Annotated in this window: 66 protein-coding genes and 24 tRNA genes (1 of these 90 only partly in view); 67 read left to right on the top strand and 23 right to left on the bottom strand. The window is 63.8% G+C overall.

Going from position 1 to position 53546, the window contains the following annotated elements; genetic code table 11:
• From ACNQVK_RS02035 to ACNQVK_RS02015, 5 genes are all read left to right on the top strand, one after another.
• On the top strand, positions 1 to 116 hold the 3' end of the coding sequence (locus tag ACNQVK_RS02035; protein WP_418028414.1) for a YbaB/EbfC family nucleoid-associated protein. The gene continues 232 nt to the left of window position 1, outside the view; the window shows 116 of its 348 coding nt (coding positions 233-348); the start codon falls outside the window, past its left edge; its stop codon occupies positions 114 to 116.
• 43 nt (positions 117 to 159) lie between these two features.
• A complete protein-coding gene (locus ACNQVK_RS02030) occupies positions 160 to 1998 on the top strand; it encodes a hypothetical protein (protein WP_418028413.1) in 1839 nt (612 codons plus the stop codon).
• Positions 1999 to 2018: 20 nt separating this feature from the next.
• On the top strand, positions 2019 to 2360 hold the full coding sequence (locus tag ACNQVK_RS02025; RefSeq protein ID WP_418028412.1) for a hypothetical protein: 342 nt from the start codon (positions 2019 to 2021) through the stop codon (positions 2358 to 2360).
• A 12-nt stretch (positions 2361 to 2372) separates the two neighbouring features.
• Complete coding sequence (locus tag ACNQVK_RS02020; protein WP_418028411.1) at positions 2373 to 3020, top strand: hypothetical protein; 648 nt, start codon at positions 2373 to 2375, stop codon at positions 3018 to 3020.
• A gap of 549 nt (positions 3021 to 3569) precedes the next feature.
• Positions 3570 to 4004: a histone-like nucleoid-structuring protein Lsr2 gene (locus ACNQVK_RS02015; protein WP_418028410.1), complete on the top strand. Its 435-nt coding sequence runs from the start codon at positions 3570 to 3572 to the stop codon at positions 4002 to 4004.
• 610 nt (positions 4005 to 4614) lie between these two features.
• On the opposite strand, the gene ACNQVK_RS02010 is transcribed toward ACNQVK_RS02015, so the two are convergent.
• The 3 genes from ACNQVK_RS02010 to ACNQVK_RS02000 form a co-directional block, all read right to left on the bottom strand.
• Complete coding sequence (locus ACNQVK_RS02010) at positions 4615 to 5082, bottom strand: hypothetical protein (protein WP_418028409.1); 468 nt, start codon at positions 5080 to 5082, stop codon at positions 4615 to 4617.
• A gap of 100 nt (positions 5083 to 5182) precedes the next feature.
• On the bottom strand, positions 5183 to 5419 hold the full coding sequence (locus ACNQVK_RS02005) for a hypothetical protein (protein ID WP_418028408.1): 237 nt from the start codon (positions 5417 to 5419) through the stop codon (positions 5183 to 5185).
• Between the two features lie 67 nt (positions 5420 to 5486).
• Positions 5487 to 6152, bottom strand: a complete 666-nt coding sequence (locus ACNQVK_RS02000; protein ID WP_418028407.1) for a hypothetical protein — start codon at positions 6150 to 6152, stop codon at positions 5487 to 5489.
• Positions 6153 to 6448: 296 nt separating this feature from the next.
• Between ACNQVK_RS02000 and ACNQVK_RS01995 the strand changes: the two genes are divergently transcribed.
• Complete coding sequence (locus tag ACNQVK_RS01995) at positions 6449 to 6790, top strand: helix-turn-helix transcriptional regulator (protein WP_418028406.1); 342 nt, start codon at positions 6449 to 6451, stop codon at positions 6788 to 6790.
• Positions 6791 to 6983: 193 nt separating this feature from the next.
• On the opposite strand, the gene ACNQVK_RS01990 is transcribed toward ACNQVK_RS01995, so the two are convergent.
• A complete protein-coding gene (locus tag ACNQVK_RS01990; RefSeq protein ID WP_418028405.1) occupies positions 6984 to 7388 on the bottom strand; it encodes a DUF2510 domain-containing protein in 405 nt (134 codons plus the stop codon).
• A 370-nt stretch (positions 7389 to 7758) separates the two neighbouring features.
• Positions 7759 to 8238 (bottom strand): hypothetical protein, encoded by a 480-nt coding sequence (locus ACNQVK_RS01985; protein ID WP_418028404.1) that lies wholly within the window; start codon positions 8236 to 8238, stop codon positions 7759 to 7761.
• Between the two features lie 447 nt (positions 8239 to 8685).
• Between ACNQVK_RS01985 and ACNQVK_RS01980 the strand changes: the two genes are divergently transcribed.
• The 8 genes from ACNQVK_RS01980 to ACNQVK_RS01945 all read left to right on the top strand — a co-directional run bounded on the left by ACNQVK_RS01980 (position 8686) and on the right by ACNQVK_RS01945 (position 15318).
• Positions 8686 to 9036, top strand: a complete 351-nt coding sequence (locus tag ACNQVK_RS01980) for a hypothetical protein (RefSeq protein WP_418028403.1) — start codon at positions 8686 to 8688, stop codon at positions 9034 to 9036.
• Between the two features lie 276 nt (positions 9037 to 9312).
• Positions 9313 to 10299: a DUF2637 domain-containing protein gene (locus ACNQVK_RS01975; RefSeq protein WP_418028402.1), complete on the top strand. Its 987-nt coding sequence runs from the start codon at positions 9313 to 9315 to the stop codon at positions 10297 to 10299.
• A 265-nt stretch (positions 10300 to 10564) separates the two neighbouring features.
• Positions 10565 to 10858, top strand: a complete 294-nt coding sequence (locus ACNQVK_RS01970) for a hypothetical protein (protein ID WP_418028401.1) — start codon at positions 10565 to 10567, stop codon at positions 10856 to 10858.
• A gap of 257 nt (positions 10859 to 11115) precedes the next feature.
• Entirely contained in the window at positions 11116 to 11508 is a 393-nt protein-coding gene (locus ACNQVK_RS01965; protein WP_418028400.1) for a hypothetical protein, read from the top strand.
• A gap of 297 nt (positions 11509 to 11805) precedes the next feature.
• Positions 11806 to 12756, top strand: coding sequence for a hypothetical protein (locus tag ACNQVK_RS01960; protein ID WP_418028399.1), 951 nt, complete (start codon positions 11806 to 11808; stop codon positions 12754 to 12756).
• Between the two features lie 27 nt (positions 12757 to 12783).
• Complete coding sequence (locus ACNQVK_RS01955; protein WP_418028398.1) at positions 12784 to 12957, top strand: hypothetical protein; 174 nt, start codon at positions 12784 to 12786, stop codon at positions 12955 to 12957.
• 1 nt (position 12958) lies between these two features.
• Positions 12959 to 14737 (top strand): zinc ribbon domain-containing protein, encoded by a 1779-nt coding sequence (locus ACNQVK_RS01950; RefSeq protein WP_418028397.1) that lies wholly within the window; start codon positions 12959 to 12961, stop codon positions 14735 to 14737.
• An 8-nt stretch (positions 14738 to 14745) separates the two neighbouring features.
• Positions 14746 to 15318, top strand: coding sequence for a hypothetical protein (locus tag ACNQVK_RS01945; RefSeq protein ID WP_418028396.1), 573 nt, complete (start codon positions 14746 to 14748; stop codon positions 15316 to 15318).
• Between the two features lie 11 nt (positions 15319 to 15329).
• Here the strand turns inward: ACNQVK_RS01945 and ACNQVK_RS01940 are convergent, their stop codons facing one another.
• Positions 15330 to 15701: a hypothetical protein gene (locus ACNQVK_RS01940; RefSeq protein WP_418028395.1), complete on the bottom strand. Its 372-nt coding sequence runs from the start codon at positions 15699 to 15701 to the stop codon at positions 15330 to 15332.
• A gap of 345 nt (positions 15702 to 16046) precedes the next feature.
• Here ACNQVK_RS01940 and ACNQVK_RS01935 point away from each other — a divergent pair, with 345 nt between their 5' ends.
• Together ACNQVK_RS01935 and ACNQVK_RS01930 are read left to right on the top strand one after the other, a co-directional pair.
• The gene (locus tag ACNQVK_RS01935; RefSeq protein WP_418028393.1) at positions 16047 to 16646 is read left to right on the top strand and encodes a hypothetical protein; all 600 of its coding nucleotides are present in this window, start codon (positions 16047 to 16049) and stop codon (positions 16644 to 16646) included.
• Positions 16647 to 16703: 57 nt separating this feature from the next.
• On the top strand, positions 16704 to 17018 hold the full coding sequence (locus ACNQVK_RS01930) for a hypothetical protein (protein ID WP_418028392.1): 315 nt from the start codon (positions 16704 to 16706) through the stop codon (positions 17016 to 17018).
• A gap of 41 nt (positions 17019 to 17059) precedes the next feature.
• Here ACNQVK_RS01930 and ACNQVK_RS01925 read toward each other — a convergent pair whose 3' ends face one another.
• Complete coding sequence (locus ACNQVK_RS01925; protein ID WP_418028391.1) at positions 17060 to 17905, bottom strand: hypothetical protein; 846 nt, start codon at positions 17903 to 17905, stop codon at positions 17060 to 17062.
• A gap of 255 nt (positions 17906 to 18160) precedes the next feature.
• Here ACNQVK_RS01925 and istA point away from each other — a divergent pair, with 255 nt between their 5' ends.
• Both istA and istB read left to right on the top strand, forming a co-directional pair.
• Positions 18161 to 19783 carry an IS21 family transposase gene (gene istA, locus ACNQVK_RS01920; RefSeq protein WP_055111511.1) on the top strand — a complete coding sequence of 541 codons (1623 nt, stop codon included), beginning with the start codon at positions 18161 to 18163 and terminating at the stop codon, positions 19781 to 19783.
• Position 19784: 1 nt separating this feature from the next.
• On the top strand, positions 19785 to 20585 hold the full coding sequence (gene istB / locus ACNQVK_RS01915) for an IS21-like element helper ATPase IstB (RefSeq protein ID WP_055110181.1): 801 nt from the start codon (positions 19785 to 19787) through the stop codon (positions 20583 to 20585).
• 248 nt (positions 20586 to 20833) lie between these two features.
• On the opposite strand, the gene ACNQVK_RS01910 is transcribed toward istB, so the two are convergent.
• Positions 20834 to 21283 (bottom strand): DUF6283 family protein, encoded by a 450-nt coding sequence (locus ACNQVK_RS01910; protein WP_418028390.1) that lies wholly within the window; start codon positions 21281 to 21283, stop codon positions 20834 to 20836.
• 751 nt (positions 21284 to 22034) lie between these two features.
• Here ACNQVK_RS01910 and ACNQVK_RS01905 point away from each other — a divergent pair.
• Positions 22035 to 22745, top strand: coding sequence for a hypothetical protein (locus ACNQVK_RS01905; RefSeq protein ID WP_418028389.1), 711 nt, complete (start codon positions 22035 to 22037; stop codon positions 22743 to 22745).
• Between the two features lie 25 nt (positions 22746 to 22770).
• Here ACNQVK_RS01905 and ACNQVK_RS01900 read toward each other — a convergent pair whose 3' ends face one another.
• Entirely contained in the window at positions 22771 to 23325 is a 555-nt protein-coding gene (locus ACNQVK_RS01900; protein WP_418028388.1) for a DivIVA domain-containing protein, read from the bottom strand.
• 884 nt (positions 23326 to 24209) lie between these two features.
• Here ACNQVK_RS01900 and ACNQVK_RS01895 point away from each other — a divergent pair.
• The 4 genes from ACNQVK_RS01895 (at position 24210) to ACNQVK_RS01880 (ending at position 26539) form a co-directional block, all read left to right on the top strand.
• Complete coding sequence (locus ACNQVK_RS01895) at positions 24210 to 24908, top strand: hypothetical protein (protein WP_418028387.1); 699 nt, start codon at positions 24210 to 24212, stop codon at positions 24906 to 24908.
• Between the two features lie 157 nt (positions 24909 to 25065).
• Positions 25066 to 25254, top strand: coding sequence for a hypothetical protein (locus ACNQVK_RS01890; RefSeq protein ID WP_418028386.1), 189 nt, complete (start codon positions 25066 to 25068; stop codon positions 25252 to 25254).
• Between the two features lie 273 nt (positions 25255 to 25527).
• Complete coding sequence (locus ACNQVK_RS01885; RefSeq protein ID WP_418028385.1) at positions 25528 to 26052, top strand: DUF262 domain-containing protein; 525 nt, start codon at positions 25528 to 25530, stop codon at positions 26050 to 26052.
• 73 nt (positions 26053 to 26125) lie between these two features.
• The gene (locus ACNQVK_RS01880) at positions 26126 to 26539 is read left to right on the top strand and encodes a hypothetical protein (RefSeq protein WP_418028384.1); all 414 of its coding nucleotides are present in this window, start codon (positions 26126 to 26128) and stop codon (positions 26537 to 26539) included.
• A 158-nt stretch (positions 26540 to 26697) separates the two neighbouring features.
• Here ACNQVK_RS01880 and ACNQVK_RS01875 read toward each other — a convergent pair whose 3' ends face one another.
• The gene (locus ACNQVK_RS01875; RefSeq protein ID WP_418028383.1) at positions 26698 to 26952 is read right to left on the bottom strand and encodes a hypothetical protein; all 255 of its coding nucleotides are present in this window, start codon (positions 26950 to 26952) and stop codon (positions 26698 to 26700) included.
• Between the two features lie 67 nt (positions 26953 to 27019).
• On the opposite strand from ACNQVK_RS01875, the gene ACNQVK_RS01870 reads away from it, so the two are divergent.
• From ACNQVK_RS01870 to ACNQVK_RS01855, 4 genes are all read left to right on the top strand, one after another.
• Positions 27020 to 27304: a hypothetical protein gene (locus ACNQVK_RS01870; protein ID WP_418028382.1), complete on the top strand. Its 285-nt coding sequence runs from the start codon at positions 27020 to 27022 to the stop codon at positions 27302 to 27304.
• A gap of 366 nt (positions 27305 to 27670) precedes the next feature.
• Entirely contained in the window at positions 27671 to 28015 is a 345-nt protein-coding gene (locus ACNQVK_RS01865) for a hypothetical protein (protein WP_418028381.1), read from the top strand.
• 56 nt (positions 28016 to 28071) lie between these two features.
• Positions 28072 to 29025 (top strand): hypothetical protein, encoded by a 954-nt coding sequence (locus tag ACNQVK_RS01860; RefSeq protein ID WP_418028380.1) that lies wholly within the window; start codon positions 28072 to 28074, stop codon positions 29023 to 29025.
• 235 nt (positions 29026 to 29260) lie between these two features.
• Positions 29261 to 30259, top strand: a complete 999-nt coding sequence (locus ACNQVK_RS01855) for a hypothetical protein (RefSeq protein ID WP_418028379.1) — start codon at positions 29261 to 29263, stop codon at positions 30257 to 30259.
• A gap of 261 nt (positions 30260 to 30520) precedes the next feature.
• On the opposite strand, the gene ACNQVK_RS01850 is transcribed toward ACNQVK_RS01855, so the two are convergent.
• Both ACNQVK_RS01850 and ACNQVK_RS01845 read right to left on the bottom strand, forming a co-directional pair.
• Entirely contained in the window at positions 30521 to 31105 is a 585-nt protein-coding gene (locus tag ACNQVK_RS01850; protein WP_418028378.1) for a hypothetical protein, read from the bottom strand.
• Positions 31106 to 31699: 594 nt separating this feature from the next.
• Positions 31700 to 31915, bottom strand: coding sequence for a hypothetical protein (locus ACNQVK_RS01845; protein WP_418028377.1), 216 nt, complete (start codon positions 31913 to 31915; stop codon positions 31700 to 31702).
• Positions 31916 to 32404: 489 nt separating this feature from the next.
• On the opposite strand from ACNQVK_RS01845, the gene ACNQVK_RS01840 reads away from it, so the two are divergent.
• From ACNQVK_RS01840 to ACNQVK_RS01795, 10 genes are all read left to right on the top strand, one after another.
• On the top strand, positions 32405 to 33199 hold the full coding sequence (locus ACNQVK_RS01840) for a hypothetical protein (RefSeq protein WP_418028376.1): 795 nt from the start codon (positions 32405 to 32407) through the stop codon (positions 33197 to 33199).
• Positions 33200 to 33219: 20 nt separating this feature from the next.
• On the top strand, positions 33220 to 33507 hold the full coding sequence (locus ACNQVK_RS01835; RefSeq protein WP_418028375.1) for a hypothetical protein: 288 nt from the start codon (positions 33220 to 33222) through the stop codon (positions 33505 to 33507).
• Positions 33504 to 33839 carry a hypothetical protein gene (locus tag ACNQVK_RS01830; protein WP_418028374.1) on the top strand — a complete coding sequence of 112 codons (336 nt, stop codon included), beginning with the start codon at positions 33504 to 33506 and terminating at the stop codon, positions 33837 to 33839. Before ACNQVK_RS01835 ends, ACNQVK_RS01830 begins: the two co-directional genes overlap by 4 nt.
• A gap of 88 nt (positions 33840 to 33927) precedes the next feature.
• Positions 33928 to 34536, top strand: a complete 609-nt coding sequence (locus ACNQVK_RS01825; protein ID WP_418028373.1) for a hypothetical protein — start codon at positions 33928 to 33930, stop codon at positions 34534 to 34536.
• Positions 34537 to 34568: 32 nt separating this feature from the next.
• Positions 34569 to 35033, top strand: coding sequence for a hypothetical protein (locus tag ACNQVK_RS01820; RefSeq protein WP_418028372.1), 465 nt, complete (start codon positions 34569 to 34571; stop codon positions 35031 to 35033).
• A gap of 71 nt (positions 35034 to 35104) precedes the next feature.
• On the top strand, positions 35105 to 35329 hold the full coding sequence (locus tag ACNQVK_RS01815; RefSeq protein WP_418028371.1) for a hypothetical protein: 225 nt from the start codon (positions 35105 to 35107) through the stop codon (positions 35327 to 35329).
• Between the two features lie 36 nt (positions 35330 to 35365).
• The gene (locus tag ACNQVK_RS01810; RefSeq protein ID WP_418028370.1) at positions 35366 to 35620 is read left to right on the top strand and encodes a hypothetical protein; all 255 of its coding nucleotides are present in this window, start codon (positions 35366 to 35368) and stop codon (positions 35618 to 35620) included.
• Entirely contained in the window at positions 35617 to 35817 is a 201-nt protein-coding gene (locus ACNQVK_RS01805; RefSeq protein WP_418028369.1) for a hypothetical protein, read from the top strand. The genes ACNQVK_RS01810 and ACNQVK_RS01805 overlap by 4 nt, the downstream gene beginning before the upstream one ends.
• Complete coding sequence (locus tag ACNQVK_RS01800; RefSeq protein ID WP_418028368.1) at positions 35814 to 36482, top strand: hypothetical protein; 669 nt, start codon at positions 35814 to 35816, stop codon at positions 36480 to 36482. The genes ACNQVK_RS01805 and ACNQVK_RS01800 overlap by 4 nt, the downstream gene beginning before the upstream one ends.
• A gap of 82 nt (positions 36483 to 36564) precedes the next feature.
• Entirely contained in the window at positions 36565 to 37257 is a 693-nt protein-coding gene (locus ACNQVK_RS01795; RefSeq protein WP_418028367.1) for a hypothetical protein, read from the top strand.
• A 12-nt stretch (positions 37258 to 37269) separates the two neighbouring features.
• Here ACNQVK_RS01795 and ACNQVK_RS01790 read toward each other — a convergent pair whose 3' ends face one another.
• The gene (locus ACNQVK_RS01790; RefSeq protein ID WP_418028366.1) at positions 37270 to 37935 is read right to left on the bottom strand and encodes a hypothetical protein; all 666 of its coding nucleotides are present in this window, start codon (positions 37933 to 37935) and stop codon (positions 37270 to 37272) included.
• A 193-nt stretch (positions 37936 to 38128) separates the two neighbouring features.
• On the opposite strand from ACNQVK_RS01790, the gene ACNQVK_RS01785 reads away from it, so the two are divergent.
• The 28 genes from ACNQVK_RS01785 (at position 38129) to ACNQVK_RS01650 (ending at position 42565) form a co-directional block, all read left to right on the top strand.
• Entirely contained in the window at positions 38129 to 38704 is a 576-nt protein-coding gene (locus ACNQVK_RS01785; protein ID WP_418028365.1) for a hypothetical protein, read from the top strand.
• Positions 38705 to 38745: 41 nt separating this feature from the next.
• Positions 38746 to 39045, top strand: a complete 300-nt coding sequence (locus tag ACNQVK_RS01780) for a hypothetical protein (protein ID WP_418028364.1) — start codon at positions 38746 to 38748, stop codon at positions 39043 to 39045.
• Positions 39046 to 39161: 116 nt separating this feature from the next.
• A complete protein-coding gene (locus ACNQVK_RS01775; protein ID WP_418028363.1) occupies positions 39162 to 39389 on the top strand; it encodes a hypothetical protein in 228 nt (75 codons plus the stop codon).
• Positions 39390 to 39530: 141 nt separating this feature from the next.
• Positions 39531 to 39618: transfer RNA gene (locus ACNQVK_RS01770), tRNA-Leu, on the top strand.
• Positions 39619 to 39665: 47 nt separating this feature from the next.
• Positions 39666 to 39741: transfer RNA gene (locus ACNQVK_RS01765), tRNA-Trp, on the top strand.
• A 27-nt stretch (positions 39742 to 39768) separates the two neighbouring features.
• Positions 39769 to 39844, top strand: a tRNA-Lys gene (locus ACNQVK_RS01760).
• 34 nt (positions 39845 to 39878) lie between these two features.
• Positions 39879 to 39957, top strand: a tRNA-Glu gene (locus ACNQVK_RS01755).
• Positions 39958 to 39981: 24 nt separating this feature from the next.
• Positions 39982 to 40056: transfer RNA gene (locus ACNQVK_RS01750), tRNA-Thr, on the top strand.
• A 15-nt stretch (positions 40057 to 40071) separates the two neighbouring features.
• A tRNA-Asn gene (locus ACNQVK_RS01745) sits at positions 40072 to 40144 on the top strand.
• 23 nt (positions 40145 to 40167) lie between these two features.
• Positions 40168 to 40244: transfer RNA gene (locus tag ACNQVK_RS01740), tRNA-Lys, on the top strand.
• Between the two features lie 14 nt (positions 40245 to 40258).
• Positions 40259 to 40332 (top strand) — tRNA-Gly (locus ACNQVK_RS01735).
• Between the two features lie 12 nt (positions 40333 to 40344).
• Positions 40345 to 40431: transfer RNA gene (locus ACNQVK_RS01730), tRNA-Tyr, on the top strand.
• A gap of 13 nt (positions 40432 to 40444) precedes the next feature.
• Positions 40445 to 40520: transfer RNA gene (locus ACNQVK_RS01725), tRNA-Ile, on the top strand.
• An 11-nt stretch (positions 40521 to 40531) separates the two neighbouring features.
• A tRNA-Gln gene (locus tag ACNQVK_RS01720) sits at positions 40532 to 40608 on the top strand.
• A gap of 11 nt (positions 40609 to 40619) precedes the next feature.
• Positions 40620 to 40696: transfer RNA gene (locus ACNQVK_RS01715), tRNA-Pro, on the top strand.
• A gap of 5 nt (positions 40697 to 40701) precedes the next feature.
• Positions 40702 to 40778, top strand: a tRNA-Phe gene (locus tag ACNQVK_RS01710).
• 16 nt (positions 40779 to 40794) lie between these two features.
• Positions 40795 to 40869, top strand: a tRNA-Val gene (locus ACNQVK_RS01705).
• Between the two features lie 19 nt (positions 40870 to 40888).
• A tRNA-Gln gene (locus tag ACNQVK_RS01700) sits at positions 40889 to 40965 on the top strand.
• 11 nt (positions 40966 to 40976) lie between these two features.
• Positions 40977 to 41053 (top strand) — tRNA-Leu (locus ACNQVK_RS01695).
• A 14-nt stretch (positions 41054 to 41067) separates the two neighbouring features.
• A tRNA-Ser gene (locus ACNQVK_RS01690) sits at positions 41068 to 41155 on the top strand.
• A gap of 20 nt (positions 41156 to 41175) precedes the next feature.
• Positions 41176 to 41249 (top strand) — tRNA-Met (locus ACNQVK_RS01685).
• Between the two features lie 23 nt (positions 41250 to 41272).
• Positions 41273 to 41346 (top strand) — tRNA-Asp (locus ACNQVK_RS01680).
• 147 nt (positions 41347 to 41493) lie between these two features.
• Positions 41494 to 41569: transfer RNA gene (locus ACNQVK_RS01675), tRNA-Arg, on the top strand.
• A gap of 35 nt (positions 41570 to 41604) precedes the next feature.
• Positions 41605 to 41699 (top strand) — tRNA-Ser (locus ACNQVK_RS01670).
• A 37-nt stretch (positions 41700 to 41736) separates the two neighbouring features.
• Positions 41737 to 41811 (top strand) — tRNA-Arg (locus ACNQVK_RS01665).
• Between the two features lie 27 nt (positions 41812 to 41838).
• Positions 41839 to 41909: transfer RNA gene (locus ACNQVK_RS01660), tRNA-Cys, on the top strand.
• Between the two features lie 49 nt (positions 41910 to 41958).
• On the top strand, positions 41959 to 42459 hold the full coding sequence (locus tag ACNQVK_RS01655; RefSeq protein WP_418028362.1) for an HNH endonuclease: 501 nt from the start codon (positions 41959 to 41961) through the stop codon (positions 42457 to 42459).
• A gap of 33 nt (positions 42460 to 42492) precedes the next feature.
• Positions 42493 to 42565 (top strand) — tRNA-Arg (locus tag ACNQVK_RS01650).
• 13 nt (positions 42566 to 42578) lie between these two features.
• On the opposite strand, the gene ACNQVK_RS01645 is transcribed toward ACNQVK_RS01650, so the two are convergent.
• From ACNQVK_RS01645 to ACNQVK_RS01630, 4 genes are all read right to left on the bottom strand, one after another.
• The gene (locus ACNQVK_RS01645) at positions 42579 to 44375 is read right to left on the bottom strand and encodes a hypothetical protein (RefSeq protein ID WP_418028361.1); all 1797 of its coding nucleotides are present in this window, start codon (positions 44373 to 44375) and stop codon (positions 42579 to 42581) included.
• 20 nt (positions 44376 to 44395) lie between these two features.
• On the bottom strand, positions 44396 to 44818 hold the full coding sequence (locus ACNQVK_RS01640) for a helix-turn-helix domain-containing protein (RefSeq protein ID WP_418028360.1): 423 nt from the start codon (positions 44816 to 44818) through the stop codon (positions 44396 to 44398).
• A 66-nt stretch (positions 44819 to 44884) separates the two neighbouring features.
• Positions 44885 to 45136, bottom strand: coding sequence for a hypothetical protein (locus ACNQVK_RS01635; protein ID WP_418028359.1), 252 nt, complete (start codon positions 45134 to 45136; stop codon positions 44885 to 44887).
• 189 nt (positions 45137 to 45325) lie between these two features.
• Positions 45326 to 45889 (bottom strand): hypothetical protein, encoded by a 564-nt coding sequence (locus ACNQVK_RS01630; RefSeq protein WP_418028358.1) that lies wholly within the window; start codon positions 45887 to 45889, stop codon positions 45326 to 45328.
• 283 nt (positions 45890 to 46172) lie between these two features.
• Between ACNQVK_RS01630 and ACNQVK_RS01625 the strand changes: the two genes are divergently transcribed.
• Positions 46173 to 46505 carry a WXG100 family type VII secretion target gene (locus tag ACNQVK_RS01625; RefSeq protein ID WP_418028357.1) on the top strand — a complete coding sequence of 111 codons (333 nt, stop codon included), beginning with the start codon at positions 46173 to 46175 and terminating at the stop codon, positions 46503 to 46505.
• Positions 46506 to 46517: 12 nt separating this feature from the next.
• Positions 46518 to 48869 carry a hypothetical protein gene (locus tag ACNQVK_RS01620; RefSeq protein ID WP_418028356.1) on the top strand — a complete coding sequence of 784 codons (2352 nt, stop codon included), beginning with the start codon at positions 46518 to 46520 and terminating at the stop codon, positions 48867 to 48869.
• A gap of 10 nt (positions 48870 to 48879) precedes the next feature.
• Here ACNQVK_RS01620 and ACNQVK_RS01615 read toward each other — a convergent pair whose 3' ends face one another.
• From ACNQVK_RS01615 to ACNQVK_RS01590, 6 genes are all read right to left on the bottom strand, one after another.
• Entirely contained in the window at positions 48880 to 49416 is a 537-nt protein-coding gene (locus tag ACNQVK_RS01615) for a hypothetical protein (protein ID WP_418028355.1), read from the bottom strand.
• A 96-nt stretch (positions 49417 to 49512) separates the two neighbouring features.
• Positions 49513 to 50028, bottom strand: coding sequence for a hypothetical protein (locus ACNQVK_RS01610; RefSeq protein WP_418028354.1), 516 nt, complete (start codon positions 50026 to 50028; stop codon positions 49513 to 49515).
• A 54-nt stretch (positions 50029 to 50082) separates the two neighbouring features.
• Positions 50083 to 50874: an RES domain-containing protein gene (locus tag ACNQVK_RS01605; RefSeq protein ID WP_418028353.1), complete on the bottom strand. Its 792-nt coding sequence runs from the start codon at positions 50872 to 50874 to the stop codon at positions 50083 to 50085.
• Between the two features lie 59 nt (positions 50875 to 50933).
• Positions 50934 to 51323, bottom strand: a complete 390-nt coding sequence (locus tag ACNQVK_RS01600; protein ID WP_418028352.1) for a hypothetical protein — start codon at positions 51321 to 51323, stop codon at positions 50934 to 50936.
• A gap of 177 nt (positions 51324 to 51500) precedes the next feature.
• Positions 51501 to 51908 carry a hypothetical protein gene (locus ACNQVK_RS01595; RefSeq protein WP_418028351.1) on the bottom strand — a complete coding sequence of 136 codons (408 nt, stop codon included), beginning with the start codon at positions 51906 to 51908 and terminating at the stop codon, positions 51501 to 51503.
• Between the two features lie 108 nt (positions 51909 to 52016).
• The gene (locus ACNQVK_RS01590) at positions 52017 to 53486 is read right to left on the bottom strand and encodes a hypothetical protein (RefSeq protein WP_418028350.1); all 1470 of its coding nucleotides are present in this window, start codon (positions 53484 to 53486) and stop codon (positions 52017 to 52019) included.
• Positions 53487 to 53546 lie beyond the last annotated feature (60 nt).

The following is a 53546-nucleotide window of genomic DNA, read 5'->3' as shown; positions in this document are numbered from 1 at the left end:
TCTTGGCCGCCGCGGCAAGCAAAGACGCCGTCGCCGCGGTCCACGAGATGTTCACAACCGCACAGAACACAACCCCAGATCCGGTCGAAGCAGGCCCAGACGCAGAAAAGGTATGACGCGAGCCCGGGTTCGGCACATTTGCCTCGATAAAATCGACCTGTGAACGAGCAGGCAGCAGTGATGATCCGCTGGCTGCTGGACGGCAACGGCGGACTGAAGAACATCGCGCAGTTACTCACCGATTCGTTCGGTGAGGCCGGAGTCGCGGCAGCCAGCGTCGACACCAGCGACGGGACGATCTACGCCTACCCAGCGCGCCCGGGCAGTGCACCCGCCGACGATCGATGGGTGGCGTTCGACAATGGCTTCTCGACACCGTTTGACCCGCCGAGCATGCCTAGCAGCGCCACCGCCGACCACCACGTCCTCGCCGGCGTCACTTCACGCAACGAACTACTCATTGTCAATCTGAAAGCGGTGAACTACCTCGGTATAGAGGGACCGAATTCTCTTGGCGTGATGCGGTCCTGGCTGCTTCAGGTCTTGTCGAAGACCCCGGAGGCCGCGGTCGCCATCACCGATCCGGATATGGCTGTCCCCGGTGCTCCCCGGCTGACGCTGGTGGACGACATTGTTGGTGCGCACCCAGCGCCAACGATCGTGTTCACCACCACGCACACCAGCACCCCAGAGGCGCCGCATCCAGTGGTGGTTTCCTCCAACGCTGTCGCTGCGGACAACGCGCTGCTCTGCGATGGCGCCGTATCAGGGATCTACCTGGCCAACCGGTACTGGCCACTGTGGCGACGACTCGAACTCTCCGATGCTCAATGGGGTTCAGTCACTGCAGCTCTGGCCGCAGCCGCCGAATCGGGCCCGGAGGCATCAGAGGCGCCCGTGCCTGCTCACCCCCACCAAAAACCGTCCGACGAGAAGGAAAACGCGGACAGCGAAGCTCCGCAGTCGGCGGAGGCAGCCGACGCATCAGTGCATGAGGCGCCGGTGGCCGCCGACAACGGAGACAAGCCTGCAGGCGAAGATGAAAATGAGGGTCCAGCTGCGCTTGAAGCGACCCATCCAGAACCCGACGCTGTGGCCGCCTTGACTCAGCCAGAACCAACACCACTGCCGGCCTCGCTGCCGCAACCTCCACGGCCGGACCTCCTCGACGCAGAACCGGTCGCCACCAACGGCCACCACCCGGTACTGCCGGGCGACCCGGCCGACGAAAGCCGGACACCGGGCATCTATGTGCTCGGCGACACCTACGTGCTCGGCCGCGACCGCGACGACACCACCGGTCAGCTGACGGAGTTCTCCGCAGCAGTACGGCCCGGACGCGCCCGAAAGCCAGTCCTGGCCTTGGTGATGCTCGCGGCCGCACCTCGGGGATTGTCCCAACCTGAATTCGACCGACAGCTGGAGCTCACCCCAGCCAACCGCCGTCAGATTCGCCAAACCATCCGTAACAAGATGATGGGCGGCAACATGCCGATCGTGACGAACCCCGCCACCGACCGCCTCATCATCGACGACAGTGTCTACTGCGACTTCCGGGAATTCGTCCAGCTCATCGGATCCAGCCCGGCCACCGCAGCCGACGACGACCTCCTGGAAGGGGTGCGCTCGGCCAGCGACGAAAAGCTGGCTGCTGCCGTGCGACTGATCCGAGGTGCACCGTTCACAGGCGCGCCCGAAGAGGAATACGACAAGGTCCGCGACATCGTCGTCCTCAAGGACAAGCTGCTCGACGCTTGCTCGGAAGCCGCATTGGAATTGGCCCGCCGGCAGCGCTCGGCTGGATTCGCCGAGCAGGCCCACAAGACCGCCCTGGTTGGACTCAACGCATATCCGAAACGCGAAGAGCTCTGGGTGATCGCGGCCAAGACTGTCGCCGAGACAGAACGCGTGGGTTTGGCGTTCGACCTCAACCAGGCCGTGCCATCACCCGAAAACCCCGAGCTGCGCAGGCTGCTCGCCGACTCCCGCGCCCGTTGACTCCCAGGAAGGCCCAAGCGATGACAAGCCCCAAGCAAGACGATGTGCCCTTCGAAGACCGGGTATACAAGGTCTTCAACCAGCGACAGAGCATCGGCGTATCCGCCGGCCACGGAGGCGCCTTCCGCGGCCTATACCTGGCAGACAGCACAAAGAAGATGACCGAACGAGCTCTGGCGCAGGAAATCCTATCGGTGGCCAAGGTCGCTTCCCTGCGCGGAAAGCTGTCCATGCGTGAGCAGATGATCGCCGTGGCGGCCGAAACCGATGAACACGTCAGCCGCGCCACCTTCGAACTGGTGCCCGACGTGCCCACGCCCGAAGAGTACGAAACCCTCCGCCGCGAAACCCTCCGATACTAGGACCCATCCACCATGCGAAGACTGCTGACCACAACGCTGACCGCGGCTGCGCTCGCCGCCAGCGCACTATTCACCGGCGTGGCCCCAGCCAACGCCGCTGCGATGCAGGTCACCGCCGGCTTCATGATCGAGGGAGCAACCAGCTTCTGCACCGTCAGCTTCACTGATCCCCGGACACCCACCCTGGCCTACACCGCATCCCACTGCTACAAGCCCGGCACGTCCACCGCCGTGCACCTGGGCAATCAGCGACTCGGTGACTTCATCCCCGAAATCTCCAACCGAGACCTCGACCTCATCGCCATCCGACTCAACTCGGGCATCCGCGGCTCCAAAGTTCTGCAGTCCGGCGAGCCCCTGTTGTCGACGTGGGTCCCGAAACCTGGCACCACCGTGTGCAAATACGGTGCAACGACCCAGGAAACATGCGGGACAGTGCTGGCATCCGAAGACGACCGCTTCACCGTCAGGATGGCAGCAGACCACGGTGACAGCGGGGCACCCATCTATCAGCGACTCGACACCAAAGAAGAGCACGGAGTCCACCTCGTCGGCACCGTGATCGCCGAGTCGAAAGAGGACCCCACCGTCATCATCTGCACCCCAATGACATCCATTCAGGCGTTCCTCGGGAACACCTTCGGCTCCTGGCGGATGTAGAGCCAACTCACGTCGCAATCGAGCGGCGTGAGCCGCAATTAATACCTGCGTGAATTCTCCGCGAGATTCTCCCGCGCGGATGATGGACTCGTATCCCAACGATGAGATCCTTCACCTTCGATCTCCGGCGCAATATGTCGGTTATGCTCGCGGACTTGTTCTGCGCCGGCACCAACCCGCTGACCGCCCTTCCGCCGCTGGCTCGCCCCTACGTGGAAAACGCAGTGCAGCAACACATCGACATCAGCCGCTTCGAACCCGCACAGACACCGACGACTACCGAGCGTGGTACCTCGACGGGCCTGGCCTTGTGCTCGTCATGCCCGCGGCCCGCTCCGGCTCCTGCCCACGCCGGACAATGGCGGCCGCACGGCCGCGCATTCCGCTATCGGCATTGCAGCCCATCCTTCGCGACGGCAGTTGATCCGCGTAGAGGAGTTCGTCCTGAACAGATACCGGAGCTGCGCTGAAACACCTGCTTGAGCCGCCGCCACAATCTGCAACCGGTACTCTTGCCGGGACCACGACCGCCGACCAGGAATAGAGAGAATGGCGAAGGTAGTTACCACGAGCTACATTGACGACTTCGACGAGCAGAAACTCGCTGACAACGAGATTCATGACATCGAATTCTCCTACCGAGGTAAGGATTACACACTCCAGCTCCGCCCCAGCAATGCCGCCCAGATGGACCAGGACATGGCCAAGTACATCGAGGCGGCGGTACGGGCCCAGCAGCGATCAGCGAATGGGTCGGTGAGCGAAGCGCCTACGAGCACGGTCAAGACACGTACCGGACGCGCCAAGCCCACGCGCGGCCGGGCCGGCCGCAAAACTGCCCGAAGCAAAGCCTTAGACGCAGGGGCGCTGACTCCCGCGCAACGCAAGGCGGTACGCGAATGGGCGAACGCCAACGGACACAACGTTTCAACCCGCGGCCGCCTACCGGCCGACGTGATCGAAGCGTTCAACGCCGCGCAGTGATGAGATGCCACGGCGACCAAAAGTGGCGCAGCAGAACCTGAACGGTGAGAGACTCCGTGTCGGTGAGGTCTACGACTCGGGCATCCGACGCTGGCCGGGCCAAGAGTTGGTCTTGACCACAGACGGGTGCATTCTCATCGTCGACTACCTTGCCCCGACACCTCAACAGATCGCGGAGTTCCAAACCGCTGCCGCAAACTTTGCCTGGGTTGACGCACGGCACAACGGGATACTGTGCTGCCGATTCGGCGACTCGCCATGGGAAATGTTGCCGTTCAACCCACATAGGGACACCCCTGCTGGGAAGACTCCTGGAATGCCAGCGGTCGCAACGGGGCGGCACCTGAATATCGCAGTCGGATTGACCAGTGGAGAGTCACCTGTACTAGCCGTTCGATCTGCCCGATGGCCTGAGCATTTCGTCAGCTCTGTCGATGCAACCGTGGCGCGGCTCGCGGCACAGCCGTTCGGCGCCGAGGCCACAGTCAATGAGTCCAACTGCCTGTACATCTCAGTCGGCGCCGAACGGCTTGCTCAGCGCGCGGGAGTCAGGGCGGTGTCGGACTAGGTGTGCTATTCCATCGAATGGCGGTTCCAACGGCCGCTTTGCCTAATCCGAACTGCTAACTCTTGACGATTCGACATCTTTGAACCGGCCGGCGGCAGTGAAATACACGGGAACTTCGGCGATCGCTTCTATGCCGTCATCGAGATAGTTCATCATCATCGGCACTGGCACGGACGCCGGCTGCGCGAGACCACCTGCCATCTCACGGGCCTGCGTGCGAGTGATATTCCGCGCGAGGACGTGGCAGTCGGAGGGATCGTCCTCGCGATCGAATACAAGCTGGATCCACCCCGCCCCGGTCTGGGCTTCAAGGCTCCAGTCCTTTTCGGGACGGAAGTTGATCATGATCCCGTTGGCAGACATCACATGACAAAGACTTGAATGCTCACCGTTAGACAGAATCTCAACGAAGTCGCGGACCCGGTCACTCGGAACGACGACGGTCAGCGAATCACCGAGTCTCCACCGTTTAATGTCATCAGTGCCGCCGTCGAAGCGCGCCTCTGCCATCTTGTCAACTTTCTCTGTGTCTGCATGGTCAAACGCAATCCGGTGCGATGGCACTGCGAGTATGGCACTGGCGTGTAACCAACGTGGTGGAACACCACAACTAGGCGGGACGCCGGGGAGGCTGGTTCTGCGACGTGTGTGCGCCCGCGGGGTCCGCATCAATGATTCGGTAGATCGTCGACCGCGCAACCCCAGTGAGGGTGTGGATGCGATTCACCTTGATGCCGGCTGAATGAGATGCGCGCACAAGGGGATCGCGACGGCGGATGTGCTCGTCGTTCTGCTTTTTCCATTCGACGAGGCTGGCTTCGAAGCTCGTCGACTCAACGTCAGGCATGTATCACAAGATACATGTTCGCTACGCTACAACGGTAAGTTGCGTACCCGCCAAACTCGTCGAATGATCAGTCGGCGGCAAACAACTGCAGCTGCTCGCCCCGACCGGCGGTTCTAGGGGCGTCCCGCAGGCATTCCTGGGCCTGAGTCAAACGCTCGGCAGTGGCGACGGCCAGGGCGGCAACCGCCGGGTCGGCAGCTCCGTCCAGCTCGGCAGTATCCGCCCCGCAAGCGCCGTCAGCGCCCTGCTGCGGGGCAGTCTGCGCGGCGCCATCGTCAACCGCGCACCGTCTGGCGCCCTCAGCCGCATCAAGCAGGCCGCGCAGGACAGCGACCTGACTTCGACGTGGGACTCCACGCAACGCCACGCGAGCCTGGGTGACCACCGAGCGCGCGCCAGCGACGCCCAGTCGGGCGACATCAGCCGAAGTAACCGGGATCGGGGTACCCGGAGCTGTCAGCTCCCGCAGCGGTAGGACGAGGCTGACAACGGCCTGCCGGTATCGACGCGCGTTCGAGGCCCCACAGCTCAACTGATCCTGAACGAACGCGGTGAACTTCTCATACGGACGACCGCGGGAATCGTTGATGTGTCGCCAACCTTGATCGTGGTACAGATCGGCCAGCGCTTCGAACGGAGAGTCCAGGCCGCGCTGCAGCTCGTCAAGACGCCGCAAAGCTCTCTGACGTGCCACATTGGGCGAACGTCGGGCACCTGCACGGCTGGTTGTCACGGAGCACCTCGCGGCATGTTCTTGGGTCTGCGCACCCGGCGAGGCTGAACATAGAGATCCGACTCCCCAGAATGCGGGTTTGCTGCTTCTATCCATTTAGTACCGCGTGCAGCGGCGATTTCCGTCGCCAGCGACACGAGAAAATCGTGGCGAGACCGGTCAAGACCGCGATATGTCAGAGTACGGTGACATCAAGGGTTGAGTGTTGCCCCTGCCGTCATGGTTGCCACGCCGCTTGCAGCGAGGCGCCAAGGGCCACACTCCAACCCTCGCCCAACGGCCGATCCGCGGCCGACATGACCGAAAGCAAGATCCCAATGCCCGACGACGACAACGACACGAAGCCGGCCCAAGGCGATTCCGCCGGCAACGGCGCCCTCGCCCAGCTCGGCGCCGAACTGCGCTTCGCCCGCAAGCAAGCCGGCCTCACGCAGGCCGACGTCGGCGCAAAGGCCGGATTCTCACGCCAACTCGTCAACCGCATTGAGAAGGGTTACAACTGCGAAATCGTCGCGTTCATCGCGATCGCCGGAGCGGTGGGTCGCAGACTCTCCATTTCCGAAGACGCCTCGCAACTCGGAGAGCAATCCAGCCTCGCGCTCATCATGGAACTGCCGGAACCAGGCGCAAACACGTAGCTACTCGCAGTTGACCTGCAGCCTCTGGCTCGGCGTGCTGTCACACCACCTTGGTAACGTCGGCCCGGCCCGATCTACCTGGGGCGGCCACGTGGTGAAGCTGGCCTGTCACTGCGGGCGCTATGTCGGAGCTGGTCGGATCTGTGATGAGACGGCCACAGCCCCGAGGGGGCTTCCCGCCGAGCACGCTGTGTCAATCTGCCTGTGCAGGCGGAAACTTCCCGTACGTCCCGCGTGAATCCCCGCGTAGATGAAGCAGATTCTCGTACTCCGCGTCAGCCGCCAGCGTGGCTGACCGTCGCTGTGCCCAGCGGTATGCCCACACGGCACCAGCGCCAATCAGCAACGTCGGCGCCAGCCACCACCACTGCATCGCAACGATGGCAACCCAGATCATGCCGAACGCCGCCATCACCGGATGACGGTCAACGAACGTGCGACGAGCGGCAACGGGAGCCGCGGCGACAGCGGCAACCGGCACACCGATGGTGACAGGAGCCGCAACGACGGCGGTCGCGGCCGACCACTGCTCACCGTCCCAAAAGCGCTGTACGCCCTCGTTGAGGGGATCGGGATACCAGCCCGCTGGAACGCTCATCGAATACCTCCTGTGTGGATCAACCCGTTTGGAATGCCAGACAAACCCTGACGTGGAATGGCGGGGACTCTTCGGAGAAAGAAGACGTGCCCCACGCCGAAAGGCGCAGGGCACGTCGCCCTTTCGAGGGGGAGTAAAGGGCCAAACACGACGTTACCTGCCGCCACTGACACAAATGCCACCCGCGGCACCACAATTCTGCGGAAGGTCAGCGCATACCTCGCCAACAGCGTCGCCTTCGGCCACGCCCCGCTCATGGCCGCCCGGCTGTTCCGGATGCCGTCCCGCTCCGGACGGGGCCGGCAGGAGCGGCATCTGGCGGCCCCGGCAGGAGTATGCACATGGCTGGCCCTGACCCGATTACGCCCGCTCATCGTTGATCCTTCCGGTCTGCCGCTGCGATCGCTCGCTGATACTCGCGGCTGGCCTTGATCTCGGCGATGTCTTCGTCGATCACGGCCGTGTGCCCCTTCGTCAGGGCCTGCCGGACGTCCCAGGATGGGTGTCGGGACAGCAGTTCGACGGCCTTTGCGGCAACGCGCTTGGCTTCGGCGAAGCTGTCGCAGAGCGTCTGGCCGATGATCGGTTGCCCCAGTGAGTGCTTGACCCCGGCTGTCTCTGTCAAGGCGCGGGCATCGAGTAGCCAGTGGTAGCCGCCCTTGCGCTTCTCGTCGCGCATGATGCGGTAAGCGTGGTCATCGCTGTAGCCCCAGTAGACGCCGAGCCCCTTCACCGGCTGCCTCTTGAACGTGAGCGGTGTTGTCTCCGTGGGGTGTTCGACGGGCTGCGGTGCAGCCACTGCATTGTCCGCTGGTGCAGCAGTGGGGGTGTTGCCCGCGGCTGTGTTCATGCCTTCACGGTATGCCAATGGGGTTGGCAATGCAATAGGGATAGGCCAACTGGGTTGGCGTATAGTCCGTACGGCTGACGCCCCACCTGCGCCGCGGCCCGATTGCGAACGGGGTGGACGCCGGCGGCGGGGTACTGCCATCGCCGCAGCTCCAGCGCCGTGGGCGGCGCGCCGACACGAACCCTGCCGGACTGGGTCGCAAGTGTAGCGAACGGAACATGTAGTGTACGATACGTTCCGAACATGAGACCGGATGGCGCAAGAAAGCGACGAATGACTAGCGAAGCACCTTGCGAGCAGCCCCTCCGGCACGCGACGCAACCGGAGGTCAACTGATAACCCCGCATACCAGCTAACCGTTTGCGCAGTTCGTCAACCTGCAAATTCAATCGGTGTGCACGGAAATCCACACGCACAGAAGCGAAAACTCTCAGGAAGGCGAAGCGCATGCCTCGTAACGACGCTGCCAGCTCAGCGAATGTTCAGTGGTGGGACGACCACGCCCGGGTCGTTGAAACGGCCCGCATCCTGGTCGCCCTCGACATCTTCACCTGTCCGGAAGAGGTGATCGGCTTCTTCGAGAACCCGCAAGGTAGTTCCGGCGAACACGACCTCTGGGTGGCCGCAGGCCGGCCGCATCCGGCCTGCCCCGACGACCTTGCCGAGGCCCGCGTACTCGGAAGGGTGCCACGGGCCGAGGCGCTGCGACAGAAGTACGACGAGGACACGGCTCGCTGGGCCGCATTCCGTGACGTCATGGATGCCCATCTCGACGGCGGGGCCCCCTGGCGGCGGTGAGATAGCGCGGCTGGACCGAACATGTCGCCCCTGTTGTCCGTGCGGCAACCCGAGCAATGAGCAGCCAACCAGGGAACGTCCGTCAAGGCGGCTTGAAGCCGCAATTTCCCCAATCGTCACAAAAGTCGCCGACCGGCATAGTCCAGTTCGACCAATAGCGGCTGTTAATATCAAAGTCAACAAAGTGCGACCGATGTACACGATAAGCGCTGTGCGACAACGTGTTTCCGCCCCAGCGACCATGCCCGCCCCGTCTGAAGGAAGCCAGTCAGAACAATGACCACCACCCTCGACCACAGCCACATCGAGGCGAAGCCCACCCGCAATGGGAATGTCCCCGCCGTCCTCGCGTCGCCGGTATCCCAGCAGCTGCCGGCACCGGCGAACGCCGCAGAATCTGCACCAGCGGCCGCTCCGGAGGCGCGCCGCAAACTGCTGAAACTCCCGTGGCGACGAGGCAAAGGCGGCGCCAATCCCAGCGACGAGGCCGCCACCTTCTACGCATACTGGCTGTTGCTTGCCACCACCGTTTCAGTCGGCGGCAACGTCATTCACGCCCTGATCGTCGCAACGGACCATCTGAGGATCCTCGCTGCGATCTGGGCGGCGGCCCCGCCCATCTTCCTTCTGGGTAGCACCCACGTATTGGCCTTGCGCATCAAGAACCGCCGCAGGGCCGGTGGCTATGAACTGCTCGATTGGTTCGTGCTGGGTGCTGTCGTGCTGCTGACCTTTGGAGCCGCGGCCATCGCGTTCGTCATCTCACTGTTCGCACTCCGGGACTTGTCGATCATCCTGGGAGCGAACGAAATGCAGTCGTGGATGTGGCCGATCATGGTCGACGTCTCCATCGTGATTCCCACGCTCGCCCTGCTCGACGCCACGAGCTCGCGCCCCGACGACACCGACGAGACGCAACCGCTGGCCGAGGGGGCCAAGATTGCGGTTCCCGGCGGATGGCCCGACACCGAAGCCGGCCGTAAGCACTACCTGTTGTCGATCGCCACCGAGGTGCTCGAACGCAATAAGAAGGTGAAGCCGATCGCGAGGCTCACCGTTGATGATGTCGTGACGATCCTGGAGATGCTCGACAACAAGGAGCCCGTCCGGGCTATTCGTCGCGAGGTCGACAACCTCCACCACCGCTACATTCTTGCTATCAGCGAGTCTGCGCAGGAAGTGATTGCCGAATCCGCCACGGTGGCGGCGCAGGGGGAGGGTGCCGATCAGGAGCCCGCCACTGAAGTGACTGCCGATCGGTAGACGAAAACTACGGCGACCTGTCGTGAGAAGCGTTCTGCGGCACGCCCCAGGAATCCCCTGGGACGTGCCGCAGCGGCATTCCACGCACATCGCCACCAGCGACGGGGACACATCGGGGATCGCTGGCCCGGCTATGACACCTGTGATGAATGAGTTTGCTGGCGATAGAAGCCCGGGCGTTGCGCTCAAGCCAGTGCTGTGCAGGAAGACACGGATTTGAGCCGACAACTTCGCTGTATCACGCCTGACATGTAGTATTCGCTACATGGCAAAGTTGACTGCGGATCAGGCTGAGGTCGAGCTGACTGAATGGAAGCAGGGAATCGACCATCTGAACGCGAAACGGGACGACATCGTTCGCAAAGCCCACCGTGCGGGCGTCAACATCAACCGCATTCACACCGTCACAGGGATTGCCCGCTCGACGGTCTATCGAATCGTCGAGGTTCCTGCGCCGCCGGCCCGTAAGTCTGCCGCTGCCGCCAAGAAGGCTGCCCCGAAGCGAGCGGCGGCTCCCGAGAAGCCGGCTCGCAAGCGCACAGGGGCAGGCGGCCGCTGAAACCCGGGCCGTAGAGGGCCGCGCCTGCTGCAATCAGCGGCGGAAACGCCCCTTGTGCTGGGTGAATAGCAGTGCCCCGGTGTGCCGCCCGCCTGCTCGTGTTGGAGCGGGCTGTCTGTAACGGCGGCGCGGGTGTCGAACCCGGGTGTGGGGGCGGTGAGCGATCCACTGAGGGCGCCTTGTGTGTAGCGTGAACTACATGTATCGTAAGATACGATAATGTAGTCGGAAGTAGTGCTCAACAGGGGGGACCCGTAATGTCCAGCTTTGTCGGCTTTGTCAGTTTGTTCGGATTCTGGGCGGCCATCGTCATTGTGATGTTCTCGTCGATCCTCGCGCTGAGCAAGGCAAATGGCAGCCGAAGGGCTGACGGTCGCTTCGTGGTCGAACCCCGGGGGCTGTCAGGGGTGCTCATCGCCCCGTTCACCGCGGCTCTGCTCATCGCGATCAGCTCGAATCTCTTCGCCGCCAGTGTGGTGGCGGGGGAACCCGCTCCCAACCAATTCCCGCACCTTGTCGAGAAGGTGGGTCAGTCGATGTTCCTATCCATCGTCGTCGCGGTGGCCATCCTCGTGTGGTTCTGGGCACTGGTGGCCTCGCTCAACGCGCGGCGGCAATGGAACCGTCAGCAGGCCGGAACTGGCCAGTGACCCACAGCATGCTTCCGGGATGTCACCCCACCCGCATAGAGTCGAGGCAACGATGACCAGTGACCGCAGTTCGGCAAATGCTGCGCCGGGATCGAGCGATTTCGACGCGGCCCGCCACGCCGTGCGTCAGATGATCGAGAACATCGCGTACACCGGCTGGCAGTCGCCGCCCAACGGGTATCCCCGCGTCCACCCGGACAAGCTCGGACCCCGCTCCCTGCGCGAGGTGCAGCAACTCATTGAGCGGGGGGAATTACCGGTGCAGCCTCCTGCCCGCGTGCCCGCTTTTCGGATCCCGTGGCCGCTCGGTCTCACCCGCTGGCTCATCCGGGGGTCCTGTTGGGGTTTCCGTTCGTCGCAGCGATCGCACTCGGGGTGGCCCCGTCTGGCGCGGGCCCGCTGTATCTGCTCGTGATGGCGTTAATCGTCTTCGGGATGCCGGTGGCGCTCGCTGTTGGGCTCAATCCCATCATCAGGGCCTACGCCAACCGAAGCGGCCGACGGTGGGATACCGACGCGATCGAATACCTGCCCTGGACGCCCAGTGGCACCGTGATCACAGCTAGAAGCCGGCCTCAGGAATACCTCGCATACCAACGAGCTGCCGACCGGGAGCACCCCACTGTCACGGGCCAGCCCGTCATTGTCGAACCGGACGACGATGTCGATGTGCCGACCACCGAATCCAGCTTGCGGCCCGCGCAGAGGACGGCGGACGGCTTCGTTGTCCTGACGCCGCTCAAGCAGCGTGTCGGCCGCCGGCGCGCGATCCTGGTCGCCGCCGAACGCATCGCTGATGACATCCGTGGGCAGTACTGGCGACTCAACATGCCGGCTGAGTCGTTGTCGTCATCTGTTTCGCTCAACCTCAATGATGAGCTCCATGAAATCGCCTGGGCGGTAGCTGAAATGGAACGCAGAGCCGACCAGCGAAACGACAACGAACCTTCGCGGGCGGCTCAGGAGCGATGGGCTGCGATCGCCGCGGTCGAGGCGGCGCTTATCGACCGCGTGGCAGCCCTCTACCTTCACCGCTTGGAACTCGAACAGGTCGAACAGATTCACAGCGAGACACTCAGCGAACTCACCAGCCGGATCCAGGCCAGTGCTCCGGCGCTGGCGGACGCCGCCCTGCCTGACCTGTCCGACCTGTACGGTGCCGCGTGGCTACACGAGCAGGCCGCCGTCCGGGGCGCCGGCCGCCCAGATATCTCCTGGCCTTCGACTCGCGACACCGAGTGGCCGTAACGGGCCGCCCCCAGACATCGATTCCCAGTGGTTAGCGTCGAAGCCCTGCACGAGCGTGGGGACGAGTACCTTCTGGAGGAGCTCATGGACGACTTCATGGCCTTGTTGGCGTCGTTCTCCGGCCGTTTCTATCAGTTGCGGTCTCGGCTGAATCAACAGCGCCTGCTCGATGCAGCTGCCCGCCGGCTCAGCGAGCAATGAAATGGTGATCCAGTCAGCTGTGCCGCTGCGGATTGCCACGGCGATCGAGGAAGCCACCGGCGAGATCGTCGACGCCGATACCCGGGTCGGCTGGCTGCTGGACCTCGTGCACCAGATGAGCGTCGAGTTGATGCAGTCATGCTGGCGGCCCGAGGCTTTCGCAGCGCTGCATGCCGGGGTCGACAGCATGGGCCGCGAGCTCCCCTCAACCGCGGCGGTAGTCGCCGCGCGGCTGGGCTGGGTCCCGACACCGCCAGTGGGGGTGTATGTGCCCTCCCGGGTGGTGCGCCTGGCCCAAGCCAACGTGGTGTCGATCCTCAAGACGATGGCGTTTCGCGACGCGCTGATCCCTGCGGTGCTCGCTGCCCTCGATGAGCAGGGCCGGCTGGATCGCCAGCGTCTCGGCCAGGAGCAGACCCCGCACGTGAGTGCGGCGTTTCTGCGGAACTTGCATCGCCAGCTCCGCCGCGTCGGTGGTGAACCTGTTACCTCGATCGTCGAGATTCAGGACCCACCCGCGGTGGCGCGAGTCGCGCGGCTCGGCGCGGTCGATCGCCAGCTGGCCGCGCTGGGCGACTCGAATCCAGCGGGGATATGGCTACGCATCAAATTGCCCAACAGGCCGGAACCGGCGGGGCGCGGTGATTGGTCGTGGTGTCGGTTGTGGTGCCCGACCCCACCGCATCTGAAACAGCGTGACATCCTCTGCTGGCACCTGCCCACCATGAGTATGCAGCGGGGAAAACCGTTGTTGCGGTTTACGATCACCGAACTCGTCCCGGAACCGGCCACAGCCGCCGCGACAGCTGCTCTGGGGATCGACTGGTCGCCAGCTTCCCTGGGTGCGGCCACGATGGTCATCGAGCGTGACGGACAGCTGCTCACCGACGCCCGAACCTACGTGTATGACGATCGAGGTCTGGGTGTGCGGCTGGCCCGGCTACAGGCCGAGGGGCAGGCGCTGACCGGCAAGATCGCTCGGCTTACCAACCTCGCCGCTAACGCACCCGAGCCCCTGCAGGCCCGATTGACCACGAAACTCGCCGTCCTGCACGACAACCGCCGCGCAGTGGGGGCCAAAAGAGCGCGGATCAACCGCGACATGGCGTTCGACTTCGCGGCGACCATGACCTCGATGGCCACGGTGTCGGGGGCAGGGGTGATCGCAGTGGAGGATCTGCGTGACCTCGAAACTCGCGGACATGGCCGGGTGAACAACAACCGCGCCGCCCAATCCGCCCGCCGGCGTGCGATCGCCGCGCTGGAGCACACCGCCGCCAAGACTGGCCTGGAAGTGGTGATGTGTCCACCCCGTGGCACCTCCGCGAACTGCCCGGGCTGCGATCAGGAACTGGCCCGGCCCGGTGGATACCACACCGCGACCTGCGATACGTGCGGTATCCGCGGCGCGAACCGAGACCAGATCGCCGGGCAGAACATCGCCAAACGTGTCCTGCTAGCAAAGACGAAAGTCAAACGGCCCAAAGGCAAACCGAAACGAGTCGCCTTAGTCGAACACCAGCCAGTATGCAAAACTCGGCGGAAAACTACCGCCACCCCCAGGCAGCGGCGGCACAAACGAACCCGACACACCACCCCGACCGCACTGGCCTGCAGTAAGCGCCATCCGAACATTCCTGCACGCACAGCGTCCGTGTGGGACAGAGACCAGCCAACCGTCATCACGGCGGCGAGCACCTCTGCACAACCGATCCCCGACACCAGCGACACCCCGTGTCAGCAAGTGTCAGAGACCGATAGACGCTTGAACCATCGCTAGGAGGTCCTATGTCCACACTGCAGCTCGCCCAAGAGCTGGCCGCGGATCGGCCCGGCGTCGTGATCGGCGTCATCCTGGGTCGCCTGCTCATCTTTGGCGCTGTCATCGGGCTGGTTGTCTGGCTGATCGTAAGAAGCAGCAGGAAACGACAGATGCCGCCGCAACAGCCCCCGTACAACGGGTACTGGCAAGCACAGCAGCAGCACCCGGGCGCTGCATGGACATACCCGCCACCAGTCGGGTACCCGATCCCCAACGCGGGTTGGCAAGGCCAGTACCTGCCGCCGCAGCAGCCTGGTGGCTCGTGGCCCGGCCCGCCGGCGCCCGGATACGGCTACCCCGCCCCCTATCCTGCCGCCCAACCTCCGCTGCAACAGTCCGTCGCGCCATGGCAGTACCAGACCGGCAGTGAACACCAAGTCGCCGAAGCCGTTGCCTATCCGCCTCTCCCCGATGTTGGCGGGCAGGGCCAGTACCCCTGGCCGCCGCAGCCCAGCGCCCCGTGGCCCGGCCCACCCTCGGCTCCAGGCGCTGAATGGTCCCCTCCTCACGCCACGCAGCCGCCTGACCACCTGCCCTGATGGCAATTCCCTCAGGGCGGCGATGGGGCCGCGGAACGCCCGCGGCGACCTGGCCTCTGGTTGGCTGAGGCTCCGCAACTTAGATCCGTGGTGATGAACTCCGGAGCTACCCAGAGCTGCATCGTGACCGTCGACTGTTGATTCGTGCTGCCTGCCTCAAGTAAGAGCACCGCCAGCCAACTGCCGTCGGCGCGCCGTAGCCATGCCACCTGCCTGGCCGGAGCCCAAGATTCCAACCGCAGGCCACCACTCTTGAGCCACAGCGGCAGCTCGTCTTGTCGGGCGCCGCTGCCAGGGAAAAGCCGGCTGGTGTCCACCCGCACCTCGCGATCGACACGAAACAGCGTCGGGTACCCCGGGATATCCGACCACTGCTCGAACATGTGTGCGAGTCTAGGGGAGTGTTGATGGAGCTCCAAGGGTGCGCCGCCGGTATGCGTGCGCCCGGCGCCGCAGTGGACGGCAATGAGGGTCCGGATCCGCAATAAACTAGCTTGCAAATAAGCCGGGACGAAACTAGGCTAATTGAGCAAGCCAATTAATTGCCCGGGGGGTGCACCAGAACATGACGGATGAACCAACCTCGCCGCCGGGACCAACGACGCATGTAGCAGACCGTGAAGACGTCCAACTCGGCGACCTCGTCACCTGGGGAGCCCTGGGCTATCGACACCAGGGCCTCGCACGAGCCAACCCCGAACTCTGGGACGGGCAGCTGACAGTGAACGGTGGCATCGATTGGTGGACCAATTTCATCTCCGCGGAGCGCTCATCAGACCGCACAGCCGCCCATCAACAGTCAACAACCGGCAGTATCGATGCCACAAACGAAGGGGTCGCCAACCATGCCTCAAATTCCACCAGCTGAAAGAGACGCAACTACCCGCGCAGGGCTGATCGCGGCGGGCGTTGCAGACGACCGAATCGAAGCCTTCAGCACCATCAACGACCAGATCATCGCCCACGAGTCGGCATGGAACCGAAACGCCTGTGCGATCGATTCCTCATGGCGGGGTCCGAGAAAGCTCTTCGGCCCCGACAACGCCGGCATCATGTCCGATGGCCGCCCCTACGCCACAGCTCGCGGCCTGGCACAGCTGACACCGTGGATCTTCGATCAGTATCGCCCCGAGGGCACCTCAACCGACATCTACGACCCCACCGCGTCAATCGCGGCGCTGTGGCGCTTCATCGCCGACCAATTCAATGTCGACCTGACGACTGGTCGCGGCCTCTCCGAATTCCATGAAGTCTGGTCGGCCCACCAAACGGACTGGTGGTGGCTGACCGAACTGAGCCCATGGCGCACCCGTCTCCCCGGTTACTGACCGCGCACCGAAACCGCCTCCACCGCAAAACCAAACAGAACAGGAACACTGAACGCAATGGAACCGACAGTCACAGTGGTCGCTTACGAAGTGTCGTGCGTGCCTGCCGACCGGGTCGAAGCCACTGCTCTCACCCTGCGGGTTGAGCTACGTGATGCCAACGCGGATCGCTGGGCCGTGGTCAACTCCGGCTACTGCTACGACGCCAAGGGCAACGCTGACGCCGAACCCACGCCAAGCAGCCGCACCACGTCGTGGCTGCGCCGATACCGGCACAGCCTTGACGACGCGTTGGCCCTGGCCAAGCGGATCGCTCCCACCATGACCGTCAACGGATTCACCGTCGAAGAGGTGATGTCGCCCAGGCCATAAAGCCTGGCGAAAACGAATGCAGGACAAAGGAAAACACAGCATCAACCGCAAGGGCGTGACAGCCGAGCCCTAGCGAGAGCCGCTTCAAACCCAAGTTCCCCCCGCAATGCCGGGTTATCGACATAGGCCGAAATGTAGCCGTACAGAACGTGGGGATCGACATCGAACTGCCGGCAGTCGAGTTGAATCATCGGTATTTCCGGAAGCCGATCGCGCCAGAAGCGAGTCGTGTACCGACGGTCCCAGGCGGCATTGGCATAGCCACCCACCAGGACCGCCGGCAGCCCGGCATACCCGATGAACGCCAGCTGGACGCCCACGACTGCCGACCAGCTCAGCTGTGACTCGAAGCTCCATCCACGCTGCGCAATTCCCTTACTCGACAACGTGACACCACCGCGGCGGATCCGCCCCAACGCTACGGCGGCGACAAAGGACGCGAAGACGATGCACAGTGCACCCGAGATGACCGCAGCGCCAGGAAAACCTTCATCCTGGTAGATGAAAATCTCGACAGCAGCCGAACCTGTAAATAGTCCGCAACATCCCATCAATGCGACGGCGATCCTGAACTGCCACGCCGAATATCGGATCTCTGTGCCCGGAACACCATCGCACTCCACCGTCCGGATCGCTCCCGCCAGATCCACACGGACGTATCGGGCCGCGACCGGGAAGGCAGCGATGAGAGCCAATATCAGCGCGAACAGCAGAAAGTACTTGAACGCAATGTAGTTACCTGCTGACGCGACAACCAATCCGAACAGGACGGAAAACACCGCCCCGGTGATCACAGCTGCGAGCGTGAAATAGAACCGGACATCGCCGCGTGATCCTCCCGATCGTCCGGGAACGTCACGATGCTCAGAATTCACCTGGCCCATCATTCACTGGTCCACCGATGGACATGCTCGCCGCCGGCCACGATCACCATAGGTGGTTCCTGGCCCAACCCTGCACCGCCGATTCGGGCGCTTGAGCCCTGTCGTCTGCCAGGAGGATGGGACCAGTGTGAGCTGATTTTGCCAGGGTGATGGGACCACCTGGATTGCCAGTTATGGGACCACCGGCGCGTCGCGTCGGTGGTCTCTTCATCTGTTCGTTTGATCGCCGTGATGGTCCAAGTCACGGAGGCGGCGGGCATGGCTTTTCGGGAGGTCAGTGTGAACGAGATCAGGGAAGTGCTGCGGGTGTGGCTGGGGGTCGCGGGGCTACCGGCACCGGGGTACCGCACGATCGCCGCGCATTGCGGCGTGGACCGCAAAACGGTGCGCCGCTACGTCGAGGCCGCGCAAGCGGCTGGTCTGCGCCGTAGCGACGGCGTCGAGGCTGTCGATGACGGGTTGATCGGGGCTGTCGCCGACGCGGTGCGCCCAGTACGCCCCGATGGCCACGGCGCAGCGTGGGAACAGCTGCTGGGGTTTGAGGACCAGATCACCGCGTGGGTGGCCGGCGATGGTCAGGCGCGGCCGTTGACGATCACCAAGATCCAGACGTTGCTGGCCCGTCAGGGGTGCGTGGTGCCGTATCGAACGTTGAACCGATTCGCCGGTGAGCGTTGCGGTTTCGGCCGCAAGGACACCACGGTGCGGGTCGCTGACGGGGATCCCGGGGTGGAATGCCAGATCGATTTCGGCTACCTGGGGATGCTGACCGACGCCACCGATGGGCGGCGTCGCAAGGTGCACGCGTTGATCTTCACTGCCGTCTACTCCCGGCACATGTTCGTGTGGCTGTCCTACTCACAGACCCTGGCGGCGGTGATCGCCGGCTGCCAGGCGGCGTGGGAGTTCTTTGGCGGGGTGTTCACGGTGCTGATCCCAGACAACCTCAAGCCGGTGATCGCCGCTGCTGATGCGGTCAACCCCCGATTCACCGCGGGCTGGCTCGACTACGCCGGCCATGTCGGGTTCCTTACCGACCCGGCCCGGGTGCGTTCCCCGAAAGACAAACCGCGGGTGGAACGTGCGGTGCAGTACGTGCGCCGAAACTTCTGGGACGGTGAAACATTCACCAGTATTGAGCAGGCACAGCAGGCTGTCACCGCGTGGTGTCTTCGTACTGCCGGGACCCGTATCCACGGCAGCACGTGTGCACGGCCAGTGGAGGTGTTCACCACCGAAGAACAGGCCCTACTGCTTCCGGTGCCGGGCGCTTACGACGTGCCGATGTTCAAGACCGTAAAGGTGCACCGCGACTTCCACGCCGAAGTCGCCAAAGCCCTCTACTCGCTGCCCGAGCAGTGGATCGGCACCGCGTTGGACGTGCGCGCCGATAGTGAGCTGGTGAAGTTCTATCACCGCGGTGTGCTGGTCAAAGTCCATCCCCGCCAGTCTGCAGGTGGCCGCAGCACCGACCGCGCCGATCTGCCCGAACACAAGGCCGTTTACGCGATGCGGGACTTGACGACACTGATCGCCACCTGCGCCGCGCACGGCCCCAACGTCGGGATCTACGCCGAACGCATCCTCGACGATCCGCTGCCATGGACGCGGATGCGCACCGTCTACCGACTCCAGGGCCTGGTGCGCCGATACGGCGCGCAACGCGTCGAGCAGGCCTGTTCGATGGCGCTGGACCTCGATGTCGTCTCGGTCAACAAGATCGCCTCGATGCTCGAACGCGCCACCGAGAACACGATTCCGGCGCTGCCGCTGGCCGTCGGCCACACCGCTACCCGGTTCTCCCGAGATCCCTCTGAATTCAACACCACCTCAACATCATTGAGTGTCGTTGCTAGTGCCGACTCCGAGGGGACCTGCTGACATGACCACCACAAACCGCGTGGCCGCAGACCCGGTCGGCGCAGACCTGCTCCGACTGCTCAAAGCGCTCAAACTCGGCGCCCTGGCCGACACCCTGCCCGAACGGGCCGCACTGGCCCGCCAGCACAAGCTCAGCCACATTGGATTCCTGGAAACACTGCTCGCCGACGAGGTCTCCCGGCGCGAATCCCGTTCAGCTGCCCTGCGGGCGGCCAAAGCCGGCCTCGACCCCACGATGCGTTTCGACTCCTGGACCGCACAACAGGACCTGCGCTATGACCGCACCCTGCTCGGCGACCTGACCGCGTTGCGATTCCTCGACGCCGGCCAGTCCGCGATCATCCTCGGACCCGTCGGAGTAGGCAAGACGCATCTGGCAACAGCGCTGGGGCACTTGGCTATTCGCCGCCGCCATAGTGTCCTGTTCGCCCGATCCGACAAACTGTTCACCCGGCTGCGTGCCGCTCGACTCGACCACACCGTCGACGCCGAGATCCGACGGCTGGCAGCCGTGGACGTCCTGATCATCGACGACTTCGCGCTGCGGCCCCTCGACGCCACCGAAACCAGCGACTTCTACGAAATCGTCGTCGAACGCCACCAAACCAAGACCACCATCGTGACGTCCAACCGCGAACCCGCCGAATGGTTGACCATGACCGCCGACACCCTGCTCGCCCAATCAGCCATCGACAGACTGACCGCTGCAGCCCACACCCTGGTCATCGAAGGACCGTCCTACCGCCAACGCACTCGACCCGGCCAGCTTGACCCAGAAGGGCCCGACGAGCATCCTCGATAACGCGCCACGGTGGTCCCATCCCCCTGGCAATCAGGTGGTCCCATCACCCTGGCAAGCGACAAGCCCTAATCCGGGCGGCCCCGTTGGCGCCTGATAGTGGTTCGACCGCGGTGGCGGCCACCTACGCCGGCATGGTCGCCGGACGCGACTGCCGCACCGCCAGCGCGGCAATCAACCACATCTACGGCCACCGGGACCCGAAGAGGTCTGGTCGACGACTGCAGACGATGAGCGCCGTGCCTGGTGTCTTAGGTGAGGTCACCACGTCGGCGGGAGATCTTGGCGATCGCGCCGCGAGCACGATCGTCGGGATCATCGATATCGCGCCGGCCGTGCGCAGCAGCCGAGGCCCCGGATTCGAAGAGCGCCACATCGGTGCGGTAGTTAAACGCCGTGGCCAGGTCGTCCTCGGCGAGCGCCCCGTAAGCGGCAGCCAGTCGCACCGCGAGCAGGCCATCGCCATGGCAGCCCAGCCATCCTGCGCAGACCCTCCGCGCGGAATCCTCAGCTGAAGTCTGGTGACACAGGAAGAGGTTCGGCGGCTGCAGCGGTGTATCCGCGTCGTAGGCGATGAGCTTGTCGTACTCGCCGGCCGCCCAAACACCGCTTGGTACATCGCGACGGTATGGGCATGACGCGCATGGCCGCGGCGAGGGCCCGCGGACCTCGTCACTGCCTGGCGGTCGGGTAGTGGTCACGACTGCACCTTCCACGCGTCCAGTGTCTTGGGAACGGTCCTCGGTCGAGGGGCGTCGAGCTCATCCTCGGCCGAGGACCGTTGAAGCGGTGCCGGGTGAACATGTGTCCCACCGGAATTAATTAGCTTTCAATATACTGTACCTAGTGGATCAGAAATGAGCAAGCTGAATTAGGCGGGCGTGTTCGCGCGCATTCACCTCCGGATCGCTGTGCCCCGCCAACGACTCAGCCCCTAGACTTCAAGGCGCGCCCGCGGGGTGGCCCGGATGAACGGAAACGCCCATGATGCGAGTAATCGGCTGCGTCTCAGTGCTCCTGGTGTGCGTGACGGCCGCTTCCGGCTGTAGCGCCGGCAGTGGGACTTCAGAGTCAGTTAGCGCCACGTCAAGCAGCCCAGCCAAGCTCGATCAGTCATCCTCCTTCTTCCCCGGCGCCGTTGACACCTACGGTCTAAATCTCGATAAATCTGACCGCGATCGCCTCCGTGAACTGCACGCCCTGCGCCAGATCGACCCCTGTGGCTTTGTCAATCGGAAACTATTGGCCGACAACAGCTACCGCGATTTCACCTACACATACAGCACTGTTGTAGCCATCGATTCCGGTGGCCGCTCACCCGTCGCCCCGCTGGGCGGCCAGGGATGTCTGATTGCGTTCCCATCCAGCCCGGTCGGGCTGGGGATCCGCCTCTTGCCCGGGGAGTTGAGGTGGAACGACGCGCAGTTCAGCCCAGACCCAACGCATCCAGGCATGACCACAACCAGCACATGGGGATGCGCATACCGCGTATCGCTCCCACTCACGCAACTGGCCGGCGCACCCGGCGCGATGCGCGACCCCAGCATCGAGGTCTTCCCCGCGGACATCGCAGACAATTCGATCAACCTCGACGACACCTCACGATGCGCGCTCGCCGAGCAAGTCGCCGCCGACATCGCAACCCAGATCCCCGAACGAGGTATCCCCGTGCATTCCGATGACTCCGCAATGCAGGTAAAGGCTCTGACCGCCGACCCGTGCTCGGTCGCGCCGGAGCTGCGCGCGGTCGGATTCAGCTGGGACGAGCCCAGGCCTGACGCTCAATGGCCAACAACGTGGCGGCATCCCGGAGTCTGCCACCTCCGGATCGACAACGCCGGCGGCGAATCCCGAACTGCCTCAGCCGTGGTCAAAGTGGGACTCGCTGCGTGGTCAAGCAGCGTCGTTGACGTGCCGTGGGGCGAAAGCCCCGCTCGCAGCGAGCAAGACGGCGTGGAGTACTTCACCTTCAGTGCCTACTCGCCGTGTCTTGTCATAGCCAAGGCCGGCGCCGCAGTCGAGCCGACCCGGATCGGCTCCGCCGCCCCAGACCTGCAAGCACCAACCCCTGTCGTCGCGGTAAGGCTCCGCATGCCTCAGGGCTCCAACTGCGCCGATCTCGCCCAACAGGCCGCCCGCACCGCAATCGGCCACGCCACTTAGTCAACAGCCGGGCGCGGAAGGGATCTCATTGTCCGGTCATCTTGCCGCCACCGAGTGTCTCGACGACGGTATCGAGAAACCCATCGACCTCGTCGGGGCTGTACCCGCGAACAAATGGGCTGGGCCGCCCGAACGTGACGGACCGGACATCCTGCGTGCTCAAATCGCCCTGCCCATCGAGATGCTCGGCGATCCGCTCAAGGAACGCGTCCACCTGCCGAGGGTCGTAACCGACCCGCCCGACCGGTTTCGAGAATCGCTGAGCGCGCACTTCCGCAGCTGTCAGCGGCACCGTCCCAACCTGCTCGGGTGCCCCGTCATCATCGGTAGGGTCGGGCCGGCGATTCTCTCGATCGATGGCAATGATCCGCCCCCCGATCTTGAGATGCGAGGAATGCTGAACCGCCATGAGTACGCCGAACAATGGAACTACAACCATCGTGATGAAAAACCCTCGCAGGCCCTCGCGGTAGGACACCGCAACAGCTATGCCCATCGCACCGATAACCCATCCGCTCCAATAGATCCTGCGCTGCAGCGGGCGGCTACGCACAAACCACGGCGCCACCACCGCCGCCACGATGACCCCGAACGATCCCCACAGTAAACCGGGTGGAATCGTGCCGACCGCTACTTCGTTCACTTGGCTTTAGGCCGTGGCCGGTGGGTGTGAAGATGCTGTTTCATCCACCGATTCGCCGAAAATGCAGTGGTCGCCCGGGGCTGCCGTGTGCCACATTCGCATGTCACGCGGAACTTCGGCTCCTTTGCCAAGCCCGACCCACTGCACACTCCGCAGTCCATGCTTCCTGCGCCGATCCCAACCTGGGTAATTCCGGTGCCGCTGCATGTGCGGCACGCATCTGGTCCAGCATTTGTGTGGATGGGCGGCCGGCCAGGTCTCTTCTGCTCGGGCCAATGCGGCGCCAGGAATTCGAGGAAGTCGTCAGGGTCGGATTCCAGGTCGTTGAGACATGCGATAACAAAAGCTGCCAGCTCACGATCGCGTCGACTGAGTTCCTGTTGCACAGAGGCTTTGAGCTCAGTGGGGATCCCGACCGTCATTGTCGGGTCTGCGTCGCTGTCTGCCGTCACAGCCCGTATTCTCGCACAAACGTGCGTGCCAATTCCAGTGTTGACACATACAGTAATCGGCAAGCCGGTTACTGGTGTCTGTGGCACGCCATGATCGAAATCTGGCACGACATCAACGACATGACAAATAACAGGGGGAGGATCGATGCGGTACCAGTGGGGGATCACCTGGTCTGGCCGGTGGCACGCTCTCACGCCCGCCGATACCCGCGACAAGGACGAAGCAGCGGCAGTGTGCAGTAGCGCAATCTACGTCTATGTCCTCGACGGACACCGCAGAATCCCCACGCGCGTCCGCGCGGCCGCCAACAACCCAGCCACGCCCCTCTGCACGCGGTGCATCGCAAAAGCCGGCCCAAGGCCAACCGAATGATCATCCCGCCTACCGACCTCACCAAGAAAACTCCGAACGCTGACGAAGACCCGGCGCCGCTGCCCGTCCCAACTACCGAAGACCCCGCACGCTTCTCACGCCTCTGCATCGACCCCGATCTCACCGGTGACGCGACCTTGTTCGCGGTATGCCTACAAGCCTTTCTCTCCCAGATCGCCGAACTCGGCCCCGCAGAACGCCGCGTCTATTCACGCAATTGGTGGTTCCGCGTCGGCAGCATGGCCAAACCGAATGAGCCCGCCTGGAAAGTCGGCTACTGGGTCCGGTCCGTGATCGCCGAAGACCTCCCGCGATACGAACCCGAGGGATTCCTCGCGCCAGTCATAGATACGCGCTGCGAAGCGCCGATGGTTCGACGCGAAGGCCCTTGCGGCAAGCAGCCAACGGTGCATGTCGAAGATCGCGATCCACTCACCGGCGCTGGACGCGTTGCAAGGTTCTGCACCCGACACAAGGCCCACGCCGAACCGCTGCTCGCGCGGCACAGCGAATGGCTACGCAACGGCACGCCGGAACCCGAACCCAACAAAGGCGGTGTGCTGCAACGCTACTTCGCTACCGACTGGGAAAGCCTGTACCGCTGGGCATCCAGCCGGATGCCCGCAGACGGGGCCAAACCCCCCACGCTGCCGCCACCCATCTTGAAGATCATTCCGGGCGGATCGACACAGTGACGCAAACTGCGCGCCGCCGGCCACGTCGGGGCCGGGGCAGTGAACTGCTCGGCGTGCATATGGACCGAATTGCTATAGCGGGCGACTAAGCCCGGCCAGACCGCTGCACACGCTAGCGGCCCACACCCGAAAGGACCCCACCCAAATGGAGACCATCGTGAGCGCCCTGAGTGGCACCCCGGCAATCCTTGTCGGCGTAATCGGCGGCGTAGTGCTCACCTCAGTTGTTCACGCCGTCCGCAAGATTCGCCGACTGATCAGCACAGGCATCGTCATGGCGGTGGTGGGCGGCACCGCCGCCGGCGGCGGCACGTCGTTCCTGCAGACCCTGCTGCAGTGGCACTAAATCCTGGTGGGGCCGGTGAGAGGCGCGCCAGGCACGCCCCACACATGGTGTATTGCGCGCAACATGTAGCGCGTGCTACAGTCGTCTCATGAACGCACGCGATCGCTACACCAACCACACCTACTCCTCCCCCCGCGACATCCGCCGCGACGAACACGCCGCTCACGACCTCGCCGACCGCGACGACGACGAGAGCTAAGCCCCGACCAGAAAGGCCGGTGTTCCCCCCGAACACCGGCCTTTCTCAACCCCAACCGCAGAGGGACGAGCACCATGAGCTTGCGCAGCTACAGCCTCAACACCACGGCGAGGCCACTCGAGTTCTTCATCGACCCCACCCCCAGCGACTCCCGCTTCGACCTCGACCAGCCGTATCAACGCGGAATCGCCTGGGGCCGCACAAGAAACCAGAACCTCATCAAGTCGCTGCTCATAGGTGTGCCGATACCCGCGATCCTGCTCAACAACCGCCTCGATGCCGGCTTCAACCACCCCGGCTACGACCAGAATCGCAACTGGAGCTACGCCGTCGTCGACGGCAAGCAACGCGTCACCGCGGTCCAGGGATTCCTCGCCGGCCGCTTCGCGGTCCCGCGTGAATGGTTCGATGAGCCCGGCTCCGGTGAGATCTACTTCAACGATCTGACACGGGTGCAACAGAACTTTTTCCGCAACACACCGCTACCTGTCGTTGAAGGAAGATTCGCCACCCTCGCCGAGGAACAGCAACTGTTCGACCTCATCAACTTCGGTGGCCTGGCCCAGGGCGAAGTGGACGACGACCTTCAACTCGGGTGAGACCCCCACGTCCGCCACGACGACCTCGTTACGCGGGCCGCACACGGCAGAACGATGACGAAGAGGATGAAAGATGACGGCGGATCAGGACACGTTCACCAGCTCAACCGGGGAATACCCCATATCCTCCATCACCCCGGCCATGGCCGCTGCCATCGAATCCGCCGACGACAACGGAGTGCTCAACGCCAGCAGCCAAACCCTCAACCGACTGATCAAGCACGGACTCGCAGTCGACCGACGTCTCCAAGGCGTCTACCTGACCGACGCCGGCTGGACGGTCCTGACCATGCTCCTGTCGCGCACAGCTCACCGCACCAAGACCTGGACCACCGGAGAGGCGCGCATGAACTGGCGCAAGGCGCGAATGGAGTCAGCCCGCACGGCCGCCTGGTCATGCACATGCGGACAATCGGGATTCGGCGCAAACCGCGAAGAAGCCCGTGCGGGCGCTCGACGCCATCGGGAATCGAAACAACGAAGCTGATCGTCGGACCTACGCACAAGCTGCCAAGATGCGCCAAAGTCGCTCAGTCGGAAAGAATTCTCAAGCCGGACATCCTCGGTGATCGCTATCACGCAGCCGCGCGCGGTACATCCGCTCGTGAGGCGGTGCGTGGCAGCCGCATGCACGAAAAAGTTCGCTCAGCGGTCAAATTCAGAAGAGGACGACTTGTCGGCCGAGCGTGGGGGGGCGTCGCAGGGCTGCGAGCCACGACGTTCGATCTTGCGGATTGTCTCTCGTGTCCATCCGGTCATCCGCGTGAGATCGGCCTGGGAGACGCCGGCATTCCGCTTGGTCAACACTTGTGCCCGAATCTGGGCGCGCAACTCGTCGGCCTGGGTCTCCAGGCGCCGGAGTTTGGTGACGTCTCGGATCAGATCGTCGTCGTCGTCCATATCGAGCATGCTAACACCGAAGGCCAGCCCCATTGGCATGCCAATGCTATTGGCGTACGGTTGGCGCATGGCTTCCCCCGAACTGTCCAGCGAGCACCCGGACCGCCTTATCTATGAGATCCGCACCAGCCTCGGCCTCATGATTCAAGCCGACGACGACGGTGACTCAGCAGAATTCAAGGCGCAGGCACTGCACATGGCCGACCACTTCGAGACCCTCGACAGGGCCATCCGCAACGGGAGCCTTCTGCCGACCGACTGGCAGGAAATCCAACCCGCCGGCCCGCATCCGCCCGCACCCGATGATGGGCGCAGTGGCCAGCGCTACCCGCCCGCGGCAACCGTCGGGTAGATGCGTTCTGTCGCTATCCGCTGAGGCAGGGTTCCCGGCGGCTAATCGGAATCCGGGGAGTCGCGGGCCGTCGAAAAAGTCGTACGGCCGGAAGAATCACTCAGCATGGAGCCGCGCCCTCGATGTCTGCACGCGAACGCAGGACCACTTCGAGTGGCGATCGCTCAGCGGCAGCTCGGCGAACACCTGCTCCGCATTAGTCCGCCGGGGCTTAGTGACAAGATGCAGATGACTATTGGAGGCACTGTGAGTGCCGTAGGCGACAACAAACGCCTGGCAGGGAGGCCCACAGTGAGTGATTTGGGAGACGTGATGCGATCCGTACTGGCTGGCGGGGCCGGCCTGTGACGAGCGGAGGTTTCGGTGGTGGCGGCCTGGGCCCGTTCGGCGGGCAACCTGGGCACGGGGCGCAAGGCGAGCCACCGCGACGCCTCCCCCCGCCACCGGGCCCGCCCACAGGACAGCAGCCACCCTGGGGCGGCGGGGCTCCGGCACCGCGGCCGTCGGCTGGCGGGCCACCGTTCGGTGGGCGGCCTGCGTCGCCGCAGTGGGGGAGCGGCGCGCCGGCGCAGCGGCCGAGCCCGTTTGGCGATCATCCACCTGCGCCAGGGAATCCTTTCGGGGTGGCGCCCGGACCGTCGGGACATCCTGCGCCCGGGCAGCTCGGGGATGCACCGCCGCCGTCAGGCCCGGGAACCGGGAAGTGGCTGAAGCTGCCGTCGAGTAAGCGGGGTCGCGGTGTCCTGCTCGGCGCGGGTGCGATCGCGGTGGCTGTCGGGTTGATTGCCGGCGGCGTGATGGCATTTGGTGGCGGGGGTGGTGAAGACGAGCCCCCCACAGGCAAGGCGGCCGACGTGGTCACGGCCTACCTGGAGGCGTTGCAGCGTGGTGATGCCAAAGCGGCATTGTCGCTGGGGCGCGAGCAACCGCCGGACAGCTCAATACTCACCGACGAGGTCCTCAAAAAGCAGATGGAAAAGTACCCCATCACCGACGTCAGGATTCTCGGAGAGATCCCCGTAAGCGACGGCGGCGCCTTTGTCCGCCTGCTCGCAAAAGTCGGTGGAGTGGAAAACGATGGAGGAATCTATCTGCCCAAGCCACCACCGGGTGATGGATGGAAACTCAAATCGGCGGTTACATCAGTCGAAGTGCTACTCGATGATGTGAATCCCAAGTTAGCGCAATACATCACAGTGTGGGGCCAGCCGCTACCCAAGGGCGGCAAGGCATATCAGTTCCCCGGGGCCACTGAATTCGGCAGCTCCAATCCGACCCTGCAGATCGAAGAGTTGAGGAAGAAACACGGCCAGGAGACCGTCCCGTCGCTGTTCGGCATCACGGCCATGAGTAGTTCTCTCGCCCTGGACTTCTCGCTCAGCGACAAGGGCACAGAAGCCCTGAAGCAAGCTGTGACAAAAGCGTTGCAGGAGTGCGCAAAGAGTACGAGTCTGCAACCTCCGAACTGCCCGAACACCGCCACGCGCTCTGACTTCGTGCCAGATTCAGCGCAATGGACAGCGCCCCCAAACGTCGACGACTTCACCCTCAATCTGCTGGACCATAAGACAGGAAAAGTGAAGTTTTCGGGACGGCCAGAATTTGGTGTATCCGTGAAAACGACGAGCGGACAAACAGAGTCGGGCTCATTCGCGCCCGGCGTTGAGGGCACAGCCGATATGACCACTGACCCACCCACCATCGAACTCAACAAGGTATGAGGGCAGAGGACACACAGCCGTGACAGATTTTCCGAATGGTCCTCGTCGTGATCCGTGGGGCACACCGCAACCTCAAGGCTTCCATCCCCCTGCGCCGCAACAAAACCCCAGTAGCGCGGGTGCTGGTGGTCAAACGAACTGGGGCGAGCAGCAGCCACCCAGGGAACAGTTGAGTCCGACACCAGGAACTGGTGGGCCGGGACGCGACGTCGCAGCGGGCCAGGGGCCAGCGCCTGTGCCGCCCAAGAATCGTAAGCCGCTGATCATTACTGCCTCGGCGACCGTCGCGGTGCTTGCTGTGATCGGGTTGGTGGTGGTGTTCCTGATGGGCACCGGCAAGGACGGAGTCAGCTTCAACCCGAACGGTTCGCCAACCGAGGTCGCCAAGGCGTATCTGGAGGCCCTGTCGAGGGGCGACGCTCAAGCCGCACTCGCGCTGGGCGCGATCGCACCGGCCAGCACCGAACTACTCACCAACGACATCTTGAAGATGCAGTTGGAAAAGCTGCCGATAACCGACGTCGAGGTCGAGGGGGAAGTGGAACGCAAACCCAAGGCCGACAGGCGGACCTCGGCAGTGAAGGTCGCGGCGAAGTTCGGTGGGCAGCGCACCGAAGGAAGGCTCGACATGGTCGTCGTCGACAACCAATGGAAGCTGACCGCGGGCTACGTCAACCTCACCACCGAGGAACTCCCCGGATTCGGAAATGCTGCGACCGCAGCTTCGCTGAAGGTGTTCGGCAAACCGCTCCCACAGAGTCGTCACGTCAACGTGTTTCCCGGATACATCGAGATGAGCGTGTCCACCCCGTACGTGAGAATCAATGAACTGCCGCCGACCACGCTCAGTGATGTCACGGTTCTCAACCTGACAGGCACGAAGGCAAAGCCGAAGTTCTCCATGACCGATGAAGGACTCAAAGCTGCCCAGGACGCCGTACGGGCCTTCATCGACAGGTGCCTCAACCCGGGCGAGAAGCCCAGTGAGTGCAACTTCTTGCTTGACACGTGGGGGGAAGACTATGACCTGAACACGCTGCGCGTGGTCGGCCCTGTTGACCTGCCTCCCTCGGCCTTCGTCATGCCTGAGGACAAGAGCGTGGTGCGCGTAGCCGATCTAGCCGTTCGCGTCGCGATAGTACGCAAAGACGGGGTGGATTCCGGTGCGACCGTCGGCATCCCACTGGAGGTAGACCTCGGCCAGCAACCACCGAGAGTGATCCCGCCCCGTTGAAGATCGCTGATGGCATCGATCGCAACGGAAGATCGTCGGATACCGGCGAGTTCTCCTGAATGAGGATTGGCGCCCAACCGGTGTACGTGGTGACGTCGGCATGACCGAGCTGTGGCGGCCACAATGCGGGCCGGCGCCTGCACGGTGAGCATTCCATCTCAAAGGCCGGCACGGTCAAGATCGCCCTGCACCGTGGTCTGCCCAACCAGCTGGTGGCGTTTCAACAAACTCCGCCTCTGCAGCGGGAACTCACTCGCCGGGTTAGGGCAGGGCGGGCATGGCCGGGTCATCCGACATGCATATCTTCCAGCTGCCCTCCTCCTTGCGGAGGTGGATAGTGTGGGTTGCCCCGGCAGCGCTCACCGCCGCAGTTGCCTTGTCCCCGTCAACCTTCACGTCGGACACCTCCCCACCGCCCGCTACTGCCGTAGGTTGCGGGATGTCGATACCGAGGTCCCCCAAACCGCTGGTGTCGATCGACTCCATCATCTTTTGGTCTGCCGCACAGAGGAACTGCTTCGCCTCTGACACCGAGCCGCTCGCGTTGCCACTGTCTTCGAGGAGATTCTTGATTGCCTGCTCGTCGCTGGACCCGGAGCTGCGAAGAAAGAATCCGACTGCGGCAACGACCACAACGAGGCCCACCGCGACGCCACCGATGATCATGCCGGTCTTGCGCCTACTTCCCGGCGGAGATGGCACCATGCCGTAGCCGCCGTCGGGCTGCTGCGGATTGCCGTACGGTTGCGGCGGATTGCCGTACGGTTGCTGTCCGTACGGTTGCTGTCCGCCGAACTGATCTGGCTGTGGCGGCCATTGTCCCTGCGGTCCTGGCGGGTATGTCACTGAGTCTCCTCGGGGTGTGTGCTCGGGATTGCCGGTGTGGTGGCGCCACGACGGTGAACAGTTTCTGCTACCACGTCGCCGACCTGGATGCTGAGCCTACTATGCGGGTTGGGAGGCTCTCGGCGCTAGAAAATCGCGGAGGGTCCAGAGCCTTGGATATGAGGATGTCCGGGTATGCCGAAGGAATCAGACAATCCCAGGTCAGCCGTTAGCCCGCAGGCAGGAGCAGGCGGCTGCAGTGCGGATGGTCTCGATGCTGCGACGTTGAAGTTCTCGTTATTCGCGACGCGACAGTGGACCTGCGCGTGGCACCGATTCCGCAGTGCTGCAAGCTATCTCGCCGACAAACGTCGGTCGGCCCGAGCAGCGGGCGCGAGCGTCCGATTATCGTCGTTTCGACGAGCTCCGGGAGCGCCACAGCAACGTTCGCCGCGGTGCAGCTGCTTATCTCAGCGCGATCCCCTGAGGCAATAGGTTTGTGGGCTGTCCCCGCGCAAGCGTGAACGAAAAGAAAGAAGGGCACTGCCATCATCGCAGGTAGCGGCGTAGCGCGGCCTGTCAGGAGAGGCCCGCGCACCGCCGCGGCGGTGCTGATTACTGCTTGCGGGGCCGCCCCGGCCGCTTTGGCTCCGGCCAGTGGGTCTTCAGTCGTTTGAGGACGCGTTCCGGATCATCCTCGAATGCGCTGAAGCACGCGATGACGAAAGCTTTGATCGTGCGGTCTCGTTCGGTGAGGATCCGCTTTGACGAATCTTTGAGGTGACCTGGTATCCGGAAGGTGGTCGGCAGGTCTTTCTGGGGAGATGGCACAGGCCCCATTCTCGCACAAACAGGCTTGCTGATTCCAGTGTCTATTGGGCTTCGGGTAGCAAGCTGGTTTAGTGGGGGAGCGGTCCATCGAGCTTCGATCGGCTAAACGCCGCGGTCGAATGGCTAGCGCCAGCGTGCGTCCCCGGCCGCAGCATTAGGGGGGAACTGGTGTCGCCGCAGCGCAAAGGCGGTAGGGGCGGGCCGCCGGCGGCGGGCGCCAGCATTTCCACGCACAGGTAACGAACCGCCCGATTGCTGACTATTTAGCCAGGTCGCAGTCCGGTGATGTGCCGGTATCGCTAGTTATGATTCGCACCGAAGCTTTGAGGGAAGGCGGACCATTCGATGTCTGATACCAATGGCGCCTCGACGCACCCGCCGCTGCGCGCACCCGTCCCAAGGGATGGGGCAGACAGCTGGTGGGGAGTGCCTAGCCATGCCCGGCCGCCGGGGTCCGACCATCAAACGAGTAGAGGAGCAGCATCACCGATGACAGTCGATACAGGGACGGCGACAACCGAATTCGTGGACTGCAACGTCACGACCCACACCGGCCGCCGGGTCCGCGTCACCGGCCAGCCCACGGCATGCCCACATCTGCTGATCACTCCTCGGGTGGCAGTTCGTGCCGATGGCACACTGTCGTTCACCGATGGCCTCGTCCTGGCCCACGCCCCGACCGGCCGGATCGTCGTCGGTGGCGAATCGGCCACCCGCCTACTCCGCCTAGCCGAGCTCCTCGCCGGATTCGACTGGTCCTTCACCGACTTCGACAACGTCGCGTCCGACACCCTCAAGCTGATCGGAAAAGTAGTGCAGCGGTGGCGACTTGAAGACGCCTCCTCAATTCCCGGCGTCCTGCTCTACGGCGAGACCGAAGCCCAGCGGGCCGAACGCGAGAGCGCTCCAGCGCGCGCCCTGCTCGTCGAGCACCTCGAATGGTGGCAGCGCCACAACGAGAGCCGCGTCATGGCAACAGGAACTAGCGTCGATCCCGCCACGGAACAGGCCTGGCGCGACGGCGTCAACACCAGCGTCGAAGGCTACGGTGTCATCTACTTGATGGCCGTGCTGTGGCGAACCAATCCCACCGTTGCCGACATCGCAGCCCGCATGCTCACTCTGGCCTGGGACGCCGGAGATTCCATGGGGGAGTGGGTCTATCAGTGGCGCAAGGAGCTCGCCGATAATCATCCGCTGACCTTGCACGCAATCCCCGAGGCTGACCCGCTCGAATCCCTGGCCTCAGTAGACCGCGGCTCACTGGATCGGGACGATCAGTGATCGGCGCAGCGGTCGGAACCGTGAGCGGCTCCGACCTCCTCGCAGCGATGGCTTCGGCGACCAGCGAGTCCGGTCATCCAATCCTCTGGAGGATAAGTATCGGGTTGATGTTGGTGTGCGCCATGGTGATCGCCGTGGGGATGATCGGCGGCCGGATGGGCTTGGGAGGCACCCGAGTTCCGCGTCGTGAGCAGATCGATGGGAAGGCTCCGGCCAGCACTGTGCGGTCCGCCGGCGAGGATGACGACTCGGGCCCGTCAACCCCGCATGATTCCTACGGCTCACCAAACCCCGAGGGTGGCCGATGAGTGCAGCCCGGGTCCAGGCTCTGGGCTTCTTCTGTAGCGGCCCTGATGCAGCTGGGGGTGACATCGATCGACTGCGAGAGGTGGTGGTCGATTGCCTGCGCGAACTTGGCGCCGATCACGCCATCGGCGGCGATCTGCGGCTGATGTGGGTATCAGTCCTGGAAGGGGTCGAACTCGTCATTGGGATGCGACCAAACACGCTGGGCGCCGAAGGGGTCGAGAAACTCGTGCAGATGCTCGACGGTCGAGGCCTGCGCCCTATGGTCCGGTGCGAAATCGACGACACCTTGGCCCGGCTGGCGGCTTACCGGCACGGTGCACGCCGAAACTGACATGCCGACGGCGTCGATAGTAGCGACAAATACATGTAGCGCCTGATACAGTCGGGGTATGGGTTCAGGTACCCGACAGGAGAATCAGATGAACGACGTAATCCCGTTCCGCCGCCGACCCGGAATCGGCCTCATCGACACCGACCCCGTAGGCGCACGCTTCGACATGTACGCAGTGCCCGTACCGCAAGGCAACTGGCACTACATCCTCGACGACTGGAAGGTGACCTACCGCCGCAACGGGTGGCCGTTCACCCGAATGAACCAAAGCCTGGTCAGCGGAACCTTCCCGACCCCCGAGGACGCGCCCCCCATGAGCGTTCGCGTATCCCCAGACACCCAGCATCAGGACTGGCGCAACGAACACGTTCTGCTGAGCCCAGGGCGCCGCGGCTCCACCTCCGATTACCCCGACGGCCAATGGGCACACGCAAACCTGAGCCTGCGGGTCCGCTCCCAGGGCCTGGGCGCCATCCTGGTCACCGTCGCGATCGAGCTGGACATCGCCAACAACACCGCCCACGTCCCCGCCACGTGCCCACCGGTGGTCCAAGAACAGGCCCAAGCCAAGGCTCAGCGCCTCCTGGAGTTCATCCGCGATCACCAACGCAAGGCGGCGGCGACCAACCCTCAACCACCGATCACCGCCCAGATGATCCACCGTGGCACCGACGGTGGCGGGCCCACCGCCAGCTGACCGCGACAGCACACGTGCAAGGACAGATCCAAATGCCCACGACCGCAGCGACCCTCACGCCAGGGGACATCGTCGAAATCCTCGACGGCACACACCTGGACCATCCACACAGCGACGAGTGGTACCACGCGACATTCGTCGGCCAATACGCCACCGTGCTCGACTCCACCGAGCACCCTGACGCCGTGCTGATCCGCGTCGTCATGCTCCAACGCGACGCCACTGACACCATCGCAACGTTCGATCGACGCCAACTGAACGTGGTGCACTGCCAGCCCGTAACCGCCACGGCGGTGACCCGCGCCGCCCGCAAGGCCGGCTACACCGGAATGTTGCACGGCTACCAGTCGAGTTCCCCCACCGGTGCGTCCCAACCCGTCTACTACTTCACCAGCTCGATCACCGCACGACCGCTCGTCGACACACTCGGTGCACTGGGATTTGTCACCGAACGCGGCTTCGGCATGGTCACAGTCCTTGGCCGCAAGGTGGCCTGACCGCCCCTCTGGGAATGCCGGCACATGAACCACACACTCCCACAACACAACCCCGATGCAGGAGGACAACAATGACAACGGCAACAGCGCCCGCCACTCAGACACAACTGCGGCCTCTCGGTGAACTGTTCGGCCCCACCGACCTCAACCGCATCTGGCACGCCATCGAGCAGGCCCAGCCCACCAGCCCGGTCCTCGAGGAGGACCTGAGCGCAGTGCAGTTCTCGCCGCAGTTCAGCAACGGTTGGCTCGACGAACTGGATCTGCACGACCTCGCCGGCGCCGCACGTAAGTAACAGACCCGGACCGAACACCCACGAAAAGAGGCATGCGTGACGATCAGCATCCCCGCGCCGCTACTCATCCTCGCCGCGATCTGGATAATCATCGGTGCCGCAATCGGATTCATGGAAGGCCGCGACGACGCCTCACGAATCATCGCTGGACCGAAGTGGGACGCATACCTCCAACCGATCCCGCTCCACATCGCTATAGCGCCCTTGTCACTGTTCGGACTGATCCGGTATGCCGTCAAGTGGCGCAGCCTGCCCTGGCGCATCCGCCGCAAGCGCGAGGAAGAACAGTGACCATCGGTGAGGCTGGCGCCTCCAGTGCAAGCAGGCCGCACCGCCAGGCGCAGTGGGAAGTCGAGGTCAAGATTCGGCGCAACGGACGGCTGTGGCGCCGCGAAAGTGCCCTGGGGACAGACCCGTCGATCGCCTTCGATGCTGCCACCAACGACCTGGTCCGTGACCTGAACGACCAGGCCGCGGAGCCGACGTGAACGGCCAAGACCTGCCAGGAGCTCTGCACGCCCGCAACACTCTGCTCACGATTGCGTCGGACCCAGACCTCACACAGTCCGCCAAACTCTTTGCGTTCTGTCTGCTGGCCTACCTCACCGGCCCCGAGTACAGAACGAGGAAGCGCACCGACAAGGCCCGACACTGGGCGGAAGTCGTCGGAGAAATGATGGACGCCACCGCCGTAGGCCACAGAGTGCTCGGCGTAGAGATGGCGCAGTGGCAAGTGATCGACGTGATCACCAAGGACATCCCCCGCTACGAAGTGCCCTATGAGCGTGTGCGCTGCGGCGCCCCGAAAGTCCGGGGTCCCAACGCCGGTCAGCCATGCGGGAGAAACGCCAACGGCGGCCAATGGATCGACCGCGACCCGGCGTCTGGAGCGGGCACGCGGATCGGCTACTGCCGCGACCACTACACCAACGCGGTCCGCATCCGGCAACAAGAGCGCTACGACAGCTGGGTCGCCCACGGGCGCCCCTCACCGCCAGCCAACAAGGGCGGAATCCTCGCCCGCCACTTCGACGCGAACTGGCCAAAGCTCTACGCCTGGGCGGACCCCACCCAGGAACCCCTGCCGCAGGGCAAACCTGCGAACCCACCGCGCCCCAAACTCAAGCTCATCCGCGGCTCCGCCACACCATGACGAGACCCAGCGGTTTGCGCAGGACCATTTGCACAGCAACACCACCCGGCACACCGCTCTACAGCGAGAAGGGACCACACCCGTGACTGCACCGGAACCTGAAGGGCTATTCGACCTTCGCAGCGCGACCGCGCCGCCGCCCACCGCCAAGCCCCGACGGCAGCAACCCAAGCCGCACCGCCGCGCGAACACCCTGATCCCCGACGTCGCGCCTAACGCCCGCTTCGACCCGGTCCCCGACCGTGTGGCGGCCGCGGCTACCGCGGCCGGCTGGCCCGGCATCGTCCTGCCCCGCCTCAACATTGCAGACCTTCGCGTCTATCCCGTGATCGTCCCCAACGTCGAAGTCTGGCGGCAGCGAGTCGTCACCCGGCAGAGGCCCGAGCTCGACCTGTCCACATTGGCACTGTGGGAGAGCTGGACCCCAGACCTCGGACCAATGCCCCCAGAGCCCGCCTTGGCTATCGTCGGCTTCGCGGCGACCGGCCCGGCCCAGCGTGCCGCCGCCGCAGTCGCCTATCTGGGCAGCCTCGGCGCCGGACTCGTGGTTGCGACCACCAAACGGCGACCCGCCGAACAATCGATGTGGGAGTGCGACTGCAAGGACGTGTTCCTCGCCTGGGCGCCACCGGACGCCCCAGCGTCGCTACTTGTGCGAGGCCGCACGGGACCGGTCGCAACGGCTCGGCGGTCCCCGTTCACTCGCGGCCAGGAGGAGAAGATGTTCGCCTGGGCACTGCACACTGCCACTCCAACCTCACTGAATCACCAGTAGGCAGAACAGCTCTCAGCTAGTAGTCCACACCTGAAAGTCCGGTCCCCACCTCGGGGAGTTCTGGCGAATCAGATGGATCAGGGACCACACCGGCTGCGCCTGGCTTCCCGCATCGTCACCGGCCCCGCTGTCGTAGTGACCACTGGCCGAGATCCCCACCAACGTCGGCCCGTCCGTGTACCACGGGCCACCTGAGTCGCCAGGCAGAATCACGATGTTGCCGATGAGCGTCTCGACAGAGGGCCTGTCACCGCCGGTGTAGTAGGTATCGGTGATCGTGCCGGAAGTCGCACCTGACCGAGCACCCCGTTTCCACACTCTGTCTCCGGTGTGGGCGTCAGCGATACCCGCGAAAGACAAGTTCAACTTGAACCGGTCATAGACCTGGATGAGCGTGTACCCACGCGGCCGCACAGACTTTCGCGCATCACTTTCGGGCATGTGCGAAACCACAATGCCGATCTCAGTTCCGTTGCCGGCGTACACCCGTTGATCGACACCGTCGGCGCAATGACCCGACGTCACTGCCAGGCGGTCACCATTAGCGTTGCCTCCGAAGAAGCCCAGAGAACAACTGTGGTTCCCGATGACGATTTTCATCCCGGCAGACAGTGCCGGACTGGCATAGGCCGCCGCCGGCGGCGACAGCACGGCACCCAACACCGCCACAACAAGCACTGCAGCGAACTGTCCCCATCGCACGATCGCCCACCCCCCATTGCGGACCGCCAAGTCACGCCTTGCCCCGGCAAACATCGTAAAGGCCTCCGAGCGCGCCGCAGCCCTTGCCGTCATGTATTGGCGACCGAGCACCCCAGAAACCTCGTGCACACTACTGAGGAGCGGTATACATGCAACACCCGGAGGGCACGTGGAACTCGACCAGAGACAAGGCGGCGACCGCACGACAACGCACGCCGCCGCTGCACCCACCGAGCACGGCTCAGATACCAAACGCCGCCGTCGACACTCCGTCGTCATGGTCGTGGCCGGCGCGGTCATCCTGGGCCTCATCGGCCTCGGCGTCAACACAACGGTCGCCGACGAACTCCAGTACCGCCGCGATATGGGACTGCGCACCAACCCGCCGCAACGCCAGCAGGCGCAAGCGCAACAACTACTCGCTCAACTGAACTCCCACGACCCCGCTCAGGTCCACCTCCCCAACGCCCGCGCCACCGTCGGAGGCCAGGACCGTGTCGGCCGCAACGTCATGGCCGCGATGCCCCGCACCGAATGTCACTACACACTCGACTCTGTGCGCGATGACGGCGTGCACAACGACGTACAGATCGGCGCCGAACAGATCCGCCACGCCTACCGCTACGACCTCCTGGTGCATGAGCAATGCCCGAAATCGCCACCGGTGCCAATGACAATCGGCGTTCTGTCGACACCAGGAACGGGCGGACACTGGTACCCGGCAGCATTGACGGTCGAACAGTGAGCACAACCCGACCTGAGCGACGGGCCCCACGGTCACACCGAGTGACCTTCTGGCTGACCGGCCTCATCACTGCGGAGCTGGCCATCGCCGGCGCGATCCTTGTGTATCGATCGATCATCGCCGAAGATCCACACAACATCGCACCGATGTGGGCTGCGATCTTCGCGCTAACGGTGATGGGCATCCACGCAACATTCTGGACAGCCCTACGGGCACTGCAATCTCAACCGATACGGCCAATCCGGGCATGGTTCGCGTTCGCCGCGATGATGATCTGCTGCGGCCTCACGGCACTAATGGGCGCACTCGCCATCGTCACCCTTCGCTACCCGATCACCTGAACTACACACGAATTCCCGCCACCGCTACAGCAATAGCGACACGACGAGGCATCACGCCCATCAAAAGCAGTGCAGTAAAACGGTAAAACGGTAGACGCCGGGTTTATCATGAAGTCATGTTCCTGCTGACGATGCGCCACGAAGTGGCCGAGCCGAGTGTCCTCGGGTCGGTCTATTTGTCGTGCAATCGTCGCACCGAGAAGGACCAGCCCTGCTTCCGACCACTGCAGCACGTTTCCGCCATCTTCGGCGAGTGGCCAGGTCGGAAGGGCGGCCCAGGAACATTTTTCAAAAACTTTGCTCAAAGCATCATCGCTGCTAGGCCCGTTTCTCAACGCGCCTAGATTCAGACGTACCGCAAATAAGAAGTAAATGCTGTTCAGGGGCCATTTTAAACCGTTGACCGCCATGCGAAACGCTGCTTTACTTTCATCCAGATACCCGCCTGGCGGGCCTGAAACTTGACAACTACATGTTTGCTGCTCGCGCCATTGGCGGAACTAGGAAGACGCGCCCGATTCAAGCTCGGGTGCCTATACAGGCGTGCAGGTTCAAATCCTGCATGGCGCACCAGCAGCCGACGTCGATGCCCACCCCCAATGGGCGCCGCCGTCACCACTGTGGACGTAGCTCAACTGGCAGAGCGGCGGCCTCCAAACCCGCAGGTTGCAGGTTCAATTCCTGTCGTCCACGCCACCACTTCCCGCACCATTTCATCCCTACGCGCCGTTAGCTCAGTTGGTAGAGCAGCTGACTCTTAATCAGCGGGCCGGAAGTTCGAACCTTCCACGGCGCACCACCTTTCACCGCGCAGCCCCCTGTGGCTGCGCATCGGCACCGTTGCTCTGTTGGCCAAGGGGCGACTGGATTTTCACTCCAGGTACAACGCGGGTTCGATTCCCGCCGGTGTCACTGTTGAACACCCGATCCACCACCGCCTCTTTAGCTCAGCTGGCACAGAGCAGCTGCCTCGTAAGCAGCAGGTCTCCGGTTCGAACCCGGAAAGAGGCTCAACCGCAGCACCTTTCCCCTGTAATTCAACTGGCAGAATGTCCGACTGTTAATCGGATCGTTTCAGGTTCGAGCCCTGACAGGGGAGCGTACGACCAGCATCACCACCGCGCCTCGCTAGCACAATTGGCAGCTGCAGTTGACTTTTAATCATCGGGTTCGAGGTTCGAGTCCTCGGCGGGGCACCACCAGAAACACCAATGCCTGCATCGTTCAGTGGTAGGACGACTGTCTTCCAAACAGTACGCGTGGGTTCGATTCCCGCTGTAGGCTCCACGCAACACTCAAGGCGCGATACCCAAGCGGCAACGGGACCTGCCTGTAAAGCAGGCGCTGGCAACAGCTTCGGAGGTTCAAGGCCTCCTCACGCCACCACAACCACACACCAGCTCCGGTAGCTCAGGGGTTAGAGCGGGATCCTGATAAGGTCCAGGCCGGAGGTTCAAAACCTCCCCGGAGCACCACCAAACACCATTGCCCACTAGCACAATTGGCAGTTGCGCCCGGCTTTGGACCGGGAGGTTCCTGGTTCGAATCCAGGGTGGGCAGCCAGGCGCGACCAGCGGGGTATAGCGCAGCTTGGTAGCGCGTTCGCTTTGGGAGCGAAAGGTCTCCGGTTCAAATCCGGGTGCCCCGACCAACATTCGGACTCTAGCTCCAACTGGCAGAGCACCGCCGTGAAGAGGCGGGGGTTGTGGGTTCGAACCCCACGGGTCCGGCCACAGGCCACTGCGCTACGCCCCCATAGCTCAGCGGAAGAGCGCCGCTCTTACAAAGCGGATGTCCGAGGTTCAACTCCTCGTGGGGGCACCAACGTCATCTCCACCTACCTTGCTCTCTAGCACAACTGGCAGTTGCGCCCGGCTCTGGACCGGGAGGTTCCTGGTTCGAATCCAGGGAGGGCAGCCACTACGCAGTACGCCTTGGTATCCCAACTGGAAGAGGAACCGGCCTCAGATACCGGTCAGTGGAGGTTCGAATCCTCCCCAGGGCACCAACAATTCACCTTATGGAGGGCCAATCCGAAAGATGGCGACGGAAACTGCCTTGAAAGCAGTCGAGGCGAAAGCCCTTAGGAGTTCGACCCTCCTGCCCTCCGCAACGCACCACCAGCACTATCGCTCCGTAGCTCAGCACGGTAGAGCGCGAGACTCATAATCTCGATGTCGCGGGTTCGATCCCCGCCGGAGCAACGAATAACGCAGCACCACTTTGAGGCTCTGTGGCGCAGATGGTCAGCGCGCCGCCCTGTCACGGCGGAGGTCGCGGGTTCAAGTCCCGTCAGAGTCGCAGGAAACAACCACATTGCGAGGGGGGACATGTACCAAGGACCGGCGACCGATCTTCGCACGATCGGTGCGGCGGGTTCGATTCCCGCTCCCTCCACCAGTTCACGCTCGCCCAAGCGCGCAGTCGCCTAGGCAGGCATGGGCATCGGCCGCCGTAGCTCAATGGATAGAGCTACTGATTACGGATCAGTGGGTTGGAGGTTCGAATCCTCTCGGTGGCACCACAGTTCGACCCCCAACCGCCGGGGCTGGGGCATTGGGAGAGGTGCCGGAGCCTGGCTGAACGGGCCGCGGTGCTAACGCGGAGACGCACAACCGTAGCGTCCGTGGGTTCAAATCCCACCCTCTCCACCAGCAGTGCCCAACGGCGGCCCTGACCGCCAAGGTGAAGGCCTCCGTAGCTCAGCTGGACAAGAGCAGGCGATTTCTAATCGCCGGGCCGCAGGTTCGAGTCCTGCCGGGGGCGCTCAACGAAATCCAGCACCAAACACCCGCGGGTATGGCCGAATGGCAAGGCAGCGGTCTGCAAAGCCGCACACGCTGGTTCGATTCCAGCTGCCCGCTCTCATCATCAACACCCGACACCACAATCCCGAAAGGAGGGCCAGAATCGATGGCCGACTACCCAGCTGTGCTGGTACTGAACGCCACCTACGAGGCCCTCGACCTGGTGTCGTGGGAGAACGCAATCGTCCTACTCGTCAAGGACAAGGCCACGGTGCACCGCGCGCACGAATCCGGTGCGGTGATCCGCTCTGCCCAGGTGACGATTCCGCTGCCGGCAGTCATCGTGCTGACGCACTACGTGTTCGTGCCCTACCGGGAACCCGACGATCACGCCGGCACCTCAATGGCTGCGATCCTGCGTCGAGACAATTTCGCCTGCGGCTACTGTGGTGACTTCGCGACCACTGTGGATCACGTCGTGCCCAGATCGCGTTCGGGCCCAAACACGTTCGCAAACCTCGTAGCGGCGTGTCTGACGTGCAACCAGCTCAAGGCGGACCTAACCCCCGAGGAAGCCGGGATGCGATTGCTATGGACGCCACGGGCGCCGTCGCGCAGCCCTGTGCGTCAGCGCCACATCTGGCGGGAACTGTCCACGACGAGCTGACCGGGCCGAGCCACTCGGCCCGGTCAGCTCCTGGCCTTCGTAGCTCAACGGATAGAGCACCGGTTTCCGGGACCGGAGGTTGCAGGTTCGAATCCTGCCGAGGGCGCCCCCGCGCGGGCTCACGCGGTGAGCTCGGCAGCAATGAACTCGGCTAGCTCGTCGTCTTCGCGCTCACACAACACCCGCACGACATCGTCACGCCGGCAACCCAGGCTGGTTGCAAGTGCGGCCAAAGGGTTACGTATGCGCCGGCCAAGAAGGCGGCGTAGCCGCTCAACTCCAACCACATCCGCGGCCAGTGGGGATACCTCAAGGCTGCCCCGATCGATGTCGAATGCCAGTACCAACGTGTCGCCGAGGGACACACCGAGGGTCCGCGCGAAGTAGCGCATCGACCCGATGTAGGGCCCATTGGTTTTCGAAAGCCGCCACGCCACGGTGATGTCACCGGCAGCACTGGTGAATGAGCGCTCGCCGCCGGGAGAAGCGCCCAACGCCATCGACAGTGCTTGGTGGACTTGGGAACCCGATCCACGCAATACATCGGGCGTGACAGGCATCGCGTACCGGATCTCACTCCCAAGCCGGAAAACACCACGAGCAGCGTTGAGCGCAGGCACTGGCGGCAGCGGATCCGAGACCGTCCGGCGCCGAATCATGCCGTCTTTGGTGATGAAAGCCAGAGTCTGCATTGTGGTTCGGATCGAGCCTTCGGCCACATCGGGAAAGGCAGCCAAGAGATCGCCTATGAGATCAGCGATCCGCATCCAGCCGCCGGCTGCATCAATTCTGGCCGCCATCTCGCCGGAGATTCCGCCGTACTCGTCGCGGCCCCATAGCCGAAGCCCCCACTGCCGTCTCGACGTCCGCATGAACCGCGCGTCCGCTGACAAGGCCTCCTGGAGCCTGCCGAGCAGGACTTCGCCGCCAGTCGCCTCCGTGATCACCTCGGGGGTGGCCGGCTCCCCGCGCACGTGCAATACCGCCTCAGCCTTGTCGGCTGTGGACGGGCCCCACCGCACCCAGACATCCCCAAACCTGCGCACCCTCACCAACGCGCTCAGATAGGCCGACGCTCGATGAGAGGTCAACCCGACCTCACGGAGCGCGGCCACCAGGGTGGACTTCGCGACTGCGCCGTCGCAGTCGAAAGCTTGGGAAACAGCTGCTTCTACGCGATGCCGACCCGACAGCGATGTGTTCTCACACCAGCCGTCACACTCGAGGTAGGGGCCGGCCAAGTGCAACAGAATCTCGGCTTCCCGACTGTCGGGCCGCACACCCACACGTAGCAATCCCTCAACGACCTGTTCCCAAGGGACAAACGGGCCCAGGCGCCGACGAAGATCCGCCGCATGCTCGCTGACCTCCTGATGCCCCGGAGAAGCCAACAGCTCAGCGAAGCGAGCGCGGGCCCGCGGCTCGTTGCGCTGAATGCCGGCCTTATGGACACCTAGACGCTCGGCCACTACCGGCTGAGTGACCGGATGCATCGCCCACATCCGCGCTTCGAGGATGATCACGTCACGCTCACTCAACTGGGCGACCAGACGCTGCACCGCCGAATGCGCACCGACCCGGATCGACGCGGCCGCCACATCAGCCACAGCCTCACGCGCCGCGGTCAGCAGCGCCCGAACCGTGCCGTCACCGGTTTTCGGCCGCGCCATCAACGTCCCCAAGGTCTGACTGCGCATCTGCGACCACGAGTCGAACTCGGCGGCATAGGCAGTGGCGACGCGCTTCGGCAGCCGCGCATAAGGAATGCGCAACTGCGCGATGGCGTCGAAACCGTCAATCAGATCGTCGAGTCGGCAATCGACCAGGGCGGGTGTATTCAGCTTCGGCCGCACCGACCAGTCGCGGCAGTCCTGGCCGCCGGTTGTCAGGGGTGTCTGGTCTGACGATTCGCACACCGCAATCCACCAAACTCCGTCTATGCGCACGCATAGACGATGCGAAGCCGCCCACCCAGCGCCCACCGCAGCCGGCCCGCCGCAGCCCGGTAGAACGCCGCCGGCAACAGATGCTCGCCTGTCGGCTGATCCCTGATATCGGCATCGACACGCGGAACCTCGACCTGCGGCCAGTCCTGCGGCGCCGAGGATTCGACGCGACGCGCCGACTCGGCACCGCCATCGGCGCCCAGGGATGAGAGCACACGGTCAAGCTCGCGAGCGACGTCAGCTTCCATCCGCGCATCGAGCTCGATCAACAACTCAACAACATCGGCCCGCAAGGGAATCACGCCATCTTCCCATCGGCGGACTGTGCGTTGGTCGACGTGAACAGCGTCAGCGAGCCACTGGGCGGACAGCCCTAGCGATTCGCGAATCGTCTTGAAATCAGCAGGCGTCATGGTCTGGCGTCCTTCGGGGTGAAGTGGAAGCCGGGGCGGGACTTGTCCCACCCCGGCCGCGGGGTGTCAGAAGGGACGCAGGATCGCCTCGGCATGCTCGGCAACCCAGTCAGGGGTCAACTCCGAAGGCGTGGAGACCGTACCCACCTGCCGCCACCCGGCGCCGTCGATCGCGGCGCGCACCGTCCTGCCGTCATCTCCGACGTAGATCCAGCCGCTGGCGCGCCACCCACGCGAGACGGCCAGGAGGTACCCCCGCGAGCCGTCGAGCGCGTAATCGGGAGCCTGGGCGGTGAGGGTGGTTCCAGAGGTGTTCATAGTTCTAGTCCTTCCGGTCGGGTGTGGCCTAACGCCTGCCTTCTACAAGCACCCTACGCCCTAACTTAGGGCGTGGTCAATATCTGACCGTTCGCACGGATGAATTGGCGAGGAGATCACCCGGAGCCCCACCCGGTTCTTGCTAAGGCCAGGAACAACTCACCGCGACTACGGCCCGCGCGCACGTACTCAAGTGGTCCGTTCCGGAACGGTGAACGGCAACCCGAATTCCGAAAACCACCGATCGGGATGCAAATTCACCGTGTCGATCACCGACTCTGCCGCATCGGAAGGCATGTCGAACAACAGCAGAACGTCATGATCCTGAAATAGGTACTCGTAGAGATCGCCCCAACCGTGCGGATTCTGTTCATCGGGCCAGTCGCAAGCCCGCTCGGCTGGCAGATCGGTATCGTCCACCGCGGCTCGCCGCAGAATGAAGTGAAGTGCCATCTCCTCGCCGCTGCAGCGGGGGATGGGCGCACCCCACCGCCGGGCGTCCTCCCCGAGGCGCTGCGCGGCCGCGGCGAACTGATGGCGCCAGAACTGGCTCTGCCGAAAGGTCTGCGCCGGCATGTCGCCCAGGATCCGCAGCTGGCGCCGATTCTGCCGGGTGATGGCAGCAGTCCCGAGCAACGTGGCGTCCGCTTGGACATCGGCGGCTACCTGCTCAGCCGCTGCGACGATCAGGTCTCGGCGCCGCGGCCCGACTTCAGCGATGATCTCGGCGTACTCCTCGTCGATCTCAGCCATGCACTGAATCCCCGTTCCTCAGCCCGTATATGCATGTGTGGCAAGCGGTGTCGGCACGCGACGAAAACGCTGGAGAACTTCATTCTGACCAACACCGGGCCGTTATCGCCGCAGCGAATCGCCATCACCTATGAGAAAAAACACGACGCCAGGCACCGGGGCGCCGCGGCGCAGCTATTCCAAAAGTTCCCTTCACCGGCTGTCACATGGTGTGATCTCCCATGTATGTCGCCTTGGCCGGTCCCGGACTCGGCCGGCTCCTGGGGCAAAGAGGTGGTGTGCGGTGACGAAACCGTTGCGAGTTAACGTCGAGGACCTCCAACGCTCGGCAACCCAAATCAGCGAAAGCGCCGAGCACATCCAGGCCACCGACACCGCCAGCACAAACCTGCTGACCAGCGCCCAGACCGGCTGGATCGGAACCTCAGCAGCCCGCCTAGACCGCCTCGCCACACGCTGGAAGACCGAGACCCAGACAGCCCAGACGCTGCTGGCCAAACATCAAGCGGATCTCACCACGGCCGCCAACACCTACCTCTCAACGGAGGAAGCCAACGCTGCCGGAGTCACACAGGCCGGCCAACCGCCCGCACCCGGCCCAACAACCACCATCTAGGGCGCCCGACCGATGTCGATCACATCGTTGGCCCAGATCGAATCCTGGAACGCCGCAGCGATCCGAACAGTCGGCCTGGCCGCCACCCAACGCGCCGAGGCAGCACACAACGCCGCGCAAACACTCCGCCACCTGCCCGCATGGAACACCTGGAACAGCTCAGCAAAAGACACCACCCAGACCGCCGCCGCAACCACCGCCCAGACCCTCGACGAGCAGGCCCGCAACGCCAAAACCCTCCAGAACGCCACCGAAACCGCCGCCGGCGACATCGACCGCCTGCACACACGCGTCGCTGAACTCCGCAAACAAGCCACCCTTCTCGGCCTGAACATCGACAACGCGACCAACCAGGTCACACCCACTCAGCAGCCAGCCTCACCCCTGATGATGATGGCCGCCATGACCACCCAAGCGGCTGTCATGGAACTACTCGCCGAGGCCGACCGCATCGACAACACCTTGGCCGCAGCCCTCACCGCAGACGGCGAACCCGCGGACCCTGAACCCTGCCCCGACGACGTGATCGTCGATCGACACCACGGCCCAGACATCCAAATGATCGACATCCCCGGGCCCACGGCCACAGGCGAAGACGACGGCCGGACACTGGCAGACCAACTCGCCGTACCCCCGGCCTACCGCGACCCACAAATCCTCGATCAGACCGCGGCACATCTGCCACAAATCTCACTGACCCCCGAGCAAATGGACGCCCTCGCACAAGGACGCGAAGTCACCGACCTGCCGAAGGAAACCCTCGACTACTACCGCGACTTCTACGCAACCGCCGGCAAAGACGGCCTGCTGCTGCTGGACCGGCGCCTGGAAGCACGAGAAGCCGCCGGAAACAAGGACGCCGCAAACCAGCGCGACCGGCTCGCCAACGCCCTGATGCTGGTCAGCAACGAAAACGTCGTCGAACTCAACCCCGACGGCACAGTCGCATCACGGGGAGGCTATGACCGCCTGCCTCCCGACCTGCGCCAAATGCTGGAAGTGCGACGCTCAGACGCCACCTACCCAGACATGGAGAACCTCGGCCCCTTCGTAGCAAAAAACCAACATGTCGCCGACACCGTGCAATTCAGCGAACTGGCAGGCGAGGCCAACCCGGGCTACCAACCAGGATCACGCCTGGGCACCGAAATGTATCTCAAGTCAGCGGACATGGTCAGCTACTCACTAGGCGGCTGGATGAGCACCGACACCCCACCCGACGTCTACGAGCGGGCCGCAAGTTCACTGCTCGACACCGCGGGCCGCAACAACGAAGCGTCCTACCAGATCTGGTCCGGCAACGGCCCTGACCTGCCACAGGGATACGACCGCGAACAGACCATACGGACACTCATCGGACACGACTGGACCAAAAGCGGCAGCGGCGGAAGAGGCGCAGCGACCTTGCTCGACTGGATCACCGAGGACACACAACGCCCCATCGGCGACCCCATCGGCGACCGAGCCAGAATCGCATTCACCGAGGTCCCCAACATGCTGGCACCCAGCGACACCGACCCGACATGGAACAGCCAGCGAGACGCCTTCGCCCACAACCCCGCGATCGCAACCGAAATGAGCCAAATGCTGGCAGCCAACACCGACGCACTGGCCGCACCGGGCCAACAATTCGGCTTCCCAGAGACCAAGATCGACGCCAGCGGCCACGCCCTCATCAGCGCCGACGACGCCCACCGACTGCTGGAACTCGGATCCTATTCCGAGGACGGCCGACTAACCCTGACAACAGCCGCCGAGACAGCCCGCATCGACGAGCTCGCGACCGCGATGAGCGGCCACCAAGGCAACCTGTCCGACCAAGTCGCCAACACCGCCGCCGGCGGCCTATCAGGCCGCATCGACAGCGCCATCACCGACGCCATCAACCACCAAAACCAAGTCCTCGGAGACGAAGTCACCAACCCCAAGGACGCGCTGTACCGCGCCAAAACCGCGGGCGCCGAAATCGCCGGATGGGCCTCCAACGAGTTCGTCGACAAGATCCCCGGCGCCGGCGAAGTCAAAAGCATCACCGGCTTTGACCCACGCGACTTCGTCGAGAACAAGATCAAAGACTGGATCGGCAAGCCCGACTACCAAGGGCTCACCGTCCCAGACCCCGACAACCTCCGGGCAAGCTCAGCCCTACAGGCGCAACAGACGCTCCTTCAAGCCGCCCACGAAGCCGGACAACTCCCGCCGACACTGCAGACTCCAGACGGCGCACCTGTCGACGTCGCCAGCCTGAGCCCATCGAGCACGCAGTACCAGCAGCTCCAACAGTTCCTCATTGACCGTGGGCTGACGCAGTACGTCGTCGACTACGGCCAGAGCTACTCGATAGCCCTCGACGGGAAACGCTGAAACTGCCAGATCAACGCATATTGGCGAACGGTAGGCGCCCGTGGGCGCTCGTGAAGGCCTTCAACAGAAGTTCCTCGGTCGCAACCGCCCTGCTGTCGTCGGTGGCCATCCATCCCACGAGCAGATCCGAACTATCGGCCAGCTGCCAGATCCGCCGGCCACCAGTGTGCGGCACGAGCTGGCCAGCGCCAAACTTGCGGAACTCCACCAACCTGGTCAACAGGCCACGGTCCTGACTGCTTCCGAGTTGCGCCTTCCCGATATACACAACAGCCGCCCCAGGCACCCACAACCGCTCCAGCTCTGCCACCGAGACCGTCTGATCCCTGCCCTTGACACGGCCCGCGGGGCTGGTCTCCAGAAAGGTCGGCGGGCCATCGGCAACCCGCAGCACGCAATACACACCGGCTACGTTGGGAACCGTGGCGGCCGACAATGCTGAGAACGGCACGAACCCCTCAAATCCGAACTGTTCCAACGCCGTGCGGGTCCATGCGACTGGCACACGAGCAGGCAGGTCTGCTGACGGCGCTTCGCGCTGCGTCATCGGCACTCCTCGCCTGCAGTGTGCGCCCTACGTGGGACTGCACAGGATGGTAATGCTTGCGCGATGTGACGGGCAGATGACAGCGCTCCACGGTGGCTAAAGGCCATTCGTGCGCAAGCCGCACGTCCACCAACCGTCGCCAAGATCCATCGGGTTCCGGCACACCATCCCGTAGAGATCGGCGCCGGCGGGGGACCGGCCAGGGTTGTAGAGATAGCCGCCCGCATCGTCGGGAATGCCGATCCACTGCGGAAAGAATCGACTGCCGGATTGATCGGATACCCTGCCATGCACGCTGAGAAACCGTAAGTGCCAGGGCAATTCGCGACCGTAGTAATCGTGTCCGGGATCAGTCCCGAGCGCCATCTCAAACAGAGGCCGATGCAGCGCAAACCACGCGCGGGGAGCGAACACCCACGCCGAATTCACGAACACAGTCACCACGACCAGTACCGGGACCGCGACCGCGACCGCCACCCACTGACGACGTCTGATCAGGACGACTGCAACGGCCACGACGCCGAACAGATACAGGACGGCCATCAGTGGACCGACGACGATGTCCATGAACCACAGCGACGTTCGCGACCAATACCACCAGAACGCCGCCAACCACGACACCAGACCCGTCCACAGCAGAACCCGCCACCGGCGCGGACTCATGAGTCAGAAGATCCGCATGCCACGAAGCGCGGCGGCGTCGACGAGGTCCTTCGTGTGCCGGCCAACACCAGAGGTACTGACCAGAGCCACCGGATCCGGGCCCGTCGCATCATCGGTTCGCCGCAACCACATTGCCCAGTTATCCAGTGTGCTACCCCACTTCGAGGGATACACGATCCCGTGAGGCCGCTCACCGCCCTGCAGATGAACCGATTCCCGCACCCACGTGGCGATCCCCGTGGTCAACGGTTTGAACTGTTCGGCCGAGCTGGTGAGTTCACTCATCGTCAACTGGTCGATCGAGCACCGCCCCAAAAGCGCCCCGAGCTGCCTGGACAGAACCCCAATCGACTCTGCACCAGTGATATCCACAAACCACCCACCGAGAGGAAGCCGCAACTCATACAGGGACCGCACCTGCCGCCACCCCTGCGAAATCGACCGGTACGGCATCGCCCCGTACGCAGGCAACTCCCGGGCGACCTGCTCGGCGAACGTCGCCGCATCGTCGGGGCCGACATCGTCGAACAACTCAGTCATCGGTATCGCCGGCGGATCAGGAGTGATGTACCCCAGTACTTCGACAAACGCACCGATCGCCGTCGAGCCGCCGTAGATCGTGCGCCCCGGTGTATCCCACCGCGACCACGCCTTGACTTCAGGGTCCCCGGCGGCCCGGACTGGAGGATTGAGCGGACCGTACTGCGACCGCGCCACCCGGTAGATGCTCTGGCCGGCACTGGCGACGATGTTCATCCCTGACGACGTACACACCGCAGCGTCCGTAGACGTCACCAAAATCAGCCCCCCTGTGCACAGCGATCCGGCTGAGTATAGGGAGCGCCCAGGACAGCTCAGGAGTAGTAGGAGTCGGCGACGAACGCCTCAGCCGCCCGGAAGACCTCCGGAATGCGATCCTCACGGACAAGCTGCGCCGGCGTGAGCCCGGCGAGGCGGGGATTGGCCGACAACAGCCAATTGCGCGCCACCTGATCGTTCTCAGCGTCCTCGATTGAGCGGAACACCGCGTGCGCAGCCTTCAGCCGCCGCGCTTTCTCTTCCGAGGGCTTGGCATGGGCAGCATCGCCTGGTGCTGAGGCCCAGCGGGCCGGCATGGCCCGGCTCTTCGACAGCGCCATGTAGGCGATATTGGTCGGCCCAAGCCGTTCCAACAGGTACGCCACGACCTCGTGGGTGTCCATCCGGGCGGTGCCCTCGGCAGCCTTGACCAGCAGATCAGCCATTGCTCGTGCACCTCCTCAACTCTGACAACCACATAATAGGCCGGAATAGTCCCCAAAGTAGCCCTGTAGTGACCGCAGAATATACCGATTGTGACACTGTGGCGCGACTTGGCCAACCCCGCAAAGCGCGATAAGGCCCGCCGGTGACGCTGCAAACGCCCAGCGCAAACGACCTACTCACGCCCCATTTGCGCGCCCCCGAGCCGCACGAAGTTTCGACTCCATCTGCTCGCGGTAGGCGACATTCTCAGCCCGGTCAGGCTGGCCAATGCTGATAGCGGCAATAGCCCGAGCGTGCTCAACCTCCGCCTCAAGCGCCGCAATCTCATCTGAGACCACCGGTCGTACACCGCCGTTGCGCCGGGGGCCCTGTTCGACCGGCTCGCCGCAGGCCGCGCAGTACCAGCCACCCTTGGCACTCTTTTGCAGCTGCCAGTCCTCATGCTCGTGCCCACTGCTCACAAACGTTTCCACGGTGAGTTTGCGGATGCTGCGAGCGAGGTCGCCGACCTCGCTGTTGCCGTGCCGGTTAAGGTACGGCTCGATGAGCTTGGCGATCTCGGCCAAGCGTTCTGCTGGCTCCATCGGTGTCCTCCTCAATGCGGCGAAATATAGCGTTATCGTGCGCTCGACGTCTGGACGAACTGTGGTGCGGGTCGCGGGGGCATCGAGGGGTTGCCCCCGCGACCCGGGTCAGGCGGGCACCTCGGATCCGGCGGTCGCCCGGTCCTCTCGCCACTGGGCGAACCGCTTCATTTCCTTCTTCGTGAGCCACCGCTCAGCGATGACCTCGACGTGCTCTTCCCACTGGCCTGCCGCGTAGTCGTAGCGCTTGACCACCTCGGTGTCGCTGCCGGCTGCCTCGATCGCGGCCAGGGCCTGTGCGGCCCGCTTGGCGAAGGTGTCGATCTTGGCGCGGGTGATCACCGTCTGATCGACACCCTGGTAGTTGTCGTGTTCCTTGACGGTGGCCGCCTCCAGCGGCAACGTGTCGCCCACGTTGTAGACGAACTTGCCCGTGGCCCACCACTTCACCACATGCCCGCTGGCAGTCCGCCCGACGAACAGGGTCCGCGGCCCGTAGTCGCCGTCGCGCTCCAGGACAGTGGTCAGGGTCAGCTCGATGTTGCGGATCCGCTCCTTGATTTCGCCGACGAAGCCCTTCGCGACCGGGTTGGCCTTGCGTTCGGCCTCCAGCTGCTGCTGGCGGGCGTACACCTTGACCAGGCTGGCCAGGTACCCGATGTTCTTGCCCGACACGCTCTGGCCGCCCAGGATGACGCGCAGATTGCGGCCGTAGTCACTGTCCTCGGCCGTCTCGCTGACCGACGCCTTGATGCCGGCGATCAGAGCAGCATCGGCCAGGTGCACCGCGGCCTCGGCAGCCTTTTCCTTGAAGTAGGCCCGCTCAGCTTCCTTGAGTCGGTTGATGTCGGTGAACAGGCTGGTTCGTACCTGCGACGAGGTCGACACGCCGCTGTAGCTGCCGGCCGAAACGTAGTTGCGGCCCTGGTCGCTGTGGGCGAACGAGTAGGCCAGCACTAGATCGATCGCCGCGCCCAGGTCGCGCGAGCTGAAACCTCCACCCATGCCGTCATCGACGGTCAGGTCGTCGAGCTCCTCATCGAACGTCAGCGCCCACAGGCCCTTGGGGGAGACGCCCGTGTACAGCTCGATGCACGAATGCCCCAGCTGTGCGATCGACCCGTCACGCTCATCGCGAATCAGATACAACCGCAGGCGATCTCGGTCCACGTGGCAGTGGTCGCACTCCGTGGTGCCGCTGGGCGCATAGCCACCCAGCTCCTGTCCTGGCGCCGAATGCACGGTGACACCGGCCTCCTCGGGCACCAGCTTGGCCACGAACGTGAAGTGTCCATGCGACAGGCGCAGCGGCCCGGTCAAGGTGGCCCGCACCCACGGCTCGGTGATGAACACCGCATCGCTGCCGCCGGCCACCCGGAGGTCGCGGTTGGAGATGTTCTTCTCGACCTCGAATTCCTCGTAGGACACCTCGAACCGGGCGCCCAGGCCGGCGCGGGCCAGCTTGCGGTTGGCCTGGTCGATCTTGGCCTTGAAGTCCTCGGCCTTGTAGGCGGGGATCTCCCACGTGTGGGTTTCGATCTCCGTCTGGGTGGGGGCATCTACGCTGCTGTCCAACATGCCTAAACTGTAGCGCATGCTACATGCAGCGTCAACTACATTGCTCGTGTTGACGCCCAC

The organism is Mycobacterium sp. 134, assembly GCF_048282715.1.
GTDB classification, from domain to species: domain Bacteria; phylum Actinomycetota; class Actinomycetes; order Mycobacteriales; family Mycobacteriaceae; genus Mycobacterium; species Mycobacterium septicum.
This window is presented reverse-complemented; position numbering and strand designations above follow the sequence as displayed.

Bases quoted from the DNA above. Each gene is read 5' to 3' on its own strand.
- ACNQVK_RS01885 (WP_418028385.1), top strand. From the start codon at position 25,528: ATGAGCTTGCGCAGCTACAGCCTCAACACCACGGCGAGGCCACTCGAG.
- ACNQVK_RS02025 (WP_418028412.1), top strand. From the start codon at position 2,019: ATGACAAGCCCCAAGCAAGACGATGTGCCCTTCGAAGACCGGGTATAC.
- ACNQVK_RS01620 (WP_418028356.1), top strand. From the start codon at position 46,518: ATGTCGATCACATCGTTGGCCCAGATCGAATCCTGGAACGCCGCAGCG.
- ACNQVK_RS01775 (WP_418028363.1), top strand. From the start codon at position 39,162: ATGTTCCTGCTGACGATGCGCCACGAAGTGGCCGAGCCGAGTGTCCTC.
- ACNQVK_RS01940 (WP_418028395.1), bottom strand. From the start codon at position 15,701: ATGTTCGAGCAGTGGTCGGATATCCCGGGGTACCCGACGCTGTTTCGT.
- ACNQVK_RS01630 (WP_418028358.1), bottom strand. From the start codon at position 45,889: ATGGCTGAGATCGACGAGGAGTACGCCGAGATCATCGCTGAAGTCGGG.
- ACNQVK_RS01990 (WP_418028405.1), bottom strand. From the start codon at position 7,388: ATGAGCGTTCCAGCGGGCTGGTATCCCGATCCCCTCAACGAGGGCGTA.
- ACNQVK_RS01975 (WP_418028402.1), top strand. From the start codon at position 9,313: ATGACCACCACCCTCGACCACAGCCACATCGAGGCGAAGCCCACCCGC.
- ACNQVK_RS01965 (WP_418028400.1), top strand. From the start codon at position 11,116: ATGTCCAGCTTTGTCGGCTTTGTCAGTTTGTTCGGATTCTGGGCGGCC.
- ACNQVK_RS01905 (WP_418028389.1), top strand. From the start codon at position 22,035: ATGACCACAACCAGCACATGGGGATGCGCATACCGCGTATCGCTCCCA.
- ACNQVK_RS01635 (WP_418028359.1), bottom strand. From the start codon at position 45,136: ATGAACACCTCTGGAACCACCCTCACCGCCCAGGCTCCCGATTACGCG.
- ACNQVK_RS01945 (WP_418028396.1), top strand. From the start codon at position 14,746: ATGTCCACACTGCAGCTCGCCCAAGAGCTGGCCGCGGATCGGCCCGGC.
- ACNQVK_RS01615 (WP_418028355.1), bottom strand. From the start codon at position 49,416: ATGACGCAGCGCGAAGCGCCGTCAGCAGACCTGCCTGCTCGTGTGCCA.
- ACNQVK_RS01815 (WP_418028371.1), top strand. From the start codon at position 35,105: ATGACAACGGCAACAGCGCCCGCCACTCAGACACAACTGCGGCCTCTC.
- ACNQVK_RS01875 (WP_418028383.1), bottom strand. From the start codon at position 26,952: ATGGACGACGACGACGATCTGATCCGAGACGTCACCAAACTCCGGCGC.
- ACNQVK_RS01820 (WP_418028372.1), top strand. From the start codon at position 34,569: ATGCCCACGACCGCAGCGACCCTCACGCCAGGGGACATCGTCGAAATC.
- ACNQVK_RS01980 (WP_418028403.1), top strand. From the start codon at position 8,686: ATGCCTCGTAACGACGCTGCCAGCTCAGCGAATGTTCAGTGGTGGGAC.
- ACNQVK_RS01970 (WP_418028401.1), top strand. From the start codon at position 10,565: ATGGCAAAGTTGACTGCGGATCAGGCTGAGGTCGAGCTGACTGAATGG.
- ACNQVK_RS01655 (WP_418028362.1), top strand. From the start codon at position 41,959: ATGGCCGACTACCCAGCTGTGCTGGTACTGAACGCCACCTACGAGGCC.
- ACNQVK_RS02010 (WP_418028409.1), bottom strand. From the start codon at position 5,082: ATGGCAGAGGCGCGCTTCGACGGCGGCACTGATGACATTAAACGGTGG.
- ACNQVK_RS02015 (WP_418028410.1), top strand. From the start codon at position 3,570: ATGGCGAAGGTAGTTACCACGAGCTACATTGACGACTTCGACGAGCAG.
- ACNQVK_RS01930 (WP_418028392.1), top strand. From the start codon at position 16,704: ATGGAACCGACAGTCACAGTGGTCGCTTACGAAGTGTCGTGCGTGCCT.
- ACNQVK_RS01840 (WP_418028376.1), top strand. From the start codon at position 32,405: ATGACAGTCGATACAGGGACGGCGACAACCGAATTCGTGGACTGCAAC.
- ACNQVK_RS02020 (WP_418028411.1), top strand. From the start codon at position 2,373: ATGCGAAGACTGCTGACCACAACGCTGACCGCGGCTGCGCTCGCCGCC.
- ACNQVK_RS01950 (WP_418028397.1), top strand. From the start codon at position 12,959: ATGGTGATCCAGTCAGCTGTGCCGCTGCGGATTGCCACGGCGATCGAG.
- ACNQVK_RS01825 (WP_418028373.1), top strand. From the start codon at position 33,928: ATGAACGACGTAATCCCGTTCCGCCGCCGACCCGGAATCGGCCTCATC.
- ACNQVK_RS01595 (WP_418028351.1), bottom strand. From the start codon at position 51,908: ATGGAGCCAGCAGAACGCTTGGCCGAGATCGCCAAGCTCATCGAGCCG.
- ACNQVK_RS01895 (WP_418028387.1), top strand. From the start codon at position 24,210: ATGATCATCCCGCCTACCGACCTCACCAAGAAAACTCCGAACGCTGAC.
- ACNQVK_RS01880 (WP_418028384.1), top strand. From the start codon at position 26,126: ATGACGGCGGATCAGGACACGTTCACCAGCTCAACCGGGGAATACCCC.
- ACNQVK_RS01640 (WP_418028360.1), bottom strand. From the start codon at position 44,818: ATGACGCCTGCTGATTTCAAGACGATTCGCGAATCGCTAGGGCTGTCC.
- ACNQVK_RS02005 (WP_418028408.1), bottom strand. From the start codon at position 5,419: ATGCCTGACGTTGAGTCGACGAGCTTCGAAGCCAGCCTCGTCGAATGG.
- ACNQVK_RS01925 (WP_418028391.1), bottom strand. From the start codon at position 17,905: ATGATGGGCCAGGTGAATTCTGAGCATCGTGACGTTCCCGGACGATCG.
- ACNQVK_RS01985 (WP_418028404.1), bottom strand. From the start codon at position 8,238: ATGAACACAGCCGCGGGCAACACCCCCACTGCTGCACCAGCGGACAAT.
- istB (WP_055110181.1), top strand. From the start codon at position 19,785: ATGACCACCACAAACCGCGTGGCCGCAGACCCGGTCGGCGCAGACCTG.
- ACNQVK_RS01995 (WP_418028406.1), top strand. From the start codon at position 6,449: ATGACCGAAAGCAAGATCCCAATGCCCGACGACGACAACGACACGAAG.
- ACNQVK_RS01590 (WP_418028350.1), bottom strand. From the start codon at position 53,486: ATGTTGGACAGCAGCGTAGATGCCCCCACCCAGACGGAGATCGAAACC.
- ACNQVK_RS01600 (WP_418028352.1), bottom strand. From the start codon at position 51,323: ATGGCTGATCTGCTGGTCAAGGCTGCCGAGGGCACCGCCCGGATGGAC.
- istA (WP_055111511.1), top strand. From the start codon at position 18,161: ATGGCTTTTCGGGAGGTCAGTGTGAACGAGATCAGGGAAGTGCTGCGG.
- ACNQVK_RS01830 (WP_418028374.1), top strand. From the start codon at position 33,504: ATGAGTGCAGCCCGGGTCCAGGCTCTGGGCTTCTTCTGTAGCGGCCCT.
- ACNQVK_RS01870 (WP_418028382.1), top strand. From the start codon at position 27,020: ATGGCTTCCCCCGAACTGTCCAGCGAGCACCCGGACCGCCTTATCTAT.